54 protein-coding genes and 4 tRNA genes (2 of these 58 only partly in view) are annotated in these 56410 nt (G+C 64.6%); 17 read left to right on the top strand and 41 right to left on the bottom strand.

Annotation, left to right across the window (positions count from 1 at the left end):
- Positions 1 to 677 carry the 3' end of a fumarate hydratase gene (locus BLQ58_RS01505; protein ID WP_092594239.1) on the top strand. It extends 847 nt beyond the left edge of the window, so the window shows 677 of its 1524 coding nt (coding positions 848–1524); its start codon lies off the left edge, out of view; it ends in the stop codon at positions 675 to 677.
- Between the two features lie 70 nt (positions 678 to 747).
- Positions 748 to 1572, top strand: coding sequence for a glutamate racemase (murI, locus tag BLQ58_RS01510; protein ID WP_029051732.1), 825 nt, complete (start codon positions 748 to 750; stop codon positions 1570 to 1572).
- On the opposite strand, the gene BLQ58_RS01515 is transcribed toward murI, so the two are convergent.
- On the bottom strand, positions 1566 to 3881 hold the full coding sequence (locus BLQ58_RS01515) for an AAA family ATPase (RefSeq protein WP_092594240.1): 2316 nt from the start codon (positions 3879 to 3881) through the stop codon (positions 1566 to 1568). The two genes, murI and BLQ58_RS01515, sit on opposite strands and share 7 nt — an antisense overlap.
- Positions 3882 to 4331: 450 nt before the next feature.
- Between BLQ58_RS01515 and BLQ58_RS01520 the strand changes: the two genes are divergently transcribed.
- From BLQ58_RS01520 to BLQ58_RS01535, 4 genes are all read left to right on the top strand, one after another.
- Positions 4332 to 4988: an energy transducer TonB gene (locus tag BLQ58_RS01520; protein WP_092594241.1), complete on the top strand. Its 657-nt coding sequence runs from the start codon at positions 4332 to 4334 to the stop codon at positions 4986 to 4988.
- Between the two features lie 50 nt (positions 4989 to 5038).
- Complete coding sequence (locus BLQ58_RS01525; protein WP_092594242.1) at positions 5039 to 5770, top strand: MotA/TolQ/ExbB proton channel family protein; 732 nt, start codon at positions 5039 to 5041, stop codon at positions 5768 to 5770.
- Between the two features lie 31 nt (positions 5771 to 5801).
- The gene (locus BLQ58_RS01530) at positions 5802 to 6215 is read left to right on the top strand and encodes an ExbD/TolR family protein (protein WP_092594243.1); all 414 of its coding nucleotides are present in this window, start codon (positions 5802 to 5804) and stop codon (positions 6213 to 6215) included.
- A 283-nt stretch (positions 6216 to 6498) separates the two neighbouring features.
- Positions 6499 to 6846, top strand: a complete 348-nt coding sequence (locus BLQ58_RS01535; RefSeq protein WP_092594244.1) for a hemin uptake protein HemP — start codon at positions 6499 to 6501, stop codon at positions 6844 to 6846.
- A 241-nt stretch (positions 6847 to 7087) separates the two neighbouring features.
- Here the strand turns inward: BLQ58_RS01535 and BLQ58_RS01540 are convergent, their stop codons facing one another.
- The 3 genes from BLQ58_RS01540 to BLQ58_RS01550 all read right to left on the bottom strand — a co-directional run bounded on the left by BLQ58_RS01540 (position 7088) and on the right by BLQ58_RS01550 (position 8634).
- Positions 7088 to 7495 carry a heme-binding protein gene (locus BLQ58_RS01540; RefSeq protein ID WP_092594245.1) on the bottom strand — a complete coding sequence of 136 codons (408 nt, stop codon included), beginning with the start codon at positions 7493 to 7495 and terminating at the stop codon, positions 7088 to 7090.
- Positions 7496 to 7706: 211 nt separating this feature from the next.
- Positions 7707 to 7973 carry a hypothetical protein gene (locus tag BLQ58_RS01545; RefSeq protein WP_092594246.1) on the bottom strand — a complete coding sequence of 89 codons (267 nt, stop codon included), beginning with the start codon at positions 7971 to 7973 and terminating at the stop codon, positions 7707 to 7709.
- Between the two features lie 316 nt (positions 7974 to 8289).
- Entirely contained in the window at positions 8290 to 8634 is a 345-nt protein-coding gene (locus BLQ58_RS01550) for a hypothetical protein (protein WP_092594247.1), read from the bottom strand.
- 181 nt (positions 8635 to 8815) lie between these two features.
- Between BLQ58_RS01550 and BLQ58_RS01555 the strand changes: the two genes are divergently transcribed.
- Positions 8816 to 8902, top strand: a tRNA-Leu gene (locus BLQ58_RS01555).
- A 42-nt stretch (positions 8903 to 8944) separates the two neighbouring features.
- Here BLQ58_RS01555 and BLQ58_RS01560 read toward each other — a convergent pair.
- Positions 8945 to 10036 carry a YeiH family protein gene (locus BLQ58_RS01560; RefSeq protein WP_092594248.1) on the bottom strand — a complete coding sequence of 364 codons (1092 nt, stop codon included), beginning with the start codon at positions 10034 to 10036 and terminating at the stop codon, positions 8945 to 8947.
- A 103-nt stretch (positions 10037 to 10139) separates the two neighbouring features.
- Between BLQ58_RS01560 and BLQ58_RS01565 the strand changes: the two genes are divergently transcribed.
- Positions 10140 to 11069, top strand: a complete 930-nt coding sequence (locus tag BLQ58_RS01565; RefSeq protein WP_092594249.1) for a LysR family transcriptional regulator — start codon at positions 10140 to 10142, stop codon at positions 11067 to 11069.
- On the opposite strand, the gene ybaL is transcribed toward BLQ58_RS01565, so the two are convergent.
- The 6 genes from ybaL to uvrC form a co-directional block, all read right to left on the bottom strand.
- Positions 11057 to 12301, bottom strand: a complete 1245-nt coding sequence (gene ybaL, locus BLQ58_RS01570; protein ID WP_092594250.1) for a cation:proton antiporter domain-containing protein — start codon at positions 12299 to 12301, stop codon at positions 11057 to 11059. The genes BLQ58_RS01565 and ybaL overlap by 13 nt on opposite strands.
- A gap of 386 nt (positions 12302 to 12687) precedes the next feature.
- Positions 12688 to 12761 (bottom strand) — tRNA-Cys (locus BLQ58_RS01575).
- A gap of 122 nt (positions 12762 to 12883) precedes the next feature.
- Positions 12884 to 12959: transfer RNA gene (locus BLQ58_RS01580), tRNA-Gly, on the bottom strand.
- 83 nt (positions 12960 to 13042) lie between these two features.
- Positions 13043 to 13118 (bottom strand) — tRNA-Gly (locus tag BLQ58_RS01585).
- Between the two features lie 180 nt (positions 13119 to 13298).
- Positions 13299 to 13898 (bottom strand): CDP-diacylglycerol--glycerol-3-phosphate 3-phosphatidyltransferase, encoded by a 600-nt coding sequence (gene pgsA / locus BLQ58_RS01590; protein WP_092594251.1) that lies wholly within the window; start codon positions 13896 to 13898, stop codon positions 13299 to 13301.
- A 138-nt stretch (positions 13899 to 14036) separates the two neighbouring features.
- On the bottom strand, positions 14037 to 16115 hold the full coding sequence (gene uvrC / locus BLQ58_RS01595; RefSeq protein ID WP_092594252.1) for an excinuclease ABC subunit UvrC: 2079 nt from the start codon (positions 16113 to 16115) through the stop codon (positions 14037 to 14039).
- 166 nt (positions 16116 to 16281) lie between these two features.
- On the opposite strand from uvrC, the gene earP reads away from it, so the two are divergent.
- Together earP and efp are read left to right on the top strand one after the other, a co-directional pair.
- Positions 16282 to 17433, top strand: a complete 1152-nt coding sequence (earP, locus tag BLQ58_RS01600; protein ID WP_092594253.1) for an elongation factor P maturation arginine rhamnosyltransferase EarP — start codon at positions 16282 to 16284, stop codon at positions 17431 to 17433.
- A 134-nt stretch (positions 17434 to 17567) separates the two neighbouring features.
- Entirely contained in the window at positions 17568 to 18128 is a 561-nt protein-coding gene (gene efp, locus BLQ58_RS01605) for an elongation factor P (RefSeq protein ID WP_066730964.1), read from the top strand.
- An 80-nt stretch (positions 18129 to 18208) separates the two neighbouring features.
- Here efp and nagZ read toward each other — a convergent pair whose 3' ends face one another.
- The 21 genes from nagZ to BLQ58_RS01710 all read right to left on the bottom strand — a co-directional run bounded on the left by nagZ (position 18209) and on the right by BLQ58_RS01710 (position 37814).
- Positions 18209 to 19258: a beta-N-acetylhexosaminidase gene (gene nagZ, locus BLQ58_RS01610; RefSeq protein WP_092594254.1), complete on the bottom strand. Its 1050-nt coding sequence runs from the start codon at positions 19256 to 19258 to the stop codon at positions 18209 to 18211.
- Between the two features lie 6 nt (positions 19259 to 19264).
- Positions 19265 to 19693, bottom strand: a complete 429-nt coding sequence (acpS, locus tag BLQ58_RS01615; protein ID WP_092594255.1) for a holo-ACP synthase — start codon at positions 19691 to 19693, stop codon at positions 19265 to 19267.
- Positions 19690 to 20472, bottom strand: a complete 783-nt coding sequence (pdxJ, locus tag BLQ58_RS01620) for a pyridoxine 5'-phosphate synthase (RefSeq protein WP_092594256.1) — start codon at positions 20470 to 20472, stop codon at positions 19690 to 19692. The genes acpS and pdxJ overlap by 4 nt, the downstream gene beginning before the upstream one ends.
- Before the next feature lie 27 nt (positions 20473 to 20499).
- Complete coding sequence (gene recO, locus BLQ58_RS01625) at positions 20500 to 21381, bottom strand: DNA repair protein RecO (protein ID WP_092594551.1); 882 nt, start codon at positions 21379 to 21381, stop codon at positions 20500 to 20502.
- 5 nt (positions 21382 to 21386) lie between these two features.
- Positions 21387 to 22325 (bottom strand): GTPase Era, encoded by a 939-nt coding sequence (gene era / locus BLQ58_RS01630; RefSeq protein WP_092594257.1) that lies wholly within the window; start codon positions 22323 to 22325, stop codon positions 21387 to 21389.
- Positions 22322 to 23092, bottom strand: a complete 771-nt coding sequence (gene rnc / locus BLQ58_RS01635) for a ribonuclease III (protein ID WP_092594258.1) — start codon at positions 23090 to 23092, stop codon at positions 22322 to 22324. Before rnc ends, era begins: the two co-directional genes overlap by 4 nt.
- Before the next feature lie 4 nt (positions 23093 to 23096).
- Positions 23097 to 23489, bottom strand: a complete 393-nt coding sequence (locus BLQ58_RS01640) for a DUF4845 domain-containing protein (RefSeq protein ID WP_092594259.1) — start codon at positions 23487 to 23489, stop codon at positions 23097 to 23099.
- Positions 23490 to 23540: 51 nt separating this feature from the next.
- Positions 23541 to 24440: a signal peptidase I gene (gene lepB / locus BLQ58_RS01645; RefSeq protein ID WP_092594260.1), complete on the bottom strand. Its 900-nt coding sequence runs from the start codon at positions 24438 to 24440 to the stop codon at positions 23541 to 23543.
- A gap of 63 nt (positions 24441 to 24503) precedes the next feature.
- Complete coding sequence (lepA, locus tag BLQ58_RS01650) at positions 24504 to 26297, bottom strand: translation elongation factor 4 (RefSeq protein WP_092594261.1); 1794 nt, start codon at positions 26295 to 26297, stop codon at positions 24504 to 24506.
- A gap of 270 nt (positions 26298 to 26567) precedes the next feature.
- A complete protein-coding gene (locus BLQ58_RS01655; RefSeq protein WP_092594262.1) occupies positions 26568 to 28061 on the bottom strand; it encodes a DegQ family serine endoprotease in 1494 nt (497 codons plus the stop codon).
- Between the two features lie 133 nt (positions 28062 to 28194).
- Complete coding sequence (locus BLQ58_RS01660; RefSeq protein ID WP_092594553.1) at positions 28195 to 29274, bottom strand: MucB/RseB C-terminal domain-containing protein; 1080 nt, start codon at positions 29272 to 29274, stop codon at positions 28195 to 28197.
- Positions 29275 to 29282: 8 nt separating this feature from the next.
- Positions 29283 to 29939 carry a sigma-E factor negative regulatory protein gene (locus BLQ58_RS01665; RefSeq protein ID WP_092594263.1) on the bottom strand — a complete coding sequence of 219 codons (657 nt, stop codon included), beginning with the start codon at positions 29937 to 29939 and terminating at the stop codon, positions 29283 to 29285.
- A gap of 105 nt (positions 29940 to 30044) precedes the next feature.
- Positions 30045 to 30644: an RNA polymerase sigma factor RpoE gene (gene rpoE / locus BLQ58_RS01670; protein ID WP_092594264.1), complete on the bottom strand. Its 600-nt coding sequence runs from the start codon at positions 30642 to 30644 to the stop codon at positions 30045 to 30047.
- A 274-nt stretch (positions 30645 to 30918) separates the two neighbouring features.
- On the bottom strand, positions 30919 to 32151 hold the full coding sequence (fabF, locus tag BLQ58_RS01675; RefSeq protein WP_092594265.1) for a beta-ketoacyl-ACP synthase II: 1233 nt from the start codon (positions 32149 to 32151) through the stop codon (positions 30919 to 30921).
- A gap of 205 nt (positions 32152 to 32356) precedes the next feature.
- Positions 32357 to 32596 (bottom strand): acyl carrier protein, encoded by a 240-nt coding sequence (acpP, locus tag BLQ58_RS01680; protein WP_008644813.1) that lies wholly within the window; start codon positions 32594 to 32596, stop codon positions 32357 to 32359.
- 170 nt (positions 32597 to 32766) lie between these two features.
- Positions 32767 to 33516 (bottom strand): 3-oxoacyl-ACP reductase FabG, encoded by a 750-nt coding sequence (gene fabG, locus BLQ58_RS01685; protein ID WP_066730987.1) that lies wholly within the window; start codon positions 33514 to 33516, stop codon positions 32767 to 32769.
- Positions 33517 to 33536: 20 nt separating this feature from the next.
- Positions 33537 to 34472 carry an ACP S-malonyltransferase gene (gene fabD, locus BLQ58_RS01690; protein WP_092594266.1) on the bottom strand — a complete coding sequence of 312 codons (936 nt, stop codon included), beginning with the start codon at positions 34470 to 34472 and terminating at the stop codon, positions 33537 to 33539.
- A gap of 80 nt (positions 34473 to 34552) precedes the next feature.
- The gene (locus tag BLQ58_RS01695) at positions 34553 to 35533 is read right to left on the bottom strand and encodes a beta-ketoacyl-ACP synthase III (protein WP_092594267.1); all 981 of its coding nucleotides are present in this window, start codon (positions 35531 to 35533) and stop codon (positions 34553 to 34555) included.
- Positions 35534 to 35623: 90 nt separating this feature from the next.
- Complete coding sequence (plsX, locus tag BLQ58_RS01700) at positions 35624 to 36703, bottom strand: phosphate acyltransferase PlsX (protein ID WP_092594268.1); 1080 nt, start codon at positions 36701 to 36703, stop codon at positions 35624 to 35626.
- A 192-nt stretch (positions 36704 to 36895) separates the two neighbouring features.
- Entirely contained in the window at positions 36896 to 37075 is a 180-nt protein-coding gene (gene rpmF / locus BLQ58_RS01705; RefSeq protein WP_008644820.1) for a 50S ribosomal protein L32, read from the bottom strand.
- A 121-nt stretch (positions 37076 to 37196) separates the two neighbouring features.
- Entirely contained in the window at positions 37197 to 37814 is a 618-nt protein-coding gene (locus BLQ58_RS01710) for a DUF177 domain-containing protein (RefSeq protein WP_092594269.1), read from the bottom strand.
- 156 nt (positions 37815 to 37970) lie between these two features.
- On the opposite strand from BLQ58_RS01710, the gene BLQ58_RS01715 reads away from it, so the two are divergent.
- Both BLQ58_RS01715 and BLQ58_RS01720 read left to right on the top strand, forming a co-directional pair.
- Positions 37971 to 38570: a Maf-like protein gene (locus BLQ58_RS01715; protein WP_092594270.1), complete on the top strand. Its 600-nt coding sequence runs from the start codon at positions 37971 to 37973 to the stop codon at positions 38568 to 38570.
- A gap of 3 nt (positions 38571 to 38573) precedes the next feature.
- The gene (locus BLQ58_RS01720) at positions 38574 to 39305 is read left to right on the top strand and encodes an SAM-dependent methyltransferase (RefSeq protein ID WP_092594271.1); all 732 of its coding nucleotides are present in this window, start codon (positions 38574 to 38576) and stop codon (positions 39303 to 39305) included.
- A gap of 123 nt (positions 39306 to 39428) precedes the next feature.
- Here BLQ58_RS01720 and BLQ58_RS01725 read toward each other — a convergent pair whose 3' ends face one another.
- From BLQ58_RS01725 to BLQ58_RS01740, 4 genes are all read right to left on the bottom strand, one after another.
- Positions 39429 to 40589 (bottom strand): S49 family peptidase, encoded by a 1161-nt coding sequence (locus tag BLQ58_RS01725; RefSeq protein ID WP_092594272.1) that lies wholly within the window; start codon positions 40587 to 40589, stop codon positions 39429 to 39431.
- A gap of 39 nt (positions 40590 to 40628) precedes the next feature.
- Positions 40629 to 41012: a Rieske (2Fe-2S) protein gene (locus tag BLQ58_RS01730; RefSeq protein ID WP_092594273.1), complete on the bottom strand. Its 384-nt coding sequence runs from the start codon at positions 41010 to 41012 to the stop codon at positions 40629 to 40631.
- A complete protein-coding gene (locus BLQ58_RS01735) occupies positions 41005 to 41664 on the bottom strand; it encodes an HAD-IA family hydrolase (RefSeq protein ID WP_092594274.1) in 660 nt (219 codons plus the stop codon). Before BLQ58_RS01735 ends, BLQ58_RS01730 begins: the two co-directional genes overlap by 8 nt.
- A 61-nt stretch (positions 41665 to 41725) precedes the next feature.
- A complete protein-coding gene (locus BLQ58_RS01740) occupies positions 41726 to 42724 on the bottom strand; it encodes an RluA family pseudouridine synthase (protein ID WP_092594275.1) in 999 nt (332 codons plus the stop codon).
- A gap of 987 nt (positions 42725 to 43711) precedes the next feature.
- Between BLQ58_RS01740 and BLQ58_RS01745 the strand changes: the two genes are divergently transcribed.
- The 5 genes from BLQ58_RS01745 (at position 43712) to BLQ58_RS01765 (ending at position 50720) form a co-directional block, all read left to right on the top strand.
- Positions 43712 to 46834: an Rne/Rng family ribonuclease gene (locus BLQ58_RS01745; RefSeq protein WP_092594276.1), complete on the top strand. Its 3123-nt coding sequence runs from the start codon at positions 43712 to 43714 to the stop codon at positions 46832 to 46834.
- A gap of 252 nt (positions 46835 to 47086) precedes the next feature.
- Positions 47087 to 48211, top strand: coding sequence for a GTP 3',8-cyclase MoaA (moaA, locus tag BLQ58_RS01750; RefSeq protein WP_092594277.1), 1125 nt, complete (start codon positions 47087 to 47089; stop codon positions 48209 to 48211).
- Entirely contained in the window at positions 48211 to 48822 is a 612-nt protein-coding gene (gene mobA, locus BLQ58_RS01755; RefSeq protein WP_092594278.1) for a molybdenum cofactor guanylyltransferase MobA, read from the top strand. The genes moaA and mobA overlap by 1 nt, the downstream gene beginning before the upstream one ends.
- A gap of 54 nt (positions 48823 to 48876) precedes the next feature.
- On the top strand, positions 48877 to 50163 hold the full coding sequence (gene glp / locus BLQ58_RS01760; RefSeq protein WP_092594279.1) for a molybdopterin molybdotransferase MoeA: 1287 nt from the start codon (positions 48877 to 48879) through the stop codon (positions 50161 to 50163).
- 275 nt (positions 50164 to 50438) lie between these two features.
- Positions 50439 to 50720: a hypothetical protein gene (locus tag BLQ58_RS01765; RefSeq protein WP_092594280.1), complete on the top strand. Its 282-nt coding sequence runs from the start codon at positions 50439 to 50441 to the stop codon at positions 50718 to 50720.
- A gap of 30 nt (positions 50721 to 50750) precedes the next feature.
- Here BLQ58_RS01765 and rmuC read toward each other — a convergent pair whose 3' ends face one another.
- The 5 genes from rmuC to pncB all read right to left on the bottom strand — a co-directional run.
- Positions 50751 to 52118 carry a DNA recombination protein RmuC gene (gene rmuC / locus BLQ58_RS01770; protein WP_092594281.1) on the bottom strand — a complete coding sequence of 456 codons (1368 nt, stop codon included), beginning with the start codon at positions 52116 to 52118 and terminating at the stop codon, positions 50751 to 50753.
- A gap of 25 nt (positions 52119 to 52143) precedes the next feature.
- Positions 52144 to 53139: a 2-hydroxyacid dehydrogenase gene (locus tag BLQ58_RS01775; RefSeq protein WP_092594555.1), complete on the bottom strand. Its 996-nt coding sequence runs from the start codon at positions 53137 to 53139 to the stop codon at positions 52144 to 52146.
- A gap of 5 nt (positions 53140 to 53144) precedes the next feature.
- The gene (locus BLQ58_RS01780; protein ID WP_092594282.1) at positions 53145 to 54575 is read right to left on the bottom strand and encodes a sodium:proton antiporter; all 1431 of its coding nucleotides are present in this window, start codon (positions 54573 to 54575) and stop codon (positions 53145 to 53147) included.
- A gap of 206 nt (positions 54576 to 54781) precedes the next feature.
- Positions 54782 to 55468, bottom strand: coding sequence for a LutC/YkgG family protein (locus tag BLQ58_RS01785; RefSeq protein WP_092594283.1), 687 nt, complete (start codon positions 55466 to 55468; stop codon positions 54782 to 54784).
- Positions 55469 to 55537: 69 nt separating this feature from the next.
- On the bottom strand, positions 55538 to 56410 hold the 3' portion of the coding sequence (gene pncB / locus BLQ58_RS01790) for a nicotinate phosphoribosyltransferase (protein WP_092594284.1). Its footprint extends 306 nt past the window's final position; the window shows 873 of its 1179 coding nt (coding positions 307–1179); the start codon falls outside the window, past its right edge; the stop codon is at positions 55538 to 55540.

The raw sequence follows: 56410 nt of genomic DNA on the forward strand, positions 1-56410 counted from the left end.
TGCATTTCACGCTGGACGGCAGCGGCCCGGCCAAGCTGGAAGCCCCCGACCTGTCGGCCTGGCCGCAGGTGGAGTGGGCCCCGAACACCGAAACGTCGAAGCGCGTCGACCTGAATTCGCTGACGCCGGAAGAAGTGGCTTCGTGGAAGCCGGGCCAGACGCTGCTGCTGAACGGCAAGATGCTGACCGGCCGCGACGCCGCGCACAAGCGCATCGCCGACATGCTGGCCAAGGGCGAGAAGCTGCCCCTGGACTTCACGAACCGCGTGATCTACTACGTGGGCCCCGTGGACCCGGTGCGCGACGAAGTGGTTGGCCCGGCCGGCCCGACGACGGCCACCCGCATGGACAAGTTCACCGAGACCATGCTGTCGCAGACCGGCCTGATCGCCATGATCGGCAAGGCCGAGCGCGGCCCGGTGGCGATCGAATCGATCCAGAAGCACAAGTCGGCCTACCTGATGGCCGTGGGCGGTGCCGCCTACCTGGTGTCGAAGGCGATCCGCGGCGCGAAGGTGCTGGCCTTTGAAGACCTGGGCATGGAAGCGATCTACGAGTTCGACGTCAAGGACATGCCGGTGACGGTGGCCGTGGACAGCTCGGGCACGTCGGTCCACAAGACCGGCCCCGCTGAATGGCAGGCCAAGATCGGCAAGATTCCGGTCGCAGCGGCGTAATTCGTTTCCAAGGCCTTGCTCCCCTCTCCCGTTCATGGGAGAGGGAGAAATCCGTCCTTACCCCCCGCGCGTGAATCCTTCCCCCATCGGCATCTTCGATTCCGGCCTTGGCGGCCTGTCCGTCCTGCGCGAAGTGCGCGCCATGCTGCCGCACGAGCCGCTGATCTACTTCGCCGATTCGCGCTACGCGCCGTACGGCGACAAGCCCGAGCGATTTGTCGAAGCCCGCACGCTGCAGGTCTGCGAATGGCTGGTGGCCCAGGGCTGCAAGGCGCTGGTGATCGCCTGCAACACGGCGACCATGCATGCCGTGCAGACGCTGCGCGAGCGGCTGGGCGTGCCGATCATCGGCGTGGAACCGGGGCTCAAACCCGCGGCGTCGCTGAGCCGGAGCAAGGTGGTGGGCGTACTGGCCACCGCCAATACGCTAAAGAGCGCCAAGTTCAACCGCCTGCTGACCTCGCTGGCGCACGACAGCCAGTACCTGTGCGCGGCGGGCCATGGGCTGGTCTCGCTGATCGAACAGGGCGACGTATCGGGCCCGGCGATTCGGGAGAAGCTCGACACCTACCTGCGGCCCATGCTGGATGCCGGCGCCGACACCCTGGTACTGGGTTGCACGCACTACCCTTTTTTGTCCGAGACGATTCGCGACATGGTCGGCAGCCGCCTGACGCTGATCGATACCGGCACGGCCATCGCGCGCCAGCTCGCCCGCAAGCTGGCCGAGTTCGGCCTGTCGGCCAGCCCCGACGCGACCCCGGCCATACGCTACCTGTCGACCAAGGACGCCGCGCACCTGCGCGAAATGGCAAGGGCGCTGCTCGATGTGGAGGCCAGCGCCGAGACCGTGGCCATCGAACCGGCCCCCGCCATCGACGCGCCTGGCTACTGAATGAAGCCTACCGGCTTGTGAAGCCGCACCTCCGGCTTCACGGAGTGCTCCTGGCGCAACTGCGCCAGGAATTCATCTGCCGTCAGCGCCTCGCCCAGCACCACTGACTGGCGCTTCACCGTCGCAAAATCGCCAGGCGTCAGGCAATCCATGCTGTCGAGATCGCGGCGGATGGCATCGGTCATGCGCCCGGCATCCCCATCGAGCGCCTCGTCGACGAACATCGCCTCGCGCTGCGCGGGCTTGAGCGGCAGAAAGCGGATCTTGAACGAGAAACGCCGCAGCGCCGCCTCATCGATGCGTTCGAACAGGTTCGTGGTGCAGACGAAGATGCCGTTGAAGCGCTCCATGCCCTGCAACATCTCGTTGACCTCGGACACCTCGTAGTTGCGCACCGCCTGCTGGCGGCTCTGCATGAAGCTGTCGGCCTCGTCGAGCAGCAGCACCGCGCCGTCTTCCTCGGCGCGCGCAAACATGGCAGCGATCTGCTGTTCCGTCTCGCCCACATACTTGCTCATCAGGTCCGAGGCGCGCCGGATCATCAGCGGCAGGTCCAGCGCCGCCGCGATGTGCTCGGCGAGCGCCGTCTTGCCGGTACCGGGCGGCCCGTAGAAGCACAACGTGCCGCGCCGGCGCGCACCCAGCGCCTGCACGATCTTGTCGACGGCGTAGCGTGTTTCCAGGTTCAGGTTGTCCAGCCGGTAGTGCGTGACAACCGGACGGGTTTCGGCCTCGGGGCGCAGGCCCATCGCGCGGTCGGCATGCTCCAGCTGGCGCAGGATCAGCGCCTCGACCGGCTCATCGACATCGGGCCGCGCGAGTTCGACGAACCGCGCCGCCGACTGCACCTGCGCCGGCGTCAGCGTCTTGCGCGCCGCCAGCGTCGCCACGAAGGCATCGCTGACGGCCAGGCTGCCAAGGTGCTTGCGAATAATGTTCTCGCGCACCTGGGGTGGCGGAATCTTTAATTCGAGATGAAACTGGAAGCGCCGCAGATAGGCCGGGTCGATCTGCCGGATCGAATTGGAAATCCAGATCACGGGCACCGGGTTCTGCTCCAGCGTCTGGTTGACCCACGCCTTGCCGTTGACGGACGCGCGCGTGTCTTCCTGTCCGAACAGGCTCATCAGTTCGCGCGCACTGCCGGGAAACACATCCTCGACTTCGTCGAACAGCAGCGCCGTGCGCGGGCGCCCCCGCAGAAAGGCTTGGGACACCTGCAACGACCGGTATCGATCCTTGCCCGACAGGCTGTTGCCATCGCGGTCGAAGCAGTCCACCTCGTAGAGTTCGCAACCGGCCTCGCGCGCCACCAGCCGCGCGAATTCGGTCTTGCCCGTGCCAGGCGGCCCATAGATCAGCACGTTGACGCCGCTGGCGTTCTGGCGCGTGGCATTGCCGAGCAGGGCGGTCAGATAACGGGCATCGGTCTCGACGTGCGGATAGTCGTTGGTGCCCAGCGTGGGTGGCGCCGCAGGCCGCGTGAAGACCGCCATCATCTCGGCCTCGCTCGCGTAGTTGCCCAGCAGCACGTGCAGCAGGCGGTCGGACAGGCGCATCAGGTCGCCCAGATCCGTCACGCTGTTTTCCGGTAGCGGCTGTTCGATCAGGTTCAGCGTCTCCAGGCGCGACCCCGGCCGCAGCGACGACGCGATGTCAGCCGGGCTGGCCGCGGTCAGCCCCCCCAGGATCTGGAATGCTTCCTGGCTGTGGGCCACCTTGCAGTCGACCATCACCGCGCGCAGGTCTCGCTTGTACTTGGCCAGCGCCGCGTAGAGCAGCAGCTTGCGCTCGTGGTCGGGCAGGTTCAGCACGTGGCTGAGCATGTCGATATTGCGCACCAGCAGCACGCGCTCGCCATCGAGCCGCGACGCAATCGCGGCCGACGACGCGGCAAAGACCGCGAACATGTCCTTGGCGTGGTGCTTGACGTATTCGTCGAGATAATAAAACAGCGCGCTTTCGTCGAAGGCACTGTTCCACTGGCCGTGGCGCTCCAGGAATTCCTCGGGCGACAGGCGCGAGGCGCCTTTCCACGCAGGCATGTCGGCGCAGCGCGCGGACAGGAATCGCTGCACGCGCAGCACCACGCCGTACGGCCACACCATTTCCTGCGCGCTGACGGTCAGCACGTCATTGATATTGCTGCGCAGATTGAAACGCGGCCCAAGCGCGCAGACCACGCGCAACGCAAACTGGGCGCACATCCAGTCGAGCGCCGAAGTGCCCACCGTGCCGGACGACGCGCGCAACAACGTGCTGCGGTCGTCCATCATGCGGTCGTCTTCAGCAAAACGGGTGAAGTCCATGGCTGGTTCCCTTCGCACGGGGCGCGGGGCGTCCGGACCGCGGGGAACGCCTGGCCTGTGCCGTGTCTGCCGCTAACTGGGGATTCCTATTAATCGTAGCGCGGATTTCCGCGGGTGGGGCATCGGAGGCATGCCGGGGCGCGACCTGTCCCACGTAACGCCGGATCGACACGCTGCCCGCCATTGCTGCGCAGTCCGCAATGAAGCGCCCGCACAATATCGTCACGCATTGCACAATACGCAACAAATAAGAATCATTATCGTTTATACTATCCCGCTGATACGCTGCCCAAGAGTGGCGCTCCCCCTGTAACCGGTTTTCAGCTGTGTTTCTTTGGAGCGTTATCATCATGGAATTGCTATTGAGCCTGCTGGTCGGATGTGGAATCTCGCTGATCCTGTTCTACCGCAAGTGATTGTGCCGCCAGGCGGACACCTGTCGTTCCTCTCATGTTCGATCAACGATTTTTAAAGATCACCGTTGCGGTCCTGCTGTTCCATGTCGGACTGCTGTATTTGATCCAGAGCGGGCTGGCCCGCAAGATGACGGAAGCTGTCATCGCCCCGGAGATCATCGCCCGCATCATCCCAATGGAGCAGCCGAAGCCCGAGCCGCCCGCCCCCGAACCGCCCAAGGCACAACCTACGCCGCCCAAGCAGGTCAAAGTCGTAACACCGCGTCCGACTCCGCCCAAGCCGCAGCCGACGCCGACCCCGGTCGCCAATCTGCCGCCGACGCCGAACGCCATCGAAGCGCCGCCCGCTCCGCCTGCCCCGCCGGCACCGGAGCCGCCCGCACCGCCGCCGACCGCCACCAACGCCGCACCGCGTGCTGTCGGTATCGGCGAAATGGCATGCTCGCAACCCGCGCCGGTGTATCCGCGCCAGTCGCAGCGCATGGGTGAGACCGGCGAGGCCGTCATCCGGCTGAACTTCGACGAGACCGGCAAGGTCGTGAAGGCCGTGGTGTCGAAGACCAGCGGGTCCGATCGCCTGGACGAGGCCGCACTGACCGCCGCCAGGGCGATCCGCTGCAAGCCGTACATGGAGAACGGACGCGCCATGGCCGCCACCGCGCAGCAACCGATCAAATTCGAGCTGAACTGATTTCCCGGAATTTTCCGATACCCTAAACACTGACACTTTCAGGAACCACCATGCAGGACCTCGGACTCTCCCACCTCTGGTCGCAAGGCGATTTCGTCATGCGCGCGACCGCCATCATTCTGCTGATCATGTCGCTGCTGTCGTGGATCGTGATTCTCACCAAGGCGTGGGATCTGGTTCGCCTCAAGAAGATGGCGCAAGGCGCGGAAAAGCGCTTCTGGCACTCGGACGATTTCGACCACGCGCTCGACACCCTGGGTGCCAGCGAGGCCAATCCGTTCCGCACCCTTGCCGTTACCGGCAAGGAAGCCGCCCAGCACCATCGCGCGAGCCAGCCGCAACTGCATGACGCGCTGGACATCTCCGACTGGCTGACCCGGTCGCTGAAGAGCTCGATCGACGAAGCGGTTGCCCGGATGCAATCGGGCCTGGCCGTGCTGGCCTCGGTGGGCTCCACGGCACCGTTCGTGGGACTGTTCGGCACCGTGTGGGGCATTTATCACGCCCTGATCGGCATCGGCGCCTCGGGCGTGCCGACCATCGACAAGGTCGCCGGCCCCGTGGGCGAGGCCCTGATCATGACGGCCTTCGGCCTGGCCGTGGCCATCCCCGCCGTGCTGGGCTACAACGCCCTGAGCCGCGGCAACAAGGGCGTGATCAGCAAGCTGAACCGTTTTGCGCACGACCTGCACGCCTACTTCGTAACCGGCGCCCGTGTGCGTCCGACCTCCGCCAACCGCGCTTCCGACGATGCGTCGATGCGCCTGGCCGTCAAGAACTGAGCGCGACTCATAGCGCCTGAAGGAAAGCATCATGGCATTCGGCACTCTCGACGGCGACGATGACGAGGTGATGAGCGAGATCAACATGACGCCGCTGGTGGACGTCATGCTGGTGCTCCTGATCATCTTCATCATCACGATTCCCGTCATCAATCATGCGGTCAAGATCGACTTGCCGCGTGCGACCAACCAGCCCAACGACGCCAAGCCGCAAAGCATCAACGTTTCGGTCGATGCACAAGGCAAGGTGTTCTGGAACCAGGAAGAAGTGGATCAGGCGCAGTTGGAACAGCGCATTGCGAACGCCGCGCAACTGCAGCCGCAGCCTGAGCTGCACCTGCGCGCCGACCGCGATGTGCGCTACGAGCGCGTGGCCGAAGTCATGGCCGCCGCGCAGCACGGCGGGCTGGGCAAGATCGGCTTTATCACGGAACCGAAGCACTGATCCGGCCTGGGCCGGCGCTCAGTAGCCGCTTCGTTTTCGCCGCAAAGGGCACCTTCGGGTGCCCTTTTGCATGGGTGTCCGACTCGCCTCGCACCTCCTGGCGACCCGTACCCCCAACCACCGCAGCAACGATTGCGTCACAGATGTAACTTCATGCGAAGAGGCTTGTAATGATAACGGTTCTCATTTAAGATATTCTCATCGTGATTCGCAGCGTGCGGATCGAGCCGACATCCACTGTCCGTCTTCAGACGGACCACCGGAACTTCGAACGGAGAAGACCATGAGCACCCTGAGCCTGCCGCTGTCGCAACCGCGTGAAGTCACGCGCCGCCGCCTGTCCCTGCGCCGTGTGGAGGTTGCCCCGCAGTCGCGCCGTGACACGGCCGCTGCGTCGTCAGGCGCTTCGTCGACAGCCTCGGCCGCGCTGGAGTCGGTCAAGTCGGCAGTCGCCGCCCTGCCCGCCCGCCTGGAGGCATTCATGCGCCAGACGCCCGCCAGCAACGCCGACGCCCCGGCCGTGCCGCTCGAAGCGATCATGCAAGGCGCCACGACGCTGCCGATCCTGCACAACGGGGACGTTTATACGCTGCGCGTCACGCGCTATGGCAAGCTGATCCTGACCAAATAATCAGGAAGACCGGCGCAGAACGGCAGCCGGATTCCTCTGTAACGACTTTTGTGGGGACCACCCGTCCAACGGGTGTTGGGCAGTAGCCAGACGATCGGACTTCCCTGCCAGGCGATCTTTCCAGATCCTTGCCTGAACGGCCGATGCCAGCCATGCCACCTTTTTATACCGCCCCGCAGGCATTGCGCCTGCGGGGCTTTTTGCGCCAGTCAGCGCGGCGCTGACTGGGAGCCATCGGGGATCAGATGCCGAGAGCGGCGATGCCCGCGCGCGCAATCTGTGCGTCTTCGGTCGACTTCACACCGGACACACCGACGGCACCCACCACCTGGTTGTTCACCACGATGGGCACGCCACCCTCCAGCATGCCTTGCAGCACGGGGGCGGTCATGAACGAGTAGCGGCCGTTGTTGATCATGTCTTCGTAAATCTTCGATTCGCGGCGGCCCAGCGACGCCGTACGGGCCTTTTCCGTGGCGATGTAGGCCGAGATCGGGGCCACGCCATCCAGGCGAATCGAGCCGAGCGGATGACCACCGTCGTCGACGACCACAATCGTGACAGCCCAGTTGTTTGCCGCGGCTTCGGCCTCGGCGGCGACCAGCACCTTCTTCACGTCGTCAGCCGTCAGTACGCTCTTTTGCTGCATACCTCTCTCCATCGTTCAGGGTTGAGGCTGCAGTATATCGCGCCCCTTCCACGCGAAATGACGCAATCCGCGCCTTGCGAGGTGAAACTGCTTCACCTCCGCAAGACTTGACGATCATGTCGCTGCCGGTCCGCACCGGGCGCGGAAAACAAAAAGCCCGCGATATCTCTCCGATATCGCGGGCCTTGCTTGTTCGCGTGCTGGGAAGCGATCAGGCGCCGTCGCTGAACGCGTCGCGGCGGTCAGTCACCCGCGCTCCGTCCGAATACACATCGCGCGATCCGGTCACGCGCGCACCATCGGTGTACACGTCCCGATTGGTGATACGGGCGCCATCGGTATAGACGTCACGCGTATCCACAGCCCGTTGGCCACCGCTGTAGATGTCGTATTTGACCGGCGCGGCGAACACCGATGTCGAGAGCGCGGCGAGCGCCCCTATTGCGGCGACGGCCGCCAGACGTTTCTTGAGTGCCATGTGAATCCCCTTGTTCTGTTTGACGACGGGCGCCACGCCATCAGCATGTGATCCTGGGAGCGTTGCTGTGGGAGCGGCGTCACGTGAGGCAGTTTAGGGGAAAACCCCTAGCAGAATATCCAGATCGCTTGACGCTACGCATCAAAAACTTTGAGCGACGAAATTTCGCGGGAACCTACACGCGCAATGTTCCACCAAAGCGTTCCGGAAAAATCTGCCGGGATGAACGCAATAGATCGCCTCGGCAAAAAAAAAGCCCCGAATCGGGGCTTTTTCTGACAAACAGCTTTCAATGGCTTTCGGCAAGGCACACGGATCAGTGGTGATGTCCGTGGCCACGACCGCCACCGTAGTAGCCGCGGCCGTGCCAGCCCGGGCCATAGTAATAGCGCGGGCCACCATAGCCGTAATAGCGCGGCGCGCCATAGTAGACGGGGGCCGGACGAACCACCACAGGCGGCGGGCCGTAATAGACAGGCGCCGGCGCCACGACCACCGGCGGAGGCGGCGCATAGTAGGCAGGTGCCGGCGGATAATAGGCGGGACCGCCCACGACAACGCCCGGAACACCGATCGCCACGTCGACGTTCACACGCGCCATTGCAGCGCCCGACGCCAGCGCGGCGGCTACACCGAATGCTGCGAACAACCAACGTTTCATGATCGTGCTCTCTGGGAGTTAGGAAGAATCCTGATACTCGCTATTGTACGAGGTCACGAACCTGCAGGTGAAACGGTGGTATCGACATTGTTACCGCCGGTAACAGCCGGATCACATCTCGTGGGCGACGTGTCCAGCTTGCTTCCTGCGGACGAAGCCACCACAATACCGGGCTTGCCGTGCGGCCGTGGAGAAATTGGTAGACTCAGCAGACTTAAAATCTGCCGCCTTTCCGGGCTTACGGGTTCGAGTCCCGTCGGCCGCACCAGACTCTCCAGCTCTCATCCAGGTGCTCGGCGCCCCTTGCCGTTCACACCAGAACCGCGCAAAGAGCAGCGCCCACCACCATCAGGAAGACAAACAGCAGGCCCGCCAGTGCCAGCGGCTTGCGGCCGGCGCGTAGCAGATCGCCAATCCGCGTATGCAGGCCGATGGCGAGCATCGCGCAGGCCAGCAGCCAGTTGTCCAGCGCCGTCAGCGCAGGCTTCCATTCGCCGGGCACGAGTGCCGCCGAGTTCAGCGCCATCACCGCGACAAAGCCGACCGCAAACCAGGGCACCGAACGCAGCAGGCCCTTCAGGTTGCGCGAGGCCCCCGATTCCTGCGACCAGCTCGTGCGCGGCCACAGGGCCATGATCAGCAGGAGCGGCCCCAGGGCCAGCACGCGGACCATCTTTGCCACCACGGCGGCATCGGCCGTGGTATCGCTCACCATCTTGCCCGACGCGATCACCTGCGCCACTTCGTGCAGCGTGGCACCCGTGAAGATGCCGAAGGCGCGCTCGCTCACCGCCAGGTGCCAGTGTTGCGTGGCCAGTTCGTACATCCACGGGTACAGCAGCATGCCGGCCGTACCGAACAGCACGACGGTCGCCACGGCGACAGCCGTCTGACGATCGTCAGTGCGCACCACCGACGACACGGCGATGGCTGCTGCTGCGCCGCAGACCGCACTGCCCGCGCTCACCAGGATGGCTTCGCGCCGGCTCAGGCCGAAGAACGACGAGCCGACCCAGGTACCGAACAGCAGCGTGGCCACCAGCATCATCAGCGGCACGACGATGCCGCCGACACCCAGCGCCGCGATGGCGCCGAACGTCAGGCGCAGGCCATACAGCGCCACCCCCAGACGAAGCATGTGATGTCGCGCGAACTGCATGCCCGGGGCCAGCGGCGTCAGCCAGTGCTTGGGCATGGTGTTGGCCGCGATCATGCCGGCGAACATCGCCAGTGTCAGGGCCGACAAGCCATATTGCGAGATGGCCGGATGATCGGCCACCACCTGGGCAAGCCAGGCAACCGCGCCCAGCGGCAGCAGCGTCAGGATGCGCTTGCGCCACAGCGTCAGCGTGGACGGCGCGATGGCGACGGAAATCGAATGTGGGGCAGGAGCCGTAGACATGGCAGCAAACAGGTTCTTGTGCGATGCCTTGCAGCGTACGCACCCGTTGCTAACCAGTAAAACGGGTAATATCGTTATGCGTAACCGGATATATCGATAGAACATGGAACAGCGCCCGCTCCGCCTGACCCTGCGCCAATTGCAGGTGTTTGTAGCCGTCGCCCAGCACGGCAGCACGATTGCTGCCTCGGAGTCGCTGGCGATGTCGCAATCGGCAGTCAGCGCATCGCTCGCCGAGCTCGAGCGTGCGCTGAATGGGGCACTATTCGACCGCGTGGCACGCCGGCTTGCCATTAACGAAGCCGGCCGCCAGTTCTTCCCGCGCGCGCTGTCGCTGCTGGATCAGGCCCATGAACTGGAGCGGTTTGCGTCGGAAGGGGGCGTGCAATTGCGCATCGCGGCCAGCAACACCATCGGCAGCTATATCCTGCCCGCGCTGCTGGCGGGCTTCCGCAACGCCCAGACCGGCCCTTGCGCCCTCGACCTGCGCATCGGCAACACCCACGACGTGTTGCAGGCGCTGGTGAAATTCGAAGTCGATATCGGCCTGATCGAAGGCACCAGCCACGAGCGCGACCTGCGCAGCATGCACTGGTGCGACGATGAGATGGTCGTCGTCGCCGGACCGTCCCATCCGCTGGCGACGGCCGCTGAGCGCCCGGAAAACCTGCACGACATGTTGCGCGAAGCCGACTGGATCGTGCGCGAGCCCGGCTCGGGCACCCGCGAAATCATCGAAGCCCGTCTGGTGCCGGAACTCGGCGCGCTACGCTTTGCGCTGGAGCTTGGCAACGCGGAAGCCATCAAGCGCGCCGTCATGAGCGGCTTCGGCGTCAGTTGCCTGTCGCTTCACGTCGTTCGCGATGAAATCGAGCGTGGTCAGCTGGTGGCGCTGCGCAGCGGCCTGCCGCGCGTGATCCGGCCGCTGCAACTGGTCGTCCATCAGGACAAGTTTCCGACGCAGGGCCTGCTGGCCTTTACCGAATACCTGCGTGGTTCCGCGCCAGTGCTCCCGTCCCCTCAGGCCGGCTGAGGATCGCGCTGCCTTTCGCCATCCGCGCGTGCCGTGTAACGGTCAAGCAGATGGAACATGACGGGATTGAGCAGGATCGACAGCAGCGCGCCCGCCAGAATCAACGCCTGACCGCGCTCGGGCAGGATATTGAGATAGACGCCCAGGCTGGCCAGAATGAACGAGAACTCTCCGATCTGCGCGAGGCTTACGGCAATCGTCAGACCGACGCGCGTGTCATGACCAAACGCACGCACGATGCCTAGCGCGGCCAGTGACTTGCCCACCAGGATAATCAGCAGCGTCGCCAGCACGCCCCAGGGGTCGTTCACCAGCACCATCGGATTGAACAGCATGCCCACCGAGACAAAGAACAGCACGGCAAAGGCATCGCGCAGCGGCAGCGATTCCTCTGCCGCCCGATGGCTGAATTCCGATTCGGCCATCACCATGCCGGCAAAGAACGCGCCGAGCGCAAACGACACACCGAACAGCGAATAGGCGCCAAACGCCACGCCGAGTGCCACGGCCAGTACGCCCAGGCGAAACAGCTCGCGGCTGCCGGTCCACACGATGCGTTCGAGCATCCACGGGATAAAGCGCCGGCCGACGACCATCATCACGGCCACGAACGCCGCTACCTTGCCCAGGGTCGAGAAAATCTCGACCAACACATCCATCGTAGTCGGCGCCGATGCCCCGGCGACCTCGCCGTCCGCGCCACCACCGAGCAGACCGGCCATGGCCGGCAGCAACACCAGCGTGAGCACCATCGCCAGGTCTTCCACGATCAGCCAGCCCACCGCGATGCGCCCCTGTTGCGATTCGATCAGATCACGCTCCTGCAGCGCGCGCAGCAGCACCACAGTACTGGCCACCGACAGCGCCAGCCCATAGACAAGGCCCTGGCCCCAGTGCCAGTCGAAGCCCCAGGCCACCAGCATGCCCAGCGCCGTCGCAATGCCGATCTGGACGATGGCGCCCGGAATCGCGATCCTCTTCACGGCCATCAGGTCTTTGACCGAGAAATGCAGGCCCACCCCGAACATCAGCAGAATCACGCCCAGTTCCGCCAGTTCGGGCGCCAGAGCCTGGTCCGCCGTGTAGCCCGGCGTGTGCGGCCCCACCACGATACCTGCGCACAGGTAGCCAATCAGCGGCGGCAGCCGGAACCGGTTAGCGATGGCTCCCAGAATGAACGCCAGCACGATACCGCCGACGATGGTGCTGATAAGCGGAGTGGCGTGATGCATGCGTCTGGGGTTCCTTTCCGGTTGTCTCGATAATCTGGATGAACCACCGGCGCACCCGCGCGCCGTCCCGCCGGCGCATCATGCGCAGTGGCATGTCGCGGACAGGAAGGCACCTGGATCGTTACTGGTGGTACGGGAAGAGCGGCCGCAGACCGCGGGTGCATCGCAATTTCGCCATGCGCCGCGGCAGGAGGGAGTGCATCGGAATACGACTACGCGAGGTGGCTTGCCACGCCAGGCGCCGTCCCGGATGCGTACGGCATGACGTAATGTAACACGCGAGCCACCCCGCTCAAGATGAGAGGAATCGCAAAAAACTGGGGAAGTTCGGCGAATGCCGGCGCAGAAAACACAACGGCGCCACATGGGCGCCGTCGGCTTGCAACTGGAGGCGGAGGTCGGAATCGAACCGGCGTACACGGCTTTGCAGGCCGCTGCATAACCACTCTGCCACCCCGCCAGGTGACGATGCTGGATTGTATCCGGATTCGCCGCGAGCGTCGTGACTGCCGACACCGCGACGGGGATGCAACCCCGCTAAACACGCTAAAGAAAAAGGGAAGCGTTGCTTCCCTTTGGGATTGGAGCGGGAGACGAGTCTCGAACTCGCGACCTCAACCTTGGCAAGGTTGCGCTCTACCAACTGAGCTACTCCCGCGTACAACTTTTACTGCTGTGGCAGCTCGCGCTGCCGTTCCGCCGACCTGACCAACATCGCCATGTCACCGGATGCCATTAACCTGGAGCGGGAGACGAGTCTCGAACTCGCGACCTCAACCTTGGCAAGGTTGCGCTCTACCAACTGAGCTACTCCCGCAGGGCCCTGCATCATACCGAAAAGCAGACTATCGCGCAACTTCTTTTAACTACGCAGCTTTATGCTGGCAATTCGCGCTAAGTACCGCTTATCTTGCTGCTTTCGTTTGCGTCGTCAGCAGCGAGAACGAGATTATTGCAAAGAGAGAACCGGCTCGTCAACAACTTTTTGCAAGGAATTTCATTTTTGTGTTCGCGCCCCGGTCAGCGCATCGCTGCGCTCGCGTATCTGGGGCCAGGCGAGCTTCATGTAGTAGATCATCGACCACAGCGTCAGCACAGCCGCCACGTAGATCATCAGGGTGCCGAGCAGCGAAGCATCCAGCCCGAACAGCGTGTCATTGAACAGCAGCAGCGGGATGGCAATCATCTGCCCGGTGGTCTTCAGCTTGCCCAGGAAGTTCACGGCCACGCTCTTCGACGCCCCGATTTGCGCCATCCATTCGCGCAGGGCCGAAATCGTGATCTCGCGGCCGATGATGACCAGCGCGATCAGGTCGGCCACGCGCCCCAGGGCCAGCAGCGAGAGCAGCGCCGCGGTGACCATCAGCTTGTCGGCCACCGGGTCCAGGAAGGCGCCAAAAGCCGAGGTCTGGTTCCAGCGCCGCGCCAGAAAGCCATCCAGCCAGTCCGTGACCGCCGCGATGATGAAGAACGACGCCGCCGTCACGTTCTTGGTATGCATCGGCAGCCAGGCCTCGGGCAGGTAATAGACCCCGACGACAAGCGGGATCATGGCCACGCGAAGCCAGGTCAGCAGGATGGGAATATTCAGTGGCATGGGCGGTGCGTTCGTGCGCCAGAATCTGGCTGGTCTGCGATGTGGTCGCCAAGGCGGATTGCGCGATTGTCGCCGATTTCGGCTTCAACCCGTTAATTTCGGGCCGAAAGCCGCCCAATACCTGCCAGGGACGGGCTTTCAGTGCAATTGCCGGTAGATTTCCTCGGCCAGCGCCCGTGAAATGCCTTCCACGCTGGCCAGCTCGTCGATGCTGGCGGCCATCACGCCGCGCAGGCCGCCAAATCGCGTCAGCAGCTTCTGCCGGCGACGCGCACCCACGCCTTCGATTTCTTCGAGCCGCGACGTGGTGCGTGCCTTGGCCCGCTTGGCGCGCATGCCGGTGATGGCAAAGCGGTGGGCCTCGTCGCGGATCTGCGCCACGAGCATCAGGGCCGCGCTACCCTGCCCCAGTTCCAGCGACGGACGCCCGTCGGCGAATACCAGCGTCTCCAGCCCCACCTTGCGCCCTTCGCCCTTGGCCACCCCAACCAGCAGGCCAATGTCGAGCCCCAGCTCCTCGAACACCTGCCGCGCCACCTCGACCTGGCCTTTGCCACCATCGATCAGCACCACGCGCGGCATGCGGGGCACGCCCCCGGCGCCGGCGGCGTTCGGATCGCCGCCATCCTCCTGAATCTGCTCGACCAGCTTCTGGTAGCGGCGCGTCAGCACCTGGCGCATGGCCGCGTAGTCGTCGCCGGGCGTGATGTCGGTGATATTGAAGCGCCGATACTCGCTGTTCTGCATCTCGTGGTGATGAAACACCACGCACGACGCCTGTGTGGCCTCGCCTGCCGTGTGGCTGATATCGAAGCACTCGATACGGAACATGGCCAGGTCCTCCATGTCGAGGCCGATGGTTTCGGCCAGCGCGCGGGTGCGGGCCTCCTGGCTGCCCTGCTCGGCCAGGCGTCTGGCCAGCGCCAGGCCGGCGCCCTGCGCAGCCATTTCCAGCCACACCTTGCGCTGTCCCTGAGGCTGCCGCACCAGCGCGACCTTGCGCCCGGCCTGCATCGACAGCGCCTCGACCACCGCGCCGTCGGCCGGCAGATGGCTGACCACGATGATCGGCGGGGGCGCCTGATCGAGATAGTGCTGGATCATGAAGGCGGACAGCACGCGCGCGGCAATGCGATCGACCGACAACGGGCCCGCGTCGGCCGCAGACGCGGTTCCGGCTGCGGCCTCACCGGGGGGCGCCTCGGATGTTTCCGATGCCTCGGCGGTGTCGTCGCTCTCTTCGACGATCATCGCCGCTTCATCGGCATGGGCCGGAAAGTAGGCCTTGTCGCCCAGATGCCGCCCGCCTCGCACCATGGCCAGGTTCACGCAGGCGCGGCCGCCCTGCACGGCCACGGCCAGCACGTCGATATCGCGCGCCTGACCAACCTCCTCCACGGCCTGCCGCTTGAGTACCGTCGACAACGCGCCAATCTGGTCGCGCACGGCGGCGGCCTGCTCGAACTGCAATTGCACCGCGTGCGATTCCATCTTCTGCTGCAGACCCTCTAGCACCTCGGTCTCGCGGCCCTGCAGGAAGCTCGCGGCGTTGCCCACGTCGCGCGCATAGTCTTCCTGCGAAATCGCGTTCACACAGGGCGCCGTACAACGGTGGATCTGATGCAGCAGGCACGGCCGCGTGCGATTGTTGAATACCGTGTCCTCGCAGGTGCGCAACTGGAATACCTTCTGCAGGATCTGCATGCTCTCGCGCACCGCATGCGCACTCGGGAACGGACCGAAGTACTGGTGCTTGCGGTCGGTCGCGCCCCGGTAATACGCCATGCGCGGAAACTTGTGGCCGGTCAGCTTCAGGAACGGATACGACTTGTCATCGCGGAACAGGATGTTGTAGCGCGGCGCCAGCGCCTTGATGAGATTGTTCTCAAGCAGCAGCGCCTCGGCTTCGGTCCGCACGACGGTCGTCTCGATTCGCGCGATCTTGCCCACCATCATGGCAATGCGCGGCGACAACTGCGTCTTGTTGAAATAGCTCGATACCCGCTTCTTCAGGTCGCGCGCCTTGCCCACATAGAGCACGTTGCCATCGGCATCGAAATAGCGATAGACACCGGGCAGCCCCGGCATCCGCGCCAGGATCGGCCGTGGATCGAAGTCCGGCACATCGGGGGGCTCCGGAGCCTGCACCTCGATCGGGGCGGCGTCGGATTCGGGTATCACGGGGTCGGTCTGGGGGACGGGTTCCTGCTCGGGCATCGCGGGCGGATTGGACGAATAAGGGGCGCCATCGGTGCGCCATCCATGCGCCCACACGGGGCGCTGGCCTAGAATCGCAAGTTTAGAGCAATTCGTCCGGAAGACTTCCTGAACGCCGGCCGCCCGTGCCGGGTCCTCGTCGTATCTTCGCCAAACCCTCCGCGCCATGCCTATCCGTTCCTGGGACATTTTCTGCACGATCATCGACAACTTCGGCGACATCGGCGTTTGCTGGCGGCTGGCGCGCCAGCTGGCCCAGGAGCACGGTCATGCGGTCCGACTCTGGGTGGATGACCTGGCCAGCTTTGCCCGGCTGGCACCGGAAATCGACCCGGCCGCCACGCACCAGCGCCTGGCCGGTGTTGAAGTGCGGCGCTGGGCGCCGCAGCCGGACGCCCCGTTCGATGCCCCCGCGCCGCACGACGTCGTGATCGAGGCGTTCGCCTGCCACCTGCCCGAGTCGTTCCTGGCCGCCATGGCCGCCGCGCCGCGCAAGCCGGTCTGGATCAATCTGGAATATCTGAGTGCCGAGGACTGGGTCAGCGAGCACCACGCGATGGCGTCGCCCCATCCGCGCCTGCCGCTGACCAAGTACTTCTTCTTCCCGGGCTTTGCGCGCGGCACGGGCGGCCTGTTGCGCGAATCGATGATCGGCGCTTCGCGCGATGCCTTCCGCACCAGCCCGGCCGCGCAGGCCACGCTGTGGCACCGGCTCGGCGTCCAGCCCACGCCGGGGGCGCTGCAGGTCAGCCTGTTCGCCTATGAGAATCCGGCCACGCCCGCCCTGCTCGACCAATGGCGCGACGGGGCCACGCCCATCGAATGCTTCGTTCCCCAGGGGCTGGCCGCGACACAGATCGGCCAATGGCTGGGCGCGGCGCCGCTGCCGGGCACCACTCACCATCGCGGCAATCTCGTCCTCCATGGCATCCCGTTCGTGCGCCAGGAACACTACGACGAACTGCTCTGGGCTTGCGACATCAATTTCGTGCGCGGCGAGGATTCCTGCGTGCGCGCCCACTGGGCCGCCCGGCCGATGATCTGGCACATCTACCCGCAGGACGACCAGGCGCACCACATCAAGCTCGACGCGTGGCTGACACGTTTTGCGCGGGCAGGAGTGGCGCCCGAGGCATCCGCGGCGCTGATCGCTTTCTCCCATGCGTGGAACGGCTACGGCGCGGCACCCGACTGGGCGGCGCTGCAGGCACAACTGCCAGCCCTGACCGCCGGCATGGATCGTTGGCAGCGGCAGTTGCAGCACTTGGGCGACCTCGCAGCGAATCTCGTGGCCTTTAGCGAAAATCAGGTAAAATAGCCGGTTGATTTTGATGGCGAGCCAAGTTTCAAGGCCCAAGAACAAACTGCCGGCTGCGCGCCTTCGCCATACCGAATTCCGGGTGCTATCCCCTACCTTGTGCCCGGACCATTTTTTTCAGGAAGACAGTTCAGATGAAAATCGCACAGGAACTCCGCGTCGGCAACGTGTTCATGATCGGTTCCGACCCGATGGTGGTTCAGAAGGCCGAATACAACAAATCGGGCCGTAACGCCGCCGTTGTCAAGATGAAGTACAAGAACCTGCTGACGGACGCCCCGGGCGAATCGGTCTTCAAGGCCGACGACAAGTTCGAAGTGGTGGTGCTGGAACGTCGCGAATGCACGTTCTCGTACTTCGCCGACCCGATGTACGTGTTCATGGACACCGAGTTCAACCAGTACGAAGTCGAGAAGGACAGCATGGGTGATGCGCTGAACTACCTCGAAGACGGCATGGCTGTGGAAGTGGTGTTCTACAACGACAAGGCCATCTCGGTGGACATGCCGACGACGCTGGTCCGCGAGATCATCTACACGGAACCGGCCGTCAAGGGCGACACCTCGTCGGGCAAGGTGCTCAAGGGCGCCAAGATCAACACCGGCTTCGAACTGCAAGTGCCGCTGTTCTGCAACATCGGCGACAAGATCGAAATCGACACGCGTACCGGCGAATACCGCAGCCGCGCCAACTAAGCTTCACGGCGCCACGCGATAAGAAAGGGCAGCTTCGGCTGCCCTTTTTGTCGTCCCCGGCGTGCCGGGCGCCGTGATCCTTACTTGACCAAATCCAGGTCCTTCAGCAGACGCAGCGCGGCACGGTATTCGCCCTCCTGCACGAGCTTGTTCCAGTCCAGCGGCTTGCGGCGGCCAAACAGCTTGCGGATACGGCGCTGCGACGTCTTCGAAATCGACGTGTCGAGCTCCGAAAGCAGCTGATCGGCCTTGTCCGGGTTGTTGCAGATCAAGACCATGTCACAACCGGCGTCGAGCGCGGCCTTGGCGCCCTGCGTGACGGTGCCCGCAACGCTGGCGCCCTCCATGCTGAGGTCGTCGCTGAAAATCACGCCTTCGAAACCCAGCTGCGAGCGCAGGACGTCCTGGAGCCAGAAGTGCGAAAAGCCCGCCGGCGCCGGATCCACCTTGGGATAGATCACGTGTGCCGGCATCACCGAGGCCAGCGCCGGCCCCATCCAGTCATACGGACGGGCATCGTGTGCCAGGATCTCGTCGAGCGTGCGCTCGTCGACGGGCACCGCCACGTGGGAATCGGCCTCCACGTAGCCATGCCCCGGAAAATGCTTGCCGCAGTTCGCCATGCCGGCCAGCAGCAGGCCGTGGGTCAGATGATTGGCCAGCATCGTGACCACGCGCGGATCGGCGTGGAAGGCACGGTCGCCGATCACGCCGCTGCGGCCGAAGTCCAGGTCGAGCACCGGCGTGAAGCTCAGGTCGATATCGCAGGCTCGCAGTTCGGCCGCCAGCACATAGCCGCAGGCGATGGCCGCCTTGGTGGCCGTCAGCACGTCGCGGTCCCACAGCTGGCCCAGTCTGGCCATGGCCGGCAGGTGCGTGAAGCCGTCGGTCTTGGCGCGCTGCACGCGGCCGCCTTCGTGGTCGATGCAGATCAGCACATCGTCGCGCACATTGCGGATCGCGCGGGTCAACGTCACCAGCTGCGCGCGCGACTCGAAATTGCGCGCGAACAGGATCACGCCACCGGTCAGGGGATGCGCGATGCGGCGCTCGTCTTCGGCATTGAGCTGCTTGCCCACCACGTCGAGCACCACGGGACCCGGACGCTTGCCGGACACTTTATTGTTCATATCGGTTCAGTTCGAGGCTGGTTCAGGCAGCGGACCGGGCTGAGCCGTCCGCTCCGCGATCGCGAAGGCGACCGCATACTCATGTTCATCGCTGACACTGACCCGAATGGTCAGGCCGCGTTCCCGAACCCACTCGGCCAGCTCGCCCGTGCACTGCGGGGTGGGCTCGCCAGACGGCAGGTTCAGCAATTCCATCGCGCGCCAGGTCATCGGCCAGCGCATGCCGAGCCCGATCGCCTTCGAGAAGGCTTCCTTGGCGGCAAAGCGCGTGGCCAGGAACGCCAGGCCGCGCTTTTCGGAGCGCGCCTTGCGCGCGTGATAGATCTTCAGTTCGCGCGGGCCGAGTACCTTTTCGGCAAACCGGCCGCGCGTGCGATCCATCACGCCTTGCACGCGATCAATCTGGATGATGTCGGTGCCGACGCCGTAGATCACGCCGCCTGCCCCGGCACGGGATAACGGGTGCCAAGCCGCGCCGCCACCATGATGGCCTTCATCTCGCGCACGGCGTTCTGCCAGCCGACGAACACCGCGTGCGCGACGATGGCGTGGCCGATGTTCAGCTCCTTGATGCCCGGCAGCGCCGCGATGCGTTGCACGTTCGTGTAATGCAGGCCATGGCCGGCGTTGACGATCAGGCCGTGCTTCTGGCCAGCCATCACGCCCTGGGCCACGCGCTGGAACTCCGCTTCCTGCGTATCGGCCGTGTGGGCATCGGCATAGGCGCCGGTATGGATCTCGATCACCGGCGCCTTGCACGCGGCTGCGGCGGCAATCTGATCGGGGTCCGCGTCGATGAACAGCGACACACGGATGCCGGCATCGGCCAGCTGGCGGCATGCCGCGCTGACCTGCTCGAAATGGCCCGCCACGTCGAGACCGCCTTCGGTGGTCACTTCCTCGCGCTTTTCCGGCACCAGGCACACGTCCTGCGGCTTGATCTCGCACGCGATGTCGAGCATTTCGGCAGTAATGGCGCACTCGAGGTTCATGCGCGTAGCCAGCTTCGGGCGCAGCGCGCGCACGTCGGCATCGCGGATATGGCGGCGGTCCTCGCGCAGGTGCAGCGTAATCAGGTCGGCGCCGGCTTCCTCGGCCTGCAGCGCGGCCTGGATCGGGTCGGGATAGACAGTGCCGCGCGCATTGCGCAGCGTGGCAACGTGATCGATGTTGACGCCGAGGTCGATGACCCCGGGATTCGCGTGGAAGATCATGCCGGGTTGCTCAGAGGGAAATGGGAATCAAAGGTACTGCAGATCGATCAGGATCTGGCGCGTTTTCAGCGGCTCGCCCTGTAGATAATAATGCAGCAGGAACCGCATCAGCGCGCGGCTTTGCGTAACCGTTTGTGCGCGTCCGTAGTCGTCCTGCGCCATGTCCAGCAGCGTCTGCCCCGACACCACGGGCCAGCTCGACGGATCGCTGGCATGCGCGCGCCGTACGCCGCGCTCCGGCTGGTACACGTAATCGAGACCGGGCTGCACGCGCTCGCCAGTCTTGATGCATTGATCGAACGCCACCGCGAAGCCGGTTTCCTGCAGCAGCACGCGCTCGAAGCCGCGCAGCACCAGGCTGGCCGGCTCGCCATGCGCCAGCCGCGTCAGCGTGATCATGTAGTGCTTGAACAGCGCGGGATGCGCATCCTCGCGCGGGCAGAATCGCAATAGCAATTCATTCAAATAGAAGCCCGACAGCAGCCCATCGCCGGCCAGCGGCAGCATGCCGCCCATGTACTCGGCCTTGGTCAGCGTCTTGACCTCGCCGCGCCCGGTCCATGACAACGAAATGGGATGGAAATGCTGCAGCACGGCGCGCAACGCCGAATGCGGGCGCTTGGCGCCCTTGGCGACCATCGCCATGCGCCCATGATCGCGCGTGAAGACGTCGAGGATCAGGCTGGTTTCGCGATAGGGATAGGCATGGAGCACGAACCCCGCCTCGTTGGTGACGCGCAACTCCGAGCGCGCCGGCACGATGCGCATCGCGCGGTCCATCATTTCCCGCCCGGCGGCCACCGCAGGGCTCAGCGCGGAAATGGCGCCCGACTCCAGCACCTCGGCGGCCTCCTCGGCAATCGGATCGGCACTGCGCGCACGCGGCGCGCCGCGGCGCACGTCAGGCATCTTGCTCACTCGTAGCCGTAGGCGCGCAATCCGGCTTCGTTGTCGGCCCAGCCGCTCTTGACCTTGATCCACATTTCCAGGTAGACCTTGCCGTCGAACAGCTTTTCCATGTCGAGGCGCGCCTCGGTGGAGATCTGCTTGAGCTTGCTGCCCTTGTTGCCGATGATCATGGCCTTGTGCGCGTCGCGCTCGACCAGGATCGTGGCGAAAATACGGCGCAGCCGGCCTTCCGTCTCGAACTTGTCGATGACGACCGTGCTCGTGTACGGCAGCTCGTCGCCGGTCCAGCGGAACACCTTTTCGCGGATGATTTCCGATGCCAGGAACCGCTCGCTGCGGTCGGTCATCGCATCCACGTCGTACATCGGCTCGCCTTCCGGCAGGTAGGGCCGGATGATGGCCAGCAGGCGGTCGATGTGGTCGCGCGTCTTGGCAGACATCGGCACCACTTCCGTGAACGGAAAACGCTGCCCCATCTGTTCCAGGAACGGCATCATCACTTCCGACCGGCCTTCGCCGATGCGGTCGAGCTTGTTGCACACCAGCAGCACCGGCACGTTCTTCGGCAGCAGCGTCAGTACCTTTTCGTCATCGGGGCCGAAGTAGCCGGCTTCCACGACGAACAGCACCACATCCACCGACGACAGCGTCGATGTCACCGCGCGGTTCAGCGAGCGGTTCAATGCGCTGGCATGGCGCGTCTGGAAACCCGGGGTGTCGGCGAACACGTACTGCGCATCATCGGTGGTCTGAATACCGACGATACGATGGCGCGTGGTCTGGGCCTTGCGGGATGTGATGCTGATCTTCTGGCCGACCAGCGCGTTCATCAGCGTGGACTTGCCCACGTTCGGACGGCCAACAATGGCCACGGTGCCGCAGCGAAATGCCGTGGCACCTGAGGGTTCCGCCGCAGCCTGCTGCGGAGGGAGAGAATCGGTCATTCCTTCAACCTGAGAGACAACTGGGGATCCGGTGGCACCGGCTGCTTGCGCGTCTTGCCTGTTCGCTCGGCACGGCTGCGCTTGAGCAACTGGGGCACGAGCTTCTGGACTTCGTCCAGCGCGAGCTTGGCCGCCGCCTGCTCGGCCGCGCGGCGCGACGCGCCGGTGCCGAACACGCGCACCTCCAGTTTAGGCACGATGCATTCGACTTCAAATTGCTGGCTGTGCGCCGCACCGTGCGTGGCGATGACGTTGTACTGCGGCAGGGCAATCTTGTGACCCTGCAGGTACTCCTGGAGCAGCGTCTTGGCATCCTTGCCCAGCGTGCGCGGATCCACCTGCTCCAGAATGGGGATATACAGCTTGCGGATCAACGCCCGGGCGGCGTCGAACCCGCTATCGAGGAATACCGCACCAACGATGGCCTCAAGCGCGTCCGCCAGAATCGACGGCCGGCGGAAGCCGCCGCTCTTGAGTTCGCCTTCGCCCAGACGCAATGCGTCCGACAACTGCAGCATCTGGGCGATCTCGTACAGCGCCTGCTGCTTGACCAGATTGGCACGTACGCGCGACAGGTCGCCCTCGTCCAGCTTGCCGAACATGCCATACAGCATGTCCGCCACCGCACAGTTCAGCACCGAATCGCCAAGAAACTCCAGGCGTTCGTTGTGCTGTGCGCTATGACTGCGATGCGTGAGCGCCTGCTGCAGCAATTCGGGCTTGCTGAATCGGTAGCCGAGACGTTGCTGCAAGGCGTCGAGGGTCATGTCTTTACTGCGTTCCCGAGTAGGTAATCAAAAAACTCAACGGACCATAGATCTTCACTTCGGTCCGGTATTCGAAGCCGATCGAGCGAATGCGCCCGGTTTCGTCCTCGCTCACGTCCAGATCCTCGCCCCGGATCGAACTGATATTGTCGATCTGGGCCTGCCTGTCGAAGTTGGCCGCTACGTCCTTGCGGTTGCTCGATCGGTCCTTGGCGTAGCTGGTCGCCCGCTTGACCGAGAAATATTCCAGCATGCTGGGAATCGACTTCAATGCCGGCAAAGCGACCGCCAGCACCAGTGCAACCACCACCAGCATCGATCCCAACGAAAATCCGCGTGACTTATGAATCACAAACACGCGGACTTCCCCCCTTTTACCCAAAACCTTCTGACCCATCGCGCTGCCCTCTATATTGAGTGTTTTGCGCTGCGTAGTGCCGTGAACGGCTTATTTGAACGACCCTACGCGCCCGAAATTGCCCAGATTCATCCAGATCATGAAGGCCTTGCCGACGATATTCTTGTCGGGTACGAAGCCCCAGTATCGGGAATCCAGGCTGTTGTCACGGTTATCCCCCATGACGAAATAGTGACCTTCCGGCACTTTACATGTCAGTCCCTGCTGATTGTAAGTGCAGTTCTCGCGGAACGGAAAATCCGGATCGGCGCCGGCAACGAAGGCCGGCCTGTCCGTGTCGTTCAGAATGCCATGTTCGGGGCCGCCCGGCAGCTTTTCGGTGAAATGCTTCGAATATGCCAGACGCTCCTCGTCGAGATAGTCGGGCAGTGCGCTGTATTCGGCGGGCTTGCCGTTGATGGTCAGTTTCTTGTTTTCGTAACGCACCACGTCGCCCGGCACACCGATTACGCGCTTGATGTAGTCAAGCGACTCGTCCTTCGGATAGCGGAACACCATGACATCGCCGCGTTGCGGCTCGCCCACGTCGATGATTTTCTTGTTCACCACCGGCAGGCGAATACCGTAGTCGTACTTGTTCACCAGGATGAAATCGCCGATCAGCAGCGTGGGGATCATCGACCCGGACGGGATCTTGAACGGCTCCACGACAAACGATCGCAGCACGAATACCGCCAGGATTACCGGGAAGAAACTCGCCGAATATTCGAGCCACCACGGCTGGCGCATTTTCTCTTCCGCCAGCTTCGCGCGCGAGCGATCCAGCTCCGTGCCGGCCGGCACGGCCTGCATGTGCTGGCGCTGGGCGTCGAATTCGGCCAGCGCCAGTTGCGTCACGCTGCGGCGTTGACGCTCGAATACGAGCTTGTCCGCAACCCAGGCAATGCCCGTAATGACCACCAGCACAAAAAGGATCAGTGCGAAATTCATGACGGCTTGGAGTGATGTCGATTTGTTGGTATCGCCGGCTTGTTATCGCCAGAGCGCAGGCATTTACTTTTCGTCGACCTGCAGAATCGCCAGGAATGCCTCCTGGGGAATTTCCACGGTGCCCACCTGCTTCATGCGCTTCTTGCCGGCCTTCTGCTTTTCGAGCAGCTTCTTTTTCCGCGAGATATCACCGCCGTAGCACTTGGCCAGCACGTTCTTGCGCAGCGCCTTGACGTTTTCGCGCGCGATGATATTCGCGCCAATGGCGGCCTGGATGGCCACGTCGTACATCTGGCGCGGAATGATTTCGCGCATCTTGGCAGCCACCTCGCGCCCGCGGTATTGCGAATTCGAGCGGTGAACAATCACAGACAGCGCGTCCACCTTGTCGCCATTGATCAGAATATCCACCTTGACCACGTCCGACGGGCGATATTCCTTGAACTCGTAATCCATCGACGCGTAACCGCGCGACACCGACTTCAGGCGGTCGAAGAAATCCATGACGATTTCAGCCATCGGAATTTCATAGGTAAGCTGCACCTGCTTGCCGTGATAGCTCATGTTGATCTGCGAGCCGCGCTTCTGCGTGCACAGCGTGATCACCGAGCCCACATAATCCTGGGGCATATACAGGTTCACCGTGACAATCGGCTCCAGGATTGCCTCGATTTTGCTCGGATCGGGCATCTTGGCCGGATTCTCGACGGTGACCATCGTGCCGTCGCGCTGCTGCACCTGGTAGACCACGGTCGGCGCGGTCGTGATGAGGTCCATGTCGAATTCGCGCTCCAGGCGCTCCTGCACGATTTCCATGTGCAGCAGGCCCAGGAAGCCGCAGCGGAAGCCGAAGCCCAGTGCCTGCGACACTTCCGGCTCGAATTGCAGCGACGCGTCGTTCAGGCGCAGTTTTTCCAGCGATTCGCGCAGCGCCTCGTACTGGTTTGCTTCCACCGGATACAGGCCGGCGAACACCTGCGGCTTGACTTCCTTGAAGCCGGGCAGCGGCTCGGGGGCACGCTTGGCCAGGGTGGTGATCGTATCGCCCACCTTGGCAGCCTTCAGTTCCTTGATGCCGGCGATCACGAAGCCCACCTCGCCGGCTGTCAGCGCATCGCGCTGGACCGACTTCGGCGAGAACACGCCTACCTGTTCCACCAGATGCTGCGAGCCCGTGGCCATCAGCAGCACCTTGTCCTTGGGACGCAGCGTGCCGTTGACCACGCGCACCAGCATCACGACGCCGACGTAGTTATCGAACCACGAATCGATGATCAGCGCTTGCAGCGGCGCGTCGGCATCACCCTTGGGCGGCGGCACCTTGGCGATCAGAGCCTCGATCACGTCTTCCACGCCCTGCCCGGTCTTCGCCGAGCACGGCGTGGCGTCGCTGGCGTCGATGCCGATGACTTCCTCGATTTCCTGCTTGGCGTTGTCCGGATCGGCCTGCGGCAGGTCGATCTTGTTGAGCACCGGCACCACTTCCACACCGAGTTCGATGGCGGTGTAGCAGTTGGCCACGGTCTGCGCTTCCACGCCCTGCGACGCATCCACCACCAGCAGCGCGCCTTCGCAGGCCGACAGCGACCGGCTGACTTCGTAGCTGAAGTCCACGTGTCCCGGGGTGTCGATCAGGTTCAGGTTGTAGACCTTCCCATCGCGAGCCTTGTAGCTCAGCGCCGCGGTCTGGGCCTTGATGGTAATGCCGCGCTCTTTCTCGATGTCCATCGAATCAAGCACCTGCGCTTCCATTTCCCGATCCGACAGCCCGCCGCAGCGCTGAATGATCCGGTCGGCCAGGGTGGATTTGCCGTGGTCGATGTGGGCAATGATCGAGAAATTACGAATATGGTCCATCTAGTGATCTGGAAAACGCCAGCGCAGCCCGGCATGACAGAATGGCGCGGGCGCGGCAAAAAGTGGGGCGCACGGTTTTTGCGCCAATCCGCGATTTTACCGGATTTTCAAGGACTTCCGTCGCGCGAAATGCCTTTGCGCGCCGTGAATCGGCGCACTTCGGCATGGCGATTGCTGCACCTTGCCAAAAAACGATCGCGCCGGAGGGCATCCGGCGCGATCAGTCGACCTTCGTTGACCTTCGGGCGGCCCTGATGGCCACGCAATGGCTTAGCGGCTCTGGCTCGGACGCAGGGTCAGCACCTGGGTGGCATCGCCGCGCCGCACGAACACCGCGGCCATCCGGTTCTTGTCCAGGGACTTGACCAGATCGTTGAACTGACGTGCCCCCGTCACATCCGTGTCGCCCAGGCGGAGAATGATGTCGCCCGGACGGATGCCGGCACGCGCGGCCGGACCGTCCGCCGTATCGACTTCCACGCCAGACTTGACCTTGAGCTCGCGCAGGCGCGCTTCGGGGATGTCGTTGACGACCAGGCCCAGCGCATTGGGCTTGGCTGAAGGCTGATCCTCGCCGCCGCTATTGCCTTTCCGGTCGCCCTTGCGCGCCGCAACCTTGGCATTGTCGGGCTCCAGCTCCGCAACAGTGATCTGCACCTCGCGCGTCTGGCCCTTGCGCCACACCTGCAACGGCACCCGCGTGCCCGGCTTGGTATCGCCAACCATGCGCGGCAGATCCGAAGCCTTCTCGATATCGCGACCGTTGAACTTCAGGATGATGTCGCCGGCCTCGATGCCCGCCTTCTCGGCCGGACCGCCCGGCTCGACGCTGCCCACCAATGCGCCCCGGGCCCGACCCAGGCCCAGCGAATCGGCGGCTTCCTTCGACACATCGCTGATCGCCACGGCAATACGGCCACGCGTGACCTTGCCATTCGCCTTGAGCTGCTCCGTCACGCGCATCGCCTCGTCGATCGGAATCGCGAACGAAATGCCCATGTAGCCGCCGCTGCGACTGTAGATCTGCGAATTGATGCCGATGACCTCGCCGCGCAGGTTGATCAGCGGGCCGCCCGAATTGCCGGGGTTCACCGCCACATCGGTCTGAATGAACGGCAGATAGTCGCCCGTATCACGACCCTTGGCCGATACGATGCCAGCGGTCACGCTGTTGTCCAGGCCGAACGGCGAGCCGATGGCCAGTACCCATTCGCCGGGGCGGATCTTGTCGGAATCGCCCAGTGCCAGACGCGGCAGGCCCGTGGCCTCGATCTTGAGCAGCGCCACGTCGGTGCGCTTGTCGGACCCGATCAGCTTGGCCTTGAATTCGCGCTTGTCGGGCAGCGTGACATAGATCGTCTCGGCGTCAGCCACCACGTGAGCGTTGGTCATCACGTAGCCATCCTGGCTGATGATGAACCCCGACCCCACGCCACGGCTCTGCTCCTCGCCCTGGGGCGGGGTCTGCGGCTGGCCGCGGCGCGGTGGCGTCGGCTGGCCGGGCATCGGCACGCCAAAGAAACGACGGAAAAACTCCGCCATCTCATCGTCTTCGGGGGAATTGCCGCCCCGCGACCGGACCCGTTCGGTGGTGCGGATATTGACCACCGCCGGACTGGCCTTCTCGACGAGGTCAGTAAAATCGGGCAGGTTGTAATTCGAGGCCGCCGCCTGGGCGTGGCCCACTTCGGAAACGGCCGGACCAAGCACGAGCATGGCCACCATGACCATGGCCCGCGCGAGGGCGGGGGATCTGGAAATCATCGACGAACTCCCGGGAGAATCTGCGAGAAACGGATGCTTCGCGGCAAGGCCAAGGCCGGGGCGCCTGCGAAGCGCACTGCCTGGTGGTCCGGCGCGGGATCCGCTGCCCCGTCGCCGCCACGCCAAGATTCGCTCAGTGTACCGCCTTGGGCGGGCGGTACTCCACGCCGGCCGCGAACTGCTTCACGGTTGCGGCTGGCACCTCGCCGACCACCGTGATCCAGTAGTCGGACACCCGTCGCACCACCACCTGGGTGGCGCCCAGCGAAGCCACGCCTTCACGGCGGGCGCGTTGTTCGGACACCGGCTCGATAAATACCGACAGTCCGGTCAGACCGTCGCTGTAGACGACCTGCAGCACCTCGAAGACGCCGGCAGGCTTGGCACCCTGCGTCGGCGCACGCAGCTCGCCGAGCGGGCGGCGCACCTCGCGGATCTTCTGGAAGCCCTTGATCGGGGCGTTGATCGTCCACCCCTCGTCGGCGATATTGGCCGGCTGATAGCTAACTTCGTAGTGATTCCACGAATTCGCGCCCTTGATCGCGTTCAGGATGCGCTGCTTGTCGGACGGCACGCCAATGTCGACCTGCGAAAACGCCACTTGTTCGAGCACCTTGCCGCCCTCGCCGATCGTCTGCGCGCGCATTAGCAAGCCGGAATTCTTGTCCGCCCACAGACGCACTGCATAGCGCGCCGCATCGTGCGACTCCAGCGCGAAGACTTCGCACTCGACGCCCGCCACGCGCTCGGCCGGCAGCTTGCGCATGTCGTAGAGATCCAGCACGTCACTCTTGTTCGTGGCCAGCAGCGCGGGGAAGCGGTCCTTCGCTTCCTGCTTCTCGATCACGACGAGCTTCGCTTCGGGAATCAGGCTGTGGACCACGTCGTTCTGCCGCAGCACCTCGCGCGGCTTGCCATCGAGCGTTTCCAGCCGTTCATACTCGTTGTGGACGAGGTCACTGTAGTGCTGGATACGCGAGGCATGCATGACACTGCCGCGCTGATAGATCAGCGTGCCAACGTAGTTTTCACGCTGCGCGGCGCGATGGATCTTGTTGAGCCACGCGGTGGCATCGCGTCGACTCAGCGCGCTGTCAGACGGCTGCGCGGTGGCTGCGGCAGCGGTCAGACACAAGGCCAGAAAAAAGGACCTGCGCAGGCCCTTCTTTCCGTGTACGCCCGCGACATCGGCGGGCGACCGTCCTCTATGCATGTCCGGCATTATTCCTGCGAATTATCCTGGGAGAAGTTTGCACCATTGGCCACTGTACGCATGGTCGGCACAAAGGCGTCCGTTGCTACAGACGTGCGGTGCGCACGCAGGTACTCGTCGAGACGCGGGTCGCGGATCATCTGCGCGTTGTCGGCAGACACGGTCACGATCGCTCCCGCTGCGGGCGCGATCGAGGCAGCCGCCTTCATCGCGCCATTCGGCTGCTGTTCCACGCGCGCCACGATGGCATCCGGCGCGCCGGCGTCGCCCGGCCCGCGCATCTGCGGCACGACCACCCAGCTGACGGCCGCAACGGCGGCGGCAATCGCGGTCCCCGGCATGACGCGGCGCACCCATGACGGGCGCACCAGCAGGCGCTGCCGGCCCGCGGCGGCCACGGCCGGCACCAGCACGTGCGGCTCGGATTCGAGTTGCGCGGAGAAACGGGAAAGAAAATCGGAGGTCGACCCGGCGTGCGTCAGTTCTTCCGAACGCAGCGTGTCACCGATCAGTTGATACATCGACCATTCGGCCATCCCGGTATCGCCCTTGGCGATATCCAGTGCCGCGTCGATTTCGTGCGCCTGCAACTCGCCATCCATCAGGATCGAGATCTGCTCCGCTGCTTCCATTACATGAACCGACTGCTTATGAGCCTGACCCATTTCCAACCCCAAGAAATTCCATTGAACACCGATAATCCCGTCACTACCGCTTGTCGTTTATCGATGCAGGAATAGGCTGCAACGCTGGCTGCACGACATTCTCACTTACCACCGCTTGCCCTCTGCCGTTCCCAGCAGGGGCCGCAATTTCTCTGCGATCGCTTCGCGCGCCCGGAAAATCCGCGAGCGCACCGTACCGATCGGACACCCCATCGCCTCCGCGATCTCCTCGTAACTGAGGCCTTCGATCTCGCGCAGCGTGATGGCGGTGCGTAATTCTTCCGGCAATGCTTCCATCGCGCGGTTCACTGTATCGGCAACCTGGCGCGTGTGAAGCATGGACTCCGGCGTATTGATATCCCTTAGTTGCTCACCGTCCGCAAAAGTTTCAGCCTCTTCGGCATCGATATCGCTGGACGCTTCCGGACGGCGCCCCTGGGTCGCCAGGTAGTTCTTGGCGGTGTTCACCGCGATCCGATACAGCCAGGTGTAGAAGGCGGACTCCCCCCGGAACTGGGGCAAGGCGCGATATGCCTTGATAAAGGCATCCTGCGCCACATCCTCCACTTCTGCGGGGTCACGGACAAGGCGCGAGATCAGGCGAATGATCTTGCGGTGGTACTTGACCACCAGCAGTTCAAAGGCCTTCTTGTCGCCCTGCTGGACGCGTTCAACTAGAAGCTGATCGGCTTCGCGTTCGCTCACGAATGGTTCACCTGCTGCAGTGTATCTCTTGGTTTTGTCGTCACGACAAGCGTTGTATTTTACCTACGATCCGTGCGCCCTCGGGCGTCGCAAAGCGCATTCTGTGACCGTGGCTACGCAATTTGGTTCCTTGGCCGGCACACTAAGGTTGCACCGTGTGCAACCCGACGGCGCGGCGGCGGGACGATTCGGGGGAATGCTCGGAAGAAGCCGGGGCCCGCCCTGCTGCCGGCGGAGCCCCGGCGACGCGCCACGGACGGGCGCGTCATACGGCTCAGATACGGCGGAAAACCAGCGTGCCGTTGGTGCCGCCAAAACCGAAGTTGTTCTTCACGGCCACATCGATCTTCATTTCACGCGCCGTGTTGGGCACGTAGTCCAGGTCGCACTCGGGGTCCTGGTTGAAGATGTTGATGGTCGGCGGCGAGACCTGGTTGTGGATCGCCAGCACGGTGAAGACCGATTCCAGCCCGCCGGCACCGCCCAGCAAATGACCGGTCATCGACTTGGTCGAGTTGACGGCAACCTTGTAGGCGGCGTCGCCCAGGGCCAGCTTGATGGCGTCGGACTCGTTCTTGTCGCCAAGCGGCGTCGACGTGCCATGGGCATTGAGGTAATTGACCTCGTCCGGGTTCACACCGGCGTCCTTGAGCGCGGCAACCATGCAGCGGCGCGGGCCATCGGTGCTCGGCGCGGTCATGTGGTACGCGTCGCCGCTCATGCCGAAGCCCACCAGCTCGGCGTAGATACGCGCACCGCGCGCCTTGGCGGACTCGTACTCTTCCAGCACCATCACGCCGGCGCCTTCGCCCAGCACGAAGCCGTCTCGATCCTTGTCCCACGGACGCGAAGCGGCAGCCGGATCGTCATTGCGGGTCGACAGCGCCCGGGCCGCGGCAAAACCGCCAATGCCCAGCGGCGACACCGTCGATTCGGCACCGCCGGCCACCATCACATCGGCGTCGCCCGCCTGGATCAGGCGGGCCGCCAGGCCAATGCTGTGCAGGCCGGTGGTGCAGGCCGTCACGGCGGCCAGGTTCGGACCCTTCAGGCCGTGGATGATCGACAGGTGACCCGAGATCATGTTGATGATCGAGCCCGGCACGAAGAACGGCGAGATGCGGCGCGGACCACGGTTGGCCAGCGTCATCTGCGTGTCTTCGATCATCGGCAGGCCGCCGATGCCGGAACCGACCAGCACGCCCACGCGCTCGGCATTGGCGTCGGTAATTTCCAGGCCGCTGTCCTTCAGCGCCTGGGTACCCGCGGCGATGCCGAAATGGATAAACGTATCCATGTTGCGGGCTTCCTTGGCCGGGATGTATTCCTCGGCGTTGAAGCCCTTCACTTCGCCGGCGAAATGCACAGCCAGGGCGGAGTGATCGAATTTGGTAATGGTGGCGATGCCGGACTTGCCGGCAACCAGGTTGGCCCAGCCTTCGGCAACCGTGTTTCCGACCGGAGACACAAGGCCAAGCCCAGTGACGACGACGCGACGACGGCTCACTATATTTTCCTACGAGTGCGTGAAGTGGAACCGGATGACTTCAGGATCCCGCCGCGCCTGCCGACAAACCATGGCATGGGCGCGCTGCTGGGGATCGATCCGGTTCTGCTTCTTCGAACAGACGAAAGCCACAGAAAACGGCATGACAGGACCGTGACGGCCCCGTCCATGCGCCTTCTGTGGCTCGGAATATGATGACGACGGCTTAGGCCTTGACGTGCGCGGTGGCGTAGTCGATGGCTTGTTGCACGGTCGTGATCTTTTCGGCTTCCTCATCCGGAATTTCCATGCCGAATTCATCTTCCAACGCCATCACGAGTTCAACCGTGTCCAGCGAGTCCGCACCGAGATCATTCACGAACGACGATTCGTTCTTGATGTCTGCCTCGGCCACGCCAAGCTGTTCAGCCACGATTTTCTTGACGCGTTGTTCGATATTGTCCATGTAACCCTCCAGGGAATGTTCGACAAAAAGTGGGCGCATTTTAGCAGGTTTGGACCACAAAAAATCCGCCTGCCAACCTTTGCAAGATTCGCGCCCGATTGGTTTCAAAAACTACTGCATCAACCGGCTTTTTTCGGCTTCTCCCTCGAAACCGCAGCCGGTCGAAATCCTTAGTTCATGTACATGCCACCGTTCACGTGCAGCGTAGTGCCCGTGATGTAGGCAGCCTGCGGACCGGCCAGGAATGCCACCGCGTTGGCGATGTCTTCCGGCTGGCCCAGACGGCCCAGCGGAATGCGCGTCTTGAGAGCAGCATGCTGCTCTTCCGACAGCACCTTCGTCATGTCCGTATCGATAAAGCCCGGCGCCACGCAGTTCACGGTGACGTTGCGGCTGCCGATCTCGGCGGCCAGCGCGCGGGTCATGCCTTCCACGCCGGCCTTGGCCGCCGCGTAGTTCATCTGGCCGGGGTTGCCCGTCGAGCCCACCACCGACGTGATGTTGATGATACGGCCGCCACGGGCCTTCATCATCGGGCGCAGCACCGCACGCGCCAGGCGGAACACCGCCGTCAGGTTCGTGTCGATGACGGCCGTCCAGTCGTCATCCTTCATGCGCATGGCCAGTTGGTCCTGCGTGATGCCGGCGTTGTTCACCAGCACCGCCAGGCCACCGTGGGTCTTCACGATTTCATCGATCACGGCGTCGCAGCGCGCGGCGTCGTTCACGTTCAGCACCACGCCATTGCCCTTCAGCCCTTCGGCCGACAGGTATTCGCTGATGCCGGCCGCGCCCGATTCGCTCGTGGCCGTACCGATCACTGTAGCGCCCTGGCGTGCGAGTTCCAGCGCGATGGCCCGGCCGATGCCACGCGAGGCACCGGTTACCAGCGCGACCTGATTTTCCAGAGTCTTGCTCATGTTGCGTTCGTTCCTTCGTCTTATTTCAGCAGCGCCAGCATTTCCTGCAGTGATGCAGGATCAAAGATTGCACCACCCACGAGATTGCCGTCGATGCGCTTGGTCATGCCGGCGAGAACTTTGCCCGGACCGCATTCAATCACATGGGTGACGCCTTCGGCAGCCATCTTCTGCACGCACTCGACCCAGCGCACCGGCGCTGCGGCCTGGCGCACCAGCGCATCCTTGATCTGTGCCGGATCGTTGACGATGGCCACGTCGACGTTGTTCACCAGCGGAATCGCCGGCGCCGAGAACGCCAGCCCGGCCATGCGCTCGCGCAGGCGGTCCGACGCAGGCTTGAGCAGCGACGAGTGGAATGGCGCCGAAACCGGCAGCGGCAGCGCGCGCTTGGCGCCCTTGGCCTTGGCGATTTCGCAGGCCTTTTCCACCGCGCCCTTGTTGCCGGCGATCACAACCTGTGCCGGGGCGTTGAAGTTCACGGCCTCCACCACACCGGCACCGGCCGCTGCAGCCTCGGCGCAAGCGGCGCGCACGTCATCATCGGACAGGCCGAGGATGGCAGCCATGCCGCCCTCGCCCACCGGCACGGCGTCCTGCATGGCCTGGGCGCGGAAACGCACCAGGGGCACGGCGTCCGCGAACGGGATCACGCCTGCCGCCACCAGTGCCGAATATTCGCCAAGGCTGTGGCCTGCCACCAGCGCCGGGGCCGGACCGCCGGCATCGAGCCAGGCGCGGTACACGGCAACCGCCGCCGTCAGCATCACGGGCTGCGTGTTGGTCGTCAGGTTCAGGTCTTCCGCAGGGCCTTCGGCAATCAGCTTGCCAATGTCCTGACCCAGCGCCGTCGAGGCTTCCTCGAGCGTGGCACGCACTACGGGGTTGTCGGCAAACGCGTTCAGCATGCCAACCGACTGCGAACCCTGTCCGGGAAAAACGAATGCGAATTTCATCGGAAATCCAGTCTGGCTATACAACGTTTCAACGTTTCGAACGGTGCGGCACGCGCGCAGCGCGTCGCACCGGCCGCATATTACATGCGCAGCAGCACCGCACCCCAGGTGAAGCCGCCGCCCACGCCTTCCATCAGCACGGTCTGACCCGGCTTGATGCGGCCATCGCGCACGGCGACGTCCAGCGCCAGCGGAATCGATGCGGCCGACGTGTTGCCGTGCTCATGCACCGTGGCCACCATGCGCTCGGCCGGCAGGCCAAGCTTCTTGGCCGTGCCTTGCATGATGCGGATATTGGCCTGGTGCGGAATCAGCCAGTCGATCTCGTCGGCCTGCATTTCAGCTGCGGCGATGGCCTCGCGCGCCACCTTGTCCAGCACGGTCACGGCCAGCTTGAACACGGCCTGGCCGTCCATGTGCAGGAAGGCATTGCCGGTGATGGCACCGCCCGACACATTGCCCGGCACGCACAGGATGTCCACGTGATTGCCGTCCGAATGCATGGCCGACGACAGGATGCCCGGCTCGTCCGAAGCGCTCAGCACCACGGCGCCCGCGCCATCGCCGAACAGCACGCAGGTAGTGCGGTCGTTGAAGTCGAGGATGCGCGAGAACACTTCGGAACCGATTACCAGCACGTTCTTGTGCGAGCCGCTGCGGATGAACTTGTCAGCCGTCGACATCGCATAAACGAAGCCCGAGCACACGGCCTGCAGGTCGAACGCCGCGCAGTGATTGGTGATGCCGAGCTTCTGCTGCACCAGGCAGGCGGTGCTCGGGAACACGAAATCGGGGGTCGACGTGGCGACGATGATCAGGTCGATGTCCTGGCGGTCGATACCGGCGGCAGCAATCGCCTGCTCGGCAGCCTTGACGGCCAGATCGCTCGACGTGACGTCGGCTTCGGCCCAGTGGCGCGCCGAAATCCCGCTGCGCGAGACGATCCACTCGTCGCTGGTCTCGATGCCCTTTTCGGCAAGTTGCACGGCGAGGTCGTGATTCGTGACGCGCCGCGGGGGCAGATAGCTCCCCGTGCCGATGATTTTTGCGTACTTGGTCATGAGTATGTCGGATCGTGGTGCTCACCGGCCCGCCCAGGCCAGGCCATCGGGCGGAACGTCGGGCCACCCGCCCGTGACGGGCGCGCGGCCTCAGGCGGCACGGGTATCGGAATGTGGGTCCGGCGAGTCTGTCTCCGGGCCGCCGGTCGCGGCGCCAGCGGCACCGGACTTGTTGGCAAAGGCCTTTGCAATGCGCTCGATGACGCCATTTCTGGCCGCATCATACCCGCGTTTGATCGCCCACTCAAAAGAATGGGCATCGGCCGAACCATGGCTCTTGATTACCAGCCCGCGCAGCCCAAGCAACGAAGCGCCGTTGTAGCGGGCGGGGTCGAGCCGGCGCGCCAGGCGCGACAGCACCGGCATCGCCACGGCGGCCAGCAGCTTGGTGAACCACGAGCGCGTGAACTCTTCCTTGATCATGCTGCCGATCATCTTGGCCAGGCCTTCGGTGCTCTTGAGCGCCACGTTGCCGACGAAGCCGTCGCAGACGACGATGTCGGTCGTGCCCTTGAAGATGTCGTTGCCTTCCACGTTGCCGTAGAAGTTGAGCTCGGAAGCGCGCAACAGCTCGCCGGCGGCCTTGACCACCTCGTTGCCCTTGATCACTTCCTCGCCGATATTGAGCAGGCCCACCGTCGGGTGGTCCTTGTGATCCACCACCGCGACCATGGCCTCGGCCATGCGCGCGAACTGCAGCAGGTGTCCTGGCTCGCAGTCGGCGTTGGCACCAAGGTCGAGCACCGTGGTGCCCCAGCCCTGTTCGTTGGGAATCGTGGTGGCGATGGCCGGCCGCTCGATGCCTTCGAGCGTCTTCAGCACATAGCGTGAAACCGCCATCAACGCGCCGGTATTGCCCGCGGAAATGCAGGCGCCAGCCTTGCCTTCCTTGACTTGCGTCACGGCAACACGCATCGAAGAGTCTTTCTTCTTGCGCAGCGCCACTTCCACCGGGTCATCCATGGTGATGACTTCGGTCGCGGGCACGATGGTCACGCGCGGATGATCGCTTGCATGCAGCTTTTTCAGCTGCGCGCCGATGGCGTCGGGCAGGCCGACGAGGATCATCTCTGCGTCGTCGTGACGGGAAAGAAAACTGATCGCTGCCGGCACCGTCACGGAGACTCCGTGATCGCCGCCCATGCAGTCGATAGCGAGCTTGATCGTCATTGTTTCCTGATACGGAAAGCGCGCCGGCACCCGCCGCATCGGTTCGCGGGGACGCAACCAGCCGGACGCGCGGATACGCTGCGGTGCGGGCGCCGAGCGCCCAACAAAAAAGCGGCAACGAGCTTGCCGCTTTCCTGTATTACACCTGACAACGTGCGCGAGCGAGACACAGGGTCACGCCAGACGACCTGGTCAGTCGTTCTTGGTCTTGATGACCTTGCGACCACGGTAGTAGCCGTTCGGGCTGACGTGGTGGCGCAGGTGGGTTTCGCCCGTGGTCGGCTCAACGGCCAGGGGGGCGACCGACAGATGGTCGTGCGAACGATGCATGCCGCGCTTGGACGGCGACTTCTTGTTCTGTTGAACAGCCATGATGACTCCTTCGAGAATTTTGCGATATTAACACACGCATCCTGCGCAAGGCGTAGCCGGGGCCCGGCCGGATGCTTGACCTGCTACCGTGAAGACCTGTCAGGCCGCGCTCCGCGCGGCGTCAGTGCCTGGTCTTCAGGCCGGCCAGCGCCGCAAAGGGCGATGGCCGCTTTTCTTCCGCGGGTGGCGCCTCGGGCTCCACCTCGCCGTCTGCGCCGGTCACGAGCGACTCGTGTACCGTCGGACAGACTTCATGCTTGGGTGCCGAAGGCAATGCCAGCAGCACTTCATCTTCAATCAGTTCCAGCGCCGAAAACTTCTTCGAGCCGACGATCACGTCGATCTCGTCGTCGTCCATCGACGCTTCGTCGGCAGCCGCTTCACTGGCCACCACTTCGAAACGCATCTTCGTTGCGATCGGCTCGGGATAGACGCCCAGGCAACGCTGGCAGCTGAGCCAGACACGACCATTGACCGTCACGTCCACAAACAGGCGCTGCGATACCGCCGCACCGGGCTCCGCCGCCTCTTCGCGCACAAAGCCGCTCAAGGTGTACGAGAACGCTTCGTCCGCGGCGGACGCTGGCGCATCGGCAGCCGTCTCGGCTAAGATGCGCGGCAAATCGCGCACCGGCACCTCTCCCGCCACATTGCCGCCTTTGCGGCAGAAGACGAAGAGATCGGTTTCACGCAGATCGAAGGCCACGGCGGACGCCGCTGGCTGGGTCGGCTGACTCATACAGGCTGAATCGCAATAAATGCCTTGTTTGCCACACGTTGCAGGCAAAGCATGTGCCTGTGCAGCTAAACGCGCGATTATACGTGGTATTTCCCGGAACGGTCAAAGTATACAAGCCGAAAACCGTTCCTCACCGTTTTCTGGCGCCATTCCTATATGTCTTCCGACTCCCGTCCTGCGCTGATCCTCGGGTCGAGCTCTCCGTACCGCCGCGAACTGCTGGCGCGCCTGCGAATCCCGTTCGAGGTGGCAACGCCCGATATCGATGAAACGCCGCTGCCCGGCGAGCGCCCCGACGCCACGGCACTGCGCCTGGCCCGCCTGAAGGCCGAAGCCATCGCGGCACGCCACCCCGGTGCGCTGGTGATCGGCTCGGACCAGGTCTGCACGCTGGACGACCTGCAGATCGGCAAACCCGGCACGCACGACAAGGCGCTGGCCCAGCTGCAACTGATGCGTGGCAAAACCGTCACTTTTCACTCAGCCCTGTGCCTGCTCGACAGCCGTACCGGCGTGGCGCAGCTGGCCGACGTGCAGACGCTTGTGACGTTCCGCAACCTGAGCGATGCAGAACTGGATGCCTACCTGCGCATCGAAACGCCCTACGACTGCGCCGGCAGCGCCAAGGCGGAAGGCCTCGGCATCGCCCTGCTGTCACGCGTGGAATCGGACGACCCCACCGCGCTGATCGGCCTGCCGCTGGTGGCACTGACCGGCATGCTGCGCCAGGCTGGCTACCCGTTCTTTGGAGCTTGAGCCATGGCTGGCACGCTATTCCTGATTCCCAACACGCTCGGCAAGCGCGACGAATCCGATCCGGTGATGGATGTGATTCCCGCCGGCGTGCAGCAGATTGCAGCGCGGCTTGACTACCTGGTGGCCGAGAACGCCAAGACGGCGCGCGCATTTCTGAAGAAGCTGGCGGAGACCGCGCCGCTGACGCACGCCATCCAGCAGATCGAGATCCGAGAACTGAACGTCAATACCAAGGCCAATGCGCTGGATGCCTTGCTCGACCCCATCGCGGGCGGGCGCGACGGCGGCCTGCTGTCCGAAGCAGGCGTGCCCGCCGTGGCCGATCCGGGAGCCGATCTGGTGCGGCTGGCCCACACGCGCGGCATCACGGTGCGTCCGCTGGTCGGCCCCAGTTCGATCCTGCTGGCGGTGATGGGCTCGGGCCTGAATGGCCAGAGCTTTGCGTTCAACGGCTACCTGCCCGTGGACGCCGACGAGCGCGCGAAGAAGCTGCGCGACCTGGAACAGCGGTCGCGCAAGGCACAGCAAACCCAGGTGTGGATCGAGACGCCGTACCGCAACGGCGCGCTGCTTGACGCGCTGCGCCAACATTGCGCGGGCACCACGCTGCTGTCGATCGCCGTGGACCTGACGCTGCCGACGGAGACCATCGTCACGCTGCCGATTTCGGCCTGGCGGCCGGATCGCCTCGAACTCCACAAGCGTCCGGCGATTTTTTCGCTGCTGGCGCAGTAGTCGCACCTGCTGGCGGTCCACACTAGTTAACGCGTTAACCAGCAATCGCAGCCAGGCTCAGCAGGCACTGGCCCGTCCCCTCCCCAGCCGGGAGAGGACGGAAACACCAGAATTTCCTGATGCTCAGCGCACGGCCGGCGCCGATGCGTTCATCAACATCATCTTCATCGCCGCGGAACCCATGGCCGCGCCGAACCGCTTGGCCACGCGCTCGGCAATGTTCTCCTTGACGGTGTAGTCGACGATGTCCTCGGCCTTGAACAGGTCGCGCGCCACGTAGTCGGCGCTGCCCAGTCCATCGGCCAGGCCCAGTTCCACAGCGCGCTCGCCCGACCAGAACAGACCCGAGAACAGGTCCGGATCGCTCTTGAGCCGTTCGCCCCGGCCTTCCTTGACCACGTCGATGAACTGCTGATGGATCTGCTTGAGCATCGACTCGGCGAACGCCTTCTGGCGCGGCACCTCGGGCGAGAACGGATCGAGCATGCCCTTGTTGGCGCCCGACGTGTACAGCCGGCGCTGGACGCCCAGCTTGTCCATCAGGCCCGTGAAGCCGAAACCGTCCATCAGCACGCCGATCGAGCCGACGATGCTGGCCTTGTCGACGTAGATCTTGTCGGCCGCCGCCGCCACGTAGTAGCCACCCGACGCGCAGATTTCCTCCACCACCACGTAGAACGGCTTGTCCGGATAGATCTTGCGCAGCCGATGGATCTCGTCGTTGATGATGCCGGCCTGCACCGGCGAACCGCCGGGCGAGTTGATCTTCAGGATCACGCCCGCGGCGCTGGTGTCGGCAAATGCGGCCTGCAGCGATGCGTTGATCGATTCGGCGCTGGCCGGCGTACCGGCGGCGATCTCGCCCTCCAGCGTGACCATGGCCGTGTGCCGACCGCTGGTGCTGGTCAGGCTATCGCCCTTGAAATCGATCACGGCGAACAGGATCAGCGCCAGGATGCCCAGGCCTACCAGCCGGAAGAAGATCTTCCAGCGCCGCGCCGCGCGTTGCTCGCGGAGGCTGGCCATCAGTACCTTTTCCAGCACGTCGCGCTCCCAGCCGCCGCTGGCGCCGCCCACTGGGGCGGCCGCCTTGCCGGCCATGCGTGCACGGCGTTCGTCGGCCTCGCGTCGCGCGGCATCGTCGCCGGCCTTCAGGTCGCGTTCCAGCGGATAGTCCGCATGCTGCGCCGTTTCCAGCGTTTCACTGGCGGGCGGAGCCTCGTCAGGACGTTGCTCAGGTTGACCCGGTTGATCGGAGGATGGCGGTTTTTGCTGTTCTGTCATGCAGATGGACTCAGGCGTCAAACGAGGACCCGGCTCCGCTCAGCTGGCGTCGGGCGCAAAAAAAGGGGCTTCGGGCTGCCAGAAGACAGCGCCGTCACGTTCCTCGATGCGGAGCTTGGCCAGCGCGGCGCCCCGGCAAGGGCCGCCCACGCACAGGCCGGTGTCTGGCGCATAAGTCGCGCCATGTGTCGCACACATCAAGTATAGGCCTGCACTATCGAAAAACTGTCCTTCCTGCCAGTCGAGTTCCATGGGTACATGGGCGCACTGGTTCAGGTAGCCGTAGGCCACGCCGTCGTAGCGGATGGCGAACGCGCCGATGTCACGGGAAGCCATGCGGACGGTGAATCGCACCCCGGCCCCGCCATCGGTCAACTCGGCCGCCGAGCACAGACGGCGGGGCATCAGGCTGTCGTCAGGCATGGGCAAGCAGCCACTGCTGCAGATCGGCGATGGAAGTGGCGCAATGCACCGGCGACATTGCCCGGAGCGAATCCGCCGGATGTGCGCCATAGCACACACCCAAGCCCTGCGCTCCCGCGTTGATGGCCATCTGCAGATCGTGCGTGGTATCGCCGATCATGACCGTGCGCCCGATGTCCTGGCCCAGTTCTCGCGTAAGTTCATGCAGCATGGCCGGGTGTGGCTTCGAGAATGTCTCGTCCGCGCAACGGGTAGCATCGAACAGCTTGCCCAGGCCAGTGCTGGCCAGCGCGCGCTCCAGGCCTACCCGCGTCTTGCCGGTGGCCACGCCCAGGAAATAGTGCTCGCCGTGCAGCGCCTCCAGCATCTCGCGCACGCCAGGGAACAGCACCAGATCGGCGTCGCGGGTCAGGAAGTGATAGCGGTATCGCTCGGCCAGCCGTGGATAGTCGGCGGGATCGAGCGTTGGCACGGCGTAGGACAGCGCGTCCTTCAGGCCCAGCCCGATCACGTGGCTGGCGGCGCTGTCGTCGGGCACCGGCAAGCCCAGGTCGCGGCTGGCCAGTTGAATGCACTTGGCGATAGTGGGGGTGGAATCCATCAGGGTTCCATCCCAGTCGAAAACGATCAGGTCAAATCGCTGCCTGGCCATTGCGGTCCTTGGTCGATGCGGAAAGTGTTGCAGATATGGATTGCGGCGCGTGCGCCAGGCGTTACGACGGCGTGCCGATCGGGCTCAATTGTTGCAAAAAATCGACACATTCGGGCGGCAGCGGTGCCGACACGGTGACGGGCTCACCGGTATTCGGATGGATGAATGTCAGCCTGTGGGCGTGCAGGAACATCCGTTTGATACCCGGCTTCGCGCCACTACGGGAAAGTGCCTTGTTGAGCGCAAAATCGCCGTACTTTTCATCGCCGATAATCGGAAAGCCCGTGGACTGCAGGTGCACGCGGATCTGGTGCGTGCGGCCGGTTTTCAGTTCCGCCTCCAGCAGCGTGTAGCCATCGAACGCCTTCACACGATTGAAGACGGTATGGGACGCCAGTCCATCGGCCTGTACACGCACGCGGCGCTCCCCCTCCGGCGTGGTGTACTTATATAGAGGCAGCTTCACGTGCTGGCGCGCATTGGGAAATTCGCCGGCCACGCAGGCGAAGTAACGCTTGTCCATGTCGCTTCCGCGAATCTGCTCGTGCAGGTGCACCAGGGCCGAACGCTTCTTGGCCAGCACCAGAATGCCGGAGGTCTCGCGATCCAGCCGATGCACAAGCTCCAGGAATTTGGCCTCCGGCCGCGCCCGGCGCAATTGCTCGATCACACCGAACGCCACGCCCGACCCGCCGTGGACGGCGACGCCGGCCGGCTTGTCGATCACCAGCAGATGGGTGTCCTCGAACAAGACGGGAAACTCGCCGGCCGGCACGAAAGTGCCCTCGGCGGCTTTTTCTGCCATACGAATCGGCGGGATACGGACGACATCGCCCAGCTTCAGCCGGTAAGTGGCATCGATCCGGCCCTTGTTGACGCGTACCTCGCCCGAGCGCAAAACCCGGTAGATGTGGCTTTTGGGCACGCCCTTGGCAACCTTCAGCAGGAAGTTGTCGATGCGCTGCCCCTCGGCGCTCTCGTCGATCGTGACATACGCCACCTGGAGGCCGCTTGCGCGGGAGCGCGGCTCCGTTTCAATTTGATGGCGTAACTCATTCATTTTCAATATAATTTCCCGGCCGTACCCGGCCAAATGCCGGGAATGTGCGACCTGTGTAAGCGATGTTTGGCGCGAACCCCGACCGGAAGCCTGCCATTTTTGCGGCAAACCGGAACGGAATATGCAGGGCATCCAGGCAGTTGTCTTGGGTAGTCCCACCAGTATCCGCGCGAGATCTCGCATTTTACACTTCGGGTTGCCGCCAGCCCGGCCCGTCTCCCGCATGTTGCGTACCCCGCAAGGCGCCAGACAGGCAAATGGTGGCAATCAGCAGCACGCACGCGCCGCGCCGGCGCGCAGGAAGTCGCCCAGAGGCGGCTTCGGCAACCAGCCGGCCGACACGTGGAAACAGAGTGTTCAGGTAGAAAAGAATTCAATGCGGGTGCCAGCCAAGGGCATCCGCATCGGTGAGAGAAGACCGCCCGCACCGGGAACCGGTGCCGGCCCGGCAGGTGACAGCCTGCCAACCGACCTGCAGTACCCGCCGCGACTTGCCGGTGGTCGTCGTAGTTCGACGATCCGGCAGCGGCGCCCGAGCGCAGAACGCGAAGAACCAGCGGCGCGCCCGCCAGCGGACAGGTCGGTTTGGCAATGGCATGCAACTGCTGCGTCCGGATGACTTGCTCTTTGACGCGTCCTGGCCATCCCGGCCCGGCTGCGATGGGCAGCGTTGCCCGTGCCGATGGCACGGCCGACAGCCGCCCTCGCCCCCGGCCGCCGGCATCCGCCAGATATCGCTGCATCAGGAGCAGGCCCATTTGCCCTCTCCCGACCCAGCAGCGGATCGCCCGCAAGCTTTTTGCGGATGACGGGACGCCGACACCCTCTCCTTTCACCCGCGCCCAGCCGGCCGCATAGCAGAACGCGTCGGCAACTCCGGCAATTCTCCCGCCCTCGCTCTCTTTCCTCGCGTGCTCCCTGGACCGTCGCGGGCATGACCCACTCATGACCCAATGGGCTCCCGCGACACTGGAGTGAGGTATTGCGATGAAACGCATGCTGTTTAACGCGACGCAACAGGAGGAGTTGCGCGTCGCGATCGTCGATGGCCAGAAACTGATCGACATCGACATCGAAACCGCCGGGCGCGAACAGCGCAAAGGCAACATCTACAAGGGTGTCATCACCCGCATCGAACCGTCGCTGGAAGCCTGCTTCGTCAATTACGGCGAAGAGCGCCACGGCTTCCTGCCGTTCAAGGAAGTGGCCCGGGCCTTCTTCAAGGACGGCGTGGACGTGCGCAATGCGCGCATCCAGGACGCCCTGCATGAAGGCCAGGAACTGATCGTCCAGGTGGAAAAGGAAGAACGTGGCAACAAGGGCGCCGCCCTGACCACGTTCATCTCGCTGGCCGGCCGCTACCTGGTTCTGATGCCGAACAATCCGCGTGGCGGCGGCGTGTCGCGCCGCATCGAGGGCGAAGAACGTCAGGAACTGCGCGAGACGATGGCGCAGCTGCAGGTGCCGGAAGGCATGAGCATCATCGCCCGCACTGCCGGCATCGGCCGTGCCGCCGAGGAACTGCAGTGGGACCTGAACTACCTGCTGCAACTGTGGAAGGCCATCGACGGCGCCGCCGGCGACAACAAGGCCCCGCTGCTGATCTATCTGGAATCGAGCCTGGTGATCCGCGCCATCCGCGATTACTTCCAGCCCGATATCGGCGAGATCCTGATCGATACCGACGAGATCTACGAGCAGGCGCGCGCCTTCATGAGCGTGGTCATGCCCGACAACATGAGCCGCGTGAAGAAGTACCGCGACGACGTGCCGCTCTTCTCGCGTTTCCAGATCGAGCACCAGATCGAATCGGCGTACTCGCGCATGGTGATGCTGCCGTCCGGCGGTGCCATCGTGATCGACCATACCGAAGCCCTCGTGTCTGTTGACGTGAACTCGGCCCGCGCCACCAAGGGCGCGGACATCGAGGAAACCGCGCTGCGCACGAACCTGGAAGCCGCCGACGAAATCGCCCGCCAGCTGCGCCTGCGCGACCTGGGCGGCCTGATCGTCATCGACTTCATCGACATGGAGTCCGGCAAGGCCCAGAAGGACGTGGAAACGCGCCTCAAGGACGCGCTGCGTCACGACCGCGCCCGCGTGCAGATGGGCAAGATCAGCCGTTTCGGCCTGATGGAGCTGTCGCGCCAGCGCCTGCGTCCGTCGCTGTCGGAAGGCTCGCACATCACCTGCCCGCGCTGCAATGGAACAGGTCATATCCGCGATACCGAATCGTCCGCCCTGCAGGTGCTGCGCATCATCCAGGAAGAGGCGATGAAGGAAAACACGGCCGCCATCCACTGCCAGGTGCCGGTGGAAGTGGCCGCTTTCCTGCTGAACGAGAAGCGTCAGGACATCAACCTGATCGAACTGCGCTTCAAGGTCAATGTGCTGCTGATCCCGAACAAGCATCTGGAAACGCCGCACTACAAGCTGGAGCGCCTGCGTCACGACGATCCGCGCCTGGAAGACTCGACCGCCAGCTACCGCATGGCCGAGGCCGCCGCGAAGGAACTGGAAGCCGACACCAGCTACAGCAGCCGCAAGAAGGAAGACGCGCGTCCGCGCCAGGAAGCGGCCGTCAAGGGCATCACGCCCGACGCGCCCGCCCCGGTATCGGTGCCGCGTCCCGAGCGCGCACCGAAGCCCGAAGCCACCGCGGCTGCACGTCCCGTGCCGGCTACCCAACCGGTGGCCAGCGGCGGTTTCGTCGCCTGGCTGAAGGGTCTGTTCGGCGTGAAGCCCGCACCGGCACCCGTGGCCGAGCCGGTCAAGCCAGCCGCTGAAACCCCGGCGCGCGGCGAAGGCCGCCAGGGTCGTGGCGAACGCGGCCAGCGTGGTGAACGCGGCGAGCGCGGCGAAGGCCGTCAGGGCCGCGGCGAACAGCGCGGTGATCGTGGCGAACGTGGCGACCGTCAGGGTCGCGGCCAGCGCGGCGAGCGCGCGGAACGTGCCGAGCGTGGCGAACGCGCCGAGGCACAACGCGGCGAGGCACGTGAGCAACGCGAACCGCGTGAACCACGCGAACCGCGCGGCGAGCGCCCGCCGCGTGGCGACCGTCAACCGCGCGAAGCGCAGCAGGCTGCGCCGGCAATCGCCCAGGGCGAGCGCACCGAAGCGCGCCGCGAACGCAACCAGGAACGCCGCGAGCGTCAACGCGAACGCCAGCGCGAGCGCGCCGAGGCCCGCGAGACGGACGAAACCCTGAGCGTTGAAGGCACGGCACCGCAGTCGGCATTCGAGGCGGCCCAGGCTGCACCGGCTGTCATCGCGGCCGTCGATGTGCCGGAAGGCGCACTGAGCGCCGAAGCCGCCGCAACGGAAGCCGGTGAAGGCGAAGAGCGCCGCCGCCGCAACCGTCGTGGCCGCAACCGTTACCGCCGCGAGCGCGAGGACGGCAGCCTGGAAGTCAATGAAGGCAACCTGGCCGAAGTCAGCGCCGGCGTGACGGAATCGGAAGAAGAGTCGGCATCGGTAACGGCCCAGGTGGCCCCGCCGGCTGCCGAACCGGTTGCTCCGGCACCGGTGGTGCAGGCCCCCGTGGCCGCCGTGGCCGCCGCCCCGGTGGAAGCCGTGGCCTCTCCGGCCGCCCCGGTGGAGCATGTCGAACCTGCCAAGCCGGCCCCGGCAGCTGAACCGGTCTTCGCCGCCGTGGCCGAACCGCAACCGGCACCGGTGGTGACGCCCGCCCCGGCTTATCAGGCCGTCGAAACCGCGGCTATCGAAGCCCCGGCCGCGGAAGCCCCGGCACCGGTCGCCACCGCCCCGGTGGTGCATGAGCCGGTCGTCGTGACCCCGGAAGTGATTCCGGCACCGGTTCCCGCCGTGGAAGCGCCTGCCCCGGCCGCCGCTGCCCCTGTCGCGGCCGCGCCGGCTCCGGCAAGCACCAGCACGCCGGCACTGGAGTCGATGCTCTCGACCGCCGGTCTGGAGTGGGTACGCACCGACAGCGCCAAGCTGGCCGCCGCGCAGGAAGCCGCCGCACGCATCGTGCCGGCCCCGCGCGTGCCGCGCGAGCGCAAGCCGCTGCCGCCGCTGCCGGAAGGCCCGATGGTCCTCGTCGAAACGGGCGGCCAGCAGCGCGAGGCCCAGCAACAGCAGCAGCAATAAGGCGAAACCTCGCCCCTGCAAGCTGAGTGAGAGAAAGGGATGGCAACCGCCGTCCCTTTTTTCATTTGTGCGGCGGTGCCGCCGACGCGACATGGCGCAACGCTCCCGGCTGTACTGCAGTGCCCCGCCATCAACTGTGCTGTTGTCACGACAGTGTTGCGCGCGACGTGGAGGCGCCCTCGGCTAGAATGGCAGGCAGAACGGCTACCCCGGGCGCCCCACGCACGCGGTCAGCCGCGGCCCCACTCTGCCATGACCGATACTGTCATTCCGATTCTTGACCTGCGCGACCATCGGTACCGATCGATGGTGCCGAGCATTCCGTCGCGCCTGCTGGCGCCGTCCGGGCTCGTGGCCGATACCCGGGGCCGGCCGCTGCATGACCTGCGGATCTCCGTTACCGACCGCTGCAACTTCCGCTGCGTCTACTGCATGCCGAAGGAGGTGTTCGACAAGGACTACACCTTCCTGCCCCATTCCGAGCTGCTGAGCTTCGAGGAAATCGAGCGGGTCGCACGGCTGTTCGTGGCGCAGGGCGTCGAAAAGATCCGGCTGACCGGCGGCGAGCCGCTGCTGCGCAAGAACATCGAGCGCCTGGTGGAAATGCTGGCGCGCATCGAAACGGCATCGGGCAAGCCGCTGGACCTGACGCTGACCACCAATGCGTCGCTGCTGGCGCGCAAGGCGCAATCGCTGCGCGACGCCGGCCTGACCCGTGTCACGGTCAGCCTGGACGCCATCGATGATGTCACGTTCCGCAAGATGAACGACGTGGATTTCGCCGTGCGCGACGTGCTGCATGGCATCGAGGTCGCCCAGGCCGTGGGGCTGGCCCCGATCAAGGTCAACATGGTGGTCAAGCGCGGCACCAACGATCAGGAAATCGTGCCAATGGCACGTCACTTCCGCAACAGCGGCATCATCGTCCGCTTTATCGAATTCATGGATGTCGGCGCCAGCAACCACTGGCAGATGGACGAGGTGCTGTCTTCGGCCGATGTCGTGCGCCGTATCGACGAGGCGTTTCCGCTGGAAGCCGTACAGGCCAACTACTCGGGCGAGACCGCCGAGCGGTGGCGTTACCGCGACGGCGGCGGCGAAATCGGGGTGATTTCCAGCGTGACGCACGCGTTCTGCGGCGATTGCAGCCGCATCCGCCTGTCCACCGAAGGCCGGCTCTATCTATGCCTGTTTGCCACCGAAGGCTACGACTTGCGCGCGCTGCTCCGCGGCGGGCACAGCGACCTTGAAGTCGGCAACGCCATCGCGCAGGTGTGGCAGGCCCGCACCGACAACTATTCCGAGCAGCGAAGCGATCCCGCCGTACGCGCCGCACGCGCCGAAAGCAAGATCGAAATGTCGTATATCGGCGGCTGATGATTGCGCGCGATGACATCACGGGCCTGATCCTGGCCGGCGGCCGCGGCAGCCGGATGGGCGGCACCGACAAGGGCCTGCAGCCATTCCAGGGGACGCCGATGGTGCAGCACACGTTGCAGCGCCTGGCCCCGCAGACCGGATCGCTGCTGATCAATGCCAACCGCAACCCCGAACGCTACGCCACCTTTGGTGTGCCGGTGATCGCCGACACCATCGCCGATTTCGCCGGCCCCCTCGCCGGCATGCTGGCCGGGCTGGCGCAGTGCCGGACGCCATGGCTGGTCACTGCCCCCTGCGACACCCCTTTCCTGCCGGCCGACCTGGTGGTGCGACTGACCCAGGGTATCGAGGATGAACACGCCGACATCGCCGTGCCAGTGACCGTGGACGCAGATGGCCGACGCCGCTTGCAACCCGTGTTCTGCCTGATGCCGGTGACCGCCGCTGCCGGGCTGCAGGCGTACGTGGACGCCGGCCATCGCAGGATCGAAAGCTGGGTCACCGGCCAGCGGCTGGCGCAGGTCATGTTCGACGACGCGCAGGCCTTTGCAAACATCAACACGCTGGACGAACTCCGCGAGCACGAGGCCGCTGGCCGATCCGGCTAGACTCTCACCCAAATTCCCATATCGCCGACGCGTGCGCGTGTCACGACCCAGACCATGCCTTCGCTGCAATCCGTCATCTCCTGCCAGTCCGACTACGATCCCACCGCCCTGCCGGTGGACCAGGCCAACGCCATCATTGCCGATGTGGTGGATCCGGTCCGTGGCATCGAGCAGCTTGCGATTCGTAGCGCGCTGGACCGCGTGCTGGCCGTCGACGTGATGTCGCCCATCGACGTCCCCGCGCACGACAACTCGGCCATGGACGGCTACGCGTTCTCCAGCCGGGCGCTGACCCAGGGCGACGCAAGTATCGCGCTGGAGGTCATCGGCACCGCCTACGCCGGCAACGCCTTCGCCGGCGAGGCGCAGGCGGGCCAGGCGGTTCGCATCATGACCGGAGCCATCATGCCGGCAGGCTGCGACACCGTGATTCCGCAGGAATTCGTGGAGGTCCAGGCGGGTGGCAATCTGGTGCGCTTTGCGCCCGACGCCGTACGCGCAGGCGACAACCGACGGCTGCGCGGCGAAGACCTGGCGCGCGGCCAGGCCGCATTGCACGCGGGGCGGATCCTGACGCCGGCCGATCTGGGCATGCTGGCGTCGCTGGGCGTGGCCGAGGTAAAGGTACGCCGACGCCTGCGGGTGGCATTTTTCTCGACCGGCGACGAACTGCGATCGATCGGCGAGCCGCTCGATCCAGGCTGCGTCTACGACTCGAATCGCTACACGTTGCACGGCATGCTGCGCCGGCTCAATGTGGACCTGATCGACATGGGCGTGGTGCGCGACGACCCCGAACTCATGGAGGCGGCATTCCGCAGCGCCTGCGAGAATGCCGACGCCATCATCACCTCGGGCGGCGTATCGGTCGGCGATGCCGACTATACGAAGCAGATCATGGAAAAACTGGGCGATGTCACGTTCTGGAAGATCGCGATGCGACCGGGACGTCCGATGGCGTTCGGCCGGATTTCGTCGAACGGCCATGATGCCGTGCTGTTCGGCCTGCCGGGCAATCCCGTGGCCGTGATGGTCACCTTCTATCATTTCGTGCGCGGCGCCCTGCACCGGCTGATGGGTGCCAACGTGGCGCCGCTGCCGCGCCTCCGGGTACGAACCACGACGCCGATTCGCAAGAAGCCGGGCCGTACCGAATTCCAGCGCGGCATCCTGGCGCCGGGCGCCGACGGCAATCTGGAGGTGCGGCTGACGGGCCAGCAAGGCTCTGGCGTGCTGCGGTCGATGAGCGAAGCCAATTGCTTTGTCGTGCTCGATCACGACCAGGGTTCGGTGGCGGCCGGAGACACCGTGCAGGTCATGCTGTTCGATGGTCTGGTCTGACGGCGGACGCCGTGGCCGCGGCGCGCAGCAACGGATGTCGTCCCGCTAAGCGGAACACCGCCGCGCGGCATGAATCGTTCCGATTCATGCATCACCCACCCTACCAGGCGAGGGTCACTGCCGGCGGTGTCGTTTTTGTGCCGCATACATTGTCGGAAAGCACCGTTGCCGTCTGAAATGCCTCATCCGGCAGTCGGGCGGTCTAGGCGTCGCAAGCCCCAATCGTTACACTTGCAGCACGAAAATCCGAATCCCCCAATATCTTGTCTGTCGTCATGCACCAGGAGATCGCGTACCTCCATCCCGTCAAGACTGCCCGGGCACTTGTGCTGGTCTATCTGTGCTTTTCGGTGCCGATCGTGGCCATGGGCCTGTTCGTCGCCTTCGTGCGCTATGGCGATCTGCCCGGCATTGCAGTCTTTACCGCCCTGATCCTCAACGCACTGATTGGCTTTGGCCTGCTCTGGCTGGGCTGCCGCGCCTACAACTGGGTGGCCGCGCGCTTCGGCGGCATCGAGGTTCACATCCGTGAACTGAGCCCGGAAGATCGCCAGTAATTTGCCTCCGGGGCGATATTTGATCGTCGGCTAGGCCAATCGATCTTCATGCTGCCCCGCGCTCTCGTCAGCCGGGGCGGTATCAGCAGCCGTCTCCGGGCCGATCATCCCTGACGTTCCCAGAAGCTGCTCCGCGATCTCGCCCGGCAGCGCCTCCACGGTGCGCAGCTTGCGCTCCATCTGCCTGGTACGGACTTCCGCCTGTTCGATATTGCGTGCCGCGCGCACCAGCGTATCGCGCGTTTTCGCCAGAACTTCGCCAAATTTGCCGAATTCGGTCTTCACGGCACCCAGCACTTCCCATACTTCGCTCGACCGCTTTTCCAGCGCCAGCGTCCGGAATCCCATCTGCAGGCTGTTGAGCAGCGCCGTCAGCGTCGTGGGGCCGGCCACGGTCACGCGGAAATCGCGCTGCAGCATGTCGGTCAGGCCCGGGCGCCGCAGGACTTCCGCATAGAGGCCTTCAGTCGGCAGGAACAGGATGGCGAAATCGGTGGTGGCCGGCGGCGCCAGGTATTTCTCGGCAATGGTCTGCGCCTCGCGGCGCACCGCCACTTCCAGCTCACGGCTGAACGCGTTCACCCCGTCCACGTCGCCGCGCTCCTGCGCGTCGACCAGTCGCTCGTACTGTTCCTTCGGGAATTTGGCGTCGATCGGTAGCCAGACCGGGCTGCCGCCAACCTCGCGGCCCGGCAGGCGGATGGCAAACTCGACCCGCGCCCCGGAATTGCGCACGGTCTCCACGTTCTTGCCGTACTGATCCGGCGTCAGGATCTGCTCAAGCAGCATGGCCAGCTGCACCTCGCCCCAGGTGCCCCGCGTCTTGACATTGGTCAGCACGCGCTTGAGATCCCCTACCCCCTGCGCCAGCATCTGCATTTCGCCCAGCCCGCGATGCACCTGCTCCAGCCGCTCCGACACGAGCTTGAACGATTCGCCCAGCCGTTGCTCCAGCGTGGCGTGCAGCTTTTCGTCCACCGTACGTCGCATTTCCTCCAGTTTGGCGGCGTTATTGGCCTCGATATCACGCAGCTTCTGCTCCAGCGTCGCGCGCACGTCTGCCAGGCGCCGCTCGTTGGCCTCCGACATCTGCGCAAGCTGTTGCTGCTGCACCGTGGCGATACTGGTCAGCTGCGTCGACAACTGCTGCTGGAACCGCAGCATGTGCTGCCCCGACTCGCTGCGGCTGCCGCGCGCCGTTTCGGCCAGTTCGGTGCGCAGTTCGCGCTCCAGGCGCTCCAGCCCGCGCGCGGTGTCCTCGCGCACGTCGTCGCGCAGGTCGCCCAGCATCGGCAACAGGTCGCCGGAGCCGGGGCGCGACTGGCGCATCAACAGCACGATCAGCAGGATCACAGCCGCCACCGCGGCGGCCAGGGTCAGCAAAGGGATAAGCGACATGGAAATAAAGCTGGCGATCCGTCGGTCAACGGCGGCGCGGCATGACCTCGGGATTGATGACGGTCTGGGGCTCGCCGGCCTGCGGGCCGGCGTCAAGGGCGGCGATCAGGTTGTCGGCCGCCAGGTTGGCCATGGCACGGCGGGTCTTTTCCGACGCGCTGGCGATGTGCGGCGTCAGCACGACGTTCGGCACGGTCAGCAGGTCGGGATGCACGCTCGGCTCGCCCTCGAACACATCGAGCCCTGCGGCAAAGATCTTGTGATCGCGCAATGCTGCGGCAAGCGCACCGTCGTCGACGATGCCGCCGCGCGCCAGGTTGATCAGCGTGGCCGTGGGCTTCATCAGCGCCAGCTCCGCCGCGCCGATCGCATGGTGGCTCTCGGGACTGTACGGCAGCACCAGGATCAGGTGGTCCGACTGTTTCAGCAGTTCGGCCTTGCTGACGTAGCGCGCATTGAGCGACTGCTCGACATCGGCCGGCAACTGGCTGCGGTTGTGATACAGCACCTGCATGCCAAAGCCTGCCGCACGGCGGGCCAGGCCCTGCCCGATGCGCCCCATGCCCAGAATGCCCAGCGTGCTGCCGTACACGTCCATGCCCACCAGCATGTCGTAGCTCCAACGCTCCCACTTGCCGGCGCGCAGGTAGTGCTCGCTCTCGGTCACGCGGCGCGCGGTGGCCATCAGCAGCGCCCAGCCGAAATCGGCCGTGGTCTCTGTCAGCACATCGGGCGTGTTCGTCGCCACGATGCCCGCCGCGGTCAGCGCCGGCACGTCGAGGTTGTTGTAGCCCACCGCCATGTTGCAGACCGCCCGCAGCTGCGGCAGCGCGGCGACCAGGTCGCCATCGATCCTGTCCGCCGCATTGGCCAGCACGCCGGCCTTGCCGGCCAGCCGCGCCCGCAATGCCGCCGCATCGAGGACCACGTCCTCCTGGTTGGCATCGACGTCGAAATATTGCGAAAGCCGCTCGATCACATCGGGGAAGATGGCGCGCGTGACAAGGACAGGGGGCTTCATGGCAGTCATACGTGGAAGAAGAGGAACGTCATCACCAGGAACAGCGGCACCAGCACGGCGCAGGACCACGCCATGTAGCCGAAAAAGCTCGGCATGCGCACGCCACGGCTTTCGGCAATCGCCTTGACCATCAGGTTGGGCGCGTTGCCGATATAGGTATTTGCGCCCATGAACACGGCGCCGGCCGAGATGGCGGCCAGCGTCGAGGCATCGCGCGTCATGAGCGTGGCCGCGTCACCGCCGGCGGTATTGAAGAACACCAGGTAGGTCGGCGCGTTGTCGAGGAACGACGACAGGATGCCGGTGGCCCAGAAGTACATGCTGTCGATCGGCTGCCCGTTGCCGTCGCTGACGGCCCGGATCACGCCGGCAAACGCGCCATCGGTGCCGGCCTTGAGCATGGCGATCACCGGTATGATCGTCAGGAAGATGCCCGCAAACAGCTTGCCCACTTCGAGCATCGGCTCCCAGTTGAACTCGTTGCCGCTGCGCGCGGCATGCGGCGTCGCCACCAGCGACACCAGCGTCACCACCACGAGCAGCCCATCGCGCACCAGCGCGGGCAGCGGCACCTCCGTACCCATCACGTCGAATGCCACGCCCGGTTTCCAGAGCCCGCTCATCAGTACCAGGCCCACCACGGCTGCCAGCAGCAGGAAATTGACCTTGCCTTCGAGCCGGATACCGGCCGAGTCCGGCGTGGGGTCCTGCGCCTGCGGCAGCTCCTCTTCGCGCCGGAGAAAGTAGTACCGGTCGATGGCGTAGAACAGTGCCAGCAGCACCACCCAGATAAAGATCGTCTCCGGCAGGATGTTGCGCAGCGTCCAGGAGAACTCCACGCCCTTGAGGAAGCCCAGGAACAGCGGCGGATCGCCAAGCGGGGTCAGCGCACCGCCGGCATTGGCCACCAGGAAGATAAAGAACACCACCACGTGGGCCACGTGGCGCCGGTTGTCATTGGCGCGCAGCAGCGGCCGGATCAGCAGCATCGCGGCGCCCGTGGTGCCCATGAGGCTGGCCAGCACCGTACCCAGCGCCAGGATGCCCGTGTTGAGCCGCGGGGTGGCGTGCAGGTTGCCCCGCACGCAGATGCCCCCCGCCACCACATAAAGCGCGGTCAGCAGGATGATGAACGGGATGTACTCGGCCAGCAGCGCATGCACGGCGTTGGCGGCGGCCGCGTGCACGCCGAACTGCGCAGCGAACGGCACGAGGAACAGCGCCGCCCAGGCCGCGGCGATCTTGCCGTAGTGGTGATGCCAGAATTTCGGCGCAACGAGTGGAAACAGCGCGATCGACAGCAGGATACCGGCGAACGGCACGCCCCAGACAGGCGACAGCGCGGCACCATCGAAATCGGCGGCGGATGCCAGGGCCGGCGACAGCAGCAACGTGGCAAGCAGATATTGAGGAAGCAGCGTGACTTCACGACGCATCAGACAGCAATCTCCTTTATCGCAACACACGCCGGGACAGGTGCGACGCACGGCTTCGCGTGTGAGACAGACGACAAGGCGCACGCGTCCGGATTGGTTACCAGGGCGGTGGGACGGCAGCACGCGGCGAAGGGCTCAGTGTAAAGCAAACCCTTTTGAGAATGGTCTGAAAGTGCCTCGATATGCGGCGCCGCGGGGCGCGCCGGTCATTGCTGATCGACCAGGATCACGTGGACCCGATACGGGCCGTGGGCACCCAGCACGATGGTCTGCTCGATATCGCCCGTGCGCGACGGCCCGCTGATGATATTGGTGGCGCGCGGCAGCTGGCCGTGCTCGGCACGCATGCGCGCAAACGCCTCTTCCAGATTGGCGACGATGCGCGATACCGGCACCACGGCGATATGGGTTTCCGGCAGCAGCGCGGCCGATGCGAAGGTATCGGGCCCCGACAGCAGCATCAGAGAGCCGGTCTCGGCAATCGCCACGAAGCAGCCGGTAATGCCGACCAGGTCGCCATGTTCGCGGTCGGCCTGCGGTTCCCGCACCGGCGGGCGGCACTCCACCTCCAGACCCTGCGCCGCCCAGGGCAGTGCGGCCAGGCTGTTCCAGGCCACGGCGCGGCGCGTCAGCTTCAGACCATCCAGATAGTGCAGCACGGCGCCGGGCACCTCGGCCAGCGTGGCCACGCGGTCCACTGTGGACGCCATCTTCTGCGCCTGCACGCTGAACGCGGCGGCGCGGTCTTCGGCCACCTCGGGCTGCGGCCCTTGCGGATGTCGCGTCAGGTAGTCGGCCACGGCGTCGCGCTCGCCCTGCGTCACCGTCGCCCCCCTGCCCTGGGCGGCACGGATGCGGGCGAAGATGCGGTCACGGGCGGCGTTCGTTTCCATGGTATGGGCCTGAAGGGTTGCGGGGCTCGGCGATTATAAGAAAACGGCGATGGCGGTGGATGAATCCGGCTAAGCGGAGGGCTGAACTTCGAACACCTGCCGCAGGTAAGACAGGTAGCCCGGATCGTCGCACATGGTCTTCTCGGGCGTATCCGACAGCTTGGCCACCGGCTGGCCGTTGCAGCGAACCATCTTGATGACGATCTGCAGCGGCGTGTAGCCCAGGTCGTTGGTCAGGTTCGTGCCCACGCCGAATGCCAGTTTGCAGCGGCCATGGAACCGCTCGTAGAGCTCGATGACTTTCGGAATGTTCAGCGCATCGCTGAAGATCAGGGTCTTGCCGCGCGGATCCACGCGGTTGGCCGCGTAGTGCGCGAGCATGCGTTCGCCCCACTCGAACGGGTCGCCGGAGTCGTGGCGCACGCCATCGAACAGCTTGCAGAAATACAGGTCGAAGTCGCGCAGGAACGCATCGAAACCGTAGGTATCCGACAGCGCGATACCCAGGTCGCCGCGATATTCGCGCGCCCAGTTCTCCAGCGCGTAGACCTGCGAATCGCGCAGGCGCGGGCCCAGTGCCTGGCAAGCCTGGAGGTACTCATGCGCCATCGTGCCCAGCGGCGTCATGTTGTGCATCCGCGCGAAATGGACGTTGCTGGTGCCGGCCAGTTGCGGCCCCAGGATGTCGCGCATCGACAGCAGCACCTCTTCCTGCCAGTCGCGCGAAAAGCGCCGGCGGGTGCCGTAATCCGCGATCACGCAGTCCTCGTATTTCGACGACTTCAGCAGCGCCAGCTTGGCCTCCAGCCGGCGTCGCCCTTCGGCCAGATCGGCCTGCGGCTGCGTCCGGCGGAAGTACACCTCGTTGACGATGGCCAGCAGCGGGATCTCGAACAGGATGGTATGCAGCCACGGCCCGCGGATCGTGATGTCGATCTCGCC

This window comes from Ralstonia sp. 25mfcol4.1 (assembly GCF_900104095.1).
GTDB lineage: Bacteria > Pseudomonadota > Gammaproteobacteria > Burkholderiales > Burkholderiaceae > Cupriavidus.

Excerpts from the sequence above, each read along its gene's own strand:
- BLQ58_RS01765 (WP_092594280.1), top strand. The coding sequence starts at position 50,439 with ATGCACCAGGAGATCGCGTACCTCCATCCCGTCAAGACTGCCCGGGCA.
- glp (WP_092594279.1), top strand. The coding sequence starts at position 48,877 with ATGCCTTCGCTGCAATCCGTCATCTCCTGCCAGTCCGACTACGATCCC.
- BLQ58_RS01525 (WP_092594242.1), top strand. The coding sequence starts at position 5,039 with ATGCAGGACCTCGGACTCTCCCACCTCTGGTCGCAAGGCGATTTCGTC.
- BLQ58_RS01545 (WP_092594246.1), bottom strand. The coding sequence starts at position 7,973 with ATGGCACTCAAGAAACGTCTGGCGGCCGTCGCCGCAATAGGGGCGCTC.
- BLQ58_RS01745 (WP_092594276.1), top strand. The coding sequence starts at position 43,712 with ATGAAACGCATGCTGTTTAACGCGACGCAACAGGAGGAGTTGCGCGTC.
- recO (WP_092594551.1), bottom strand. The coding sequence starts at position 21,381 with ATGCCTGACGTGCGCCGCGGCGCGCCGCGTGCGCGCAGTGCCGATCCG.
- lepB (WP_092594260.1), bottom strand. The coding sequence starts at position 24,440 with ATGAATTTCGCACTGATCCTTTTTGTGCTGGTGGTCATTACGGGCATT.
- BLQ58_RS01730 (WP_092594273.1), bottom strand. The coding sequence starts at position 41,012 with ATGCCTGACGACAGCCTGATGCCCCGCCGTCTGTGCTCGGCGGCCGAG.
- BLQ58_RS01565 (WP_092594249.1), top strand. The coding sequence starts at position 10,140 with ATGGAACAGCGCCCGCTCCGCCTGACCCTGCGCCAATTGCAGGTGTTT.
- BLQ58_RS01715 (WP_092594270.1), top strand. The coding sequence starts at position 37,971 with ATGTCTTCCGACTCCCGTCCTGCGCTGATCCTCGGGTCGAGCTCTCCG.
- BLQ58_RS01540 (WP_092594245.1), bottom strand. The coding sequence starts at position 7,495 with ATGCAGCAAAAGAGCGTACTGACGGCTGACGACGTGAAGAAGGTGCTG.
- pgsA (WP_092594251.1), bottom strand. The coding sequence starts at position 13,898 with ATGCCACTGAATATTCCCATCCTGCTGACCTGGCTTCGCGTGGCCATG.
- fabD (WP_092594266.1), bottom strand. The coding sequence starts at position 34,472 with ATGAAATTCGCATTCGTTTTTCCCGGACAGGGTTCGCAGTCGGTTGGC.
- plsX (WP_092594268.1), bottom strand. The coding sequence starts at position 36,703 with ATGACGATCAAGCTCGCTATCGACTGCATGGGCGGCGATCACGGAGTC.
- rnc (WP_092594258.1), bottom strand. The coding sequence starts at position 23,092 with ATGACCCTCGACGCCTTGCAGCAACGTCTCGGCTACCGATTCAGCAAG.
- BLQ58_RS01530 (WP_092594243.1), top strand. The coding sequence starts at position 5,802 with ATGGCATTCGGCACTCTCGACGGCGACGATGACGAGGTGATGAGCGAG.
- lepA (WP_092594261.1), bottom strand. The coding sequence starts at position 26,297 with ATGGACCATATTCGTAATTTCTCGATCATTGCCCACATCGACCACGGC.
- BLQ58_RS01695 (WP_092594267.1), bottom strand. The coding sequence starts at position 35,533 with ATGACCAAGTACGCAAAAATCATCGGCACGGGGAGCTATCTGCCCCCG.
- uvrC (WP_092594252.1), bottom strand. The coding sequence starts at position 16,115 with ATGCCCGAGCAGGAACCCGTCCCCCAGACCGACCCCGTGATACCCGAA.
- earP (WP_092594253.1), top strand. The coding sequence starts at position 16,282 with ATGCCTATCCGTTCCTGGGACATTTTCTGCACGATCATCGACAACTTC.
- pdxJ (WP_092594256.1), bottom strand. The coding sequence starts at position 20,472 with ATGATCTTCCACGCGAATCCCGGGGTCATCGACCTCGGCGTCAACATC.
- nagZ (WP_092594254.1), bottom strand. The coding sequence starts at position 19,258 with ATGAACAATAAAGTGTCCGGCAAGCGTCCGGGTCCCGTGGTGCTCGAC.
- ybaL (WP_092594250.1), bottom strand. The coding sequence starts at position 12,301 with ATGCATCACGCCACTCCGCTTATCAGCACCATCGTCGGCGGTATCGTG.
- BLQ58_RS01520 (WP_092594241.1), top strand. The coding sequence starts at position 4,332 with ATGTTCGATCAACGATTTTTAAAGATCACCGTTGCGGTCCTGCTGTTC.
- BLQ58_RS01735 (WP_092594274.1), bottom strand. The coding sequence starts at position 41,664 with ATGGCCAGGCAGCGATTTGACCTGATCGTTTTCGACTGGGATGGAACC.
- BLQ58_RS01660 (WP_092594553.1), bottom strand. The coding sequence starts at position 29,274 with ATGCATAGAGGACGGTCGCCCGCCGATGTCGCGGGCGTACACGGAAAG.
- BLQ58_RS01665 (WP_092594263.1), bottom strand. The coding sequence starts at position 29,939 with ATGGGTCAGGCTCATAAGCAGTCGGTTCATGTAATGGAAGCAGCGGAG.
- BLQ58_RS01550 (WP_092594247.1), bottom strand. The coding sequence starts at position 8,634 with ATGAAACGTTGGTTGTTCGCAGCATTCGGTGTAGCCGCCGCGCTGGCG.
- rmuC (WP_092594281.1), bottom strand. The coding sequence starts at position 52,118 with ATGTCGCTTATCCCTTTGCTGACCCTGGCCGCCGCGGTGGCGGCTGTG.
- fabG (WP_066730987.1), bottom strand. The coding sequence starts at position 33,516 with ATGAGCAAGACTCTGGAAAATCAGGTCGCGCTGGTAACCGGTGCCTCG.
- BLQ58_RS01740 (WP_092594275.1), bottom strand. The coding sequence starts at position 42,724 with ATGAATGAGTTACGCCATCAAATTGAAACGGAGCCGCGCTCCCGCGCA.
- BLQ58_RS01775 (WP_092594555.1), bottom strand. The coding sequence starts at position 53,139 with ATGAAGCCCCCTGTCCTTGTCACGCGCGCCATCTTCCCCGATGTGATC.
- BLQ58_RS01535 (WP_092594244.1), top strand. The coding sequence starts at position 6,499 with ATGAGCACCCTGAGCCTGCCGCTGTCGCAACCGCGTGAAGTCACGCGC.
- era (WP_092594257.1), bottom strand. The coding sequence starts at position 22,325 with ATGACCGATTCTCTCCCTCCGCAGCAGGCTGCGGCGGAACCCTCAGGT.
- BLQ58_RS01720 (WP_092594271.1), top strand. The coding sequence starts at position 38,574 with ATGGCTGGCACGCTATTCCTGATTCCCAACACGCTCGGCAAGCGCGAC.
- BLQ58_RS01655 (WP_092594262.1), bottom strand. The coding sequence starts at position 28,061 with ATGATTTCCAGATCCCCCGCCCTCGCGCGGGCCATGGTCATGGTGGCC.
- BLQ58_RS01515 (WP_092594240.1), bottom strand. The coding sequence starts at position 3,881 with ATGGACTTCACCCGTTTTGCTGAAGACGACCGCATGATGGACGACCGC.
- rpmF (WP_008644820.1), bottom strand. The coding sequence starts at position 37,075 with ATGGCTGTTCAACAGAACAAGAAGTCGCCGTCCAAGCGCGGCATGCAT.
- BLQ58_RS01780 (WP_092594282.1), bottom strand. The coding sequence starts at position 54,575 with ATGCGTCGTGAAGTCACGCTGCTTCCTCAATATCTGCTTGCCACGTTG.
- mobA (WP_092594278.1), top strand. The coding sequence starts at position 48,211 with ATGATTGCGCGCGATGACATCACGGGCCTGATCCTGGCCGGCGGCCGC.
- BLQ58_RS01710 (WP_092594269.1), bottom strand. The coding sequence starts at position 37,814 with ATGAGTCAGCCGACCCAGCCAGCGGCGTCCGCCGTGGCCTTCGATCTG.
- moaA (WP_092594277.1), top strand. The coding sequence starts at position 47,087 with ATGACCGATACTGTCATTCCGATTCTTGACCTGCGCGACCATCGGTAC.
- BLQ58_RS01560 (WP_092594248.1), bottom strand. The coding sequence starts at position 10,036 with ATGTCTACGGCTCCTGCCCCACATTCGATTTCCGTCGCCATCGCGCCG.
- BLQ58_RS01785 (WP_092594283.1), bottom strand. The coding sequence starts at position 55,468 with ATGGAAACGAACGCCGCCCGTGACCGCATCTTCGCCCGCATCCGTGCC.
- BLQ58_RS01725 (WP_092594272.1), bottom strand. The coding sequence starts at position 40,589 with ATGACAGAACAGCAAAAACCGCCATCCTCCGATCAACCGGGTCAACCT.
- efp (WP_066730964.1), top strand. The coding sequence starts at position 17,568 with ATGAAAATCGCACAGGAACTCCGCGTCGGCAACGTGTTCATGATCGGT.
- acpP (WP_008644813.1), bottom strand. The coding sequence starts at position 32,596 with ATGGACAATATCGAACAACGCGTCAAGAAAATCGTGGCTGAACAGCTT.
- BLQ58_RS01640 (WP_092594259.1), bottom strand. The coding sequence starts at position 23,489 with ATGGGTCAGAAGGTTTTGGGTAAAAGGGGGGAAGTCCGCGTGTTTGTG.